At 49.2% G+C, this 43,627-nt stretch carries 33 protein-coding genes (1 of these 33 running past the window's edge); 23 read left to right on the forward strand and 10 right to left on the reverse strand.

The genetic code is table 11. The annotated features are described in order from the left end of the window. The 7 genes from nuoC to Q5Y71_RS05470 form a co-directional block, all read right to left on the reverse strand. Positions 1–1,092: the 5' portion of an NADH-quinone oxidoreductase subunit C/D gene (gene nuoC, locus Q5Y71_RS05440; RefSeq protein WP_306040711.1), read on the reverse strand. It extends 714 nt beyond the left edge of the window; 1,092 of the gene's 1,806 nt are visible here — the first part of the coding sequence; it begins with the start codon at positions 1,090–1,092; its stop codon lies off the left edge, out of view. Between the two features lie 47 nt (positions 1,093–1,139). Beyond that, a complete protein-coding gene (locus Q5Y71_RS05445; RefSeq protein WP_301414605.1) occupies positions 1,140–1,787 on the reverse strand; it encodes an NADH-quinone oxidoreductase subunit B family protein in 648 nt (215 codons plus the stop codon). Between the two features lie 19 nt (positions 1,788–1,806). After that, positions 1,807–2,220, reverse strand: coding sequence for an NADH-quinone oxidoreductase subunit A (ndhC, locus tag Q5Y71_RS05450; protein WP_306040713.1), 414 nt, complete (start codon positions 2,218–2,220; stop codon positions 1,807–1,809). A 559-nt stretch (positions 2,221–2,779) separates the two neighbouring features. Beyond that, a complete protein-coding gene (locus Q5Y71_RS05455) occupies positions 2,780–5,554 on the reverse strand; it encodes a valine--tRNA ligase (protein ID WP_306040714.1) in 2,775 nt (924 codons plus the stop codon). Between the two features lie 143 nt (positions 5,555–5,697). After that, positions 5,698–6,561 (reverse strand): hypothetical protein, encoded by an 864-nt coding sequence (locus Q5Y71_RS05460; protein ID WP_306040716.1) that lies wholly within the window; start codon positions 6,559–6,561, stop codon positions 5,698–5,700. Positions 6,562–6,576: 15 nt separating this feature from the next. Beyond that, entirely contained in the window at positions 6,577–7,008 is a 432-nt protein-coding gene (locus tag Q5Y71_RS05465) for a DNA polymerase III subunit chi (RefSeq protein ID WP_301414600.1), read from the reverse strand. 111 nt (positions 7,009–7,119) lie between these two features. Continuing rightward, positions 7,120–8,586, reverse strand: coding sequence for a leucyl aminopeptidase (locus Q5Y71_RS05470; RefSeq protein WP_306040719.1), 1,467 nt, complete (start codon positions 8,584–8,586; stop codon positions 7,120–7,122). A 131-nt stretch (positions 8,587–8,717) separates the two neighbouring features. Between Q5Y71_RS05470 and lptF the strand changes: the two genes are divergently transcribed. Further along, a complete protein-coding gene (lptF, locus tag Q5Y71_RS05475; protein WP_306040720.1) occupies positions 8,718–9,890 on the forward strand; it encodes an LPS export ABC transporter permease LptF in 1,173 nt (390 codons plus the stop codon). Beyond that, the gene (lptG, locus tag Q5Y71_RS05480; protein ID WP_306040721.1) at positions 9,883–10,944 is read left to right on the forward strand and encodes an LPS export ABC transporter permease LptG; all 1,062 of its coding nucleotides are present in this window, start codon (positions 9,883–9,885) and stop codon (positions 10,942–10,944) included. The genes lptF and lptG overlap by 8 nt, the downstream gene beginning before the upstream one ends. Positions 10,945–10,952: 8 nt before the next feature. Here the strand turns inward: lptG and Q5Y71_RS05485 are convergent, their stop codons facing one another. From Q5Y71_RS05485 to Q5Y71_RS17510, 3 genes are all read right to left on the reverse strand, one after another. Next, positions 10,953–11,444 (reverse strand): RDD family protein, encoded by a 492-nt coding sequence (locus Q5Y71_RS05485; RefSeq protein ID WP_306040723.1) that lies wholly within the window; start codon positions 11,442–11,444, stop codon positions 10,953–10,955. A gap of 73 nt (positions 11,445–11,517) precedes the next feature. Then, complete coding sequence (locus Q5Y71_RS05490; protein WP_306040725.1) at positions 11,518–12,006, reverse strand: hypothetical protein; 489 nt, start codon at positions 12,004–12,006, stop codon at positions 11,518–11,520. A 476-nt stretch (positions 12,007–12,482) separates the two neighbouring features. Further along, on the reverse strand, positions 12,483–13,019 hold the full coding sequence (locus Q5Y71_RS17510; RefSeq protein ID WP_371877000.1) for a class I SAM-dependent methyltransferase: 537 nt from the start codon (positions 13,017–13,019) through the stop codon (positions 12,483–12,485). Positions 13,020–13,177: 158 nt separating this feature from the next. On the opposite strand from Q5Y71_RS17510, the gene Q5Y71_RS05495 reads away from it, so the two are divergent. The 21 genes from Q5Y71_RS05495 to Q5Y71_RS05595 all read left to right on the forward strand — a co-directional run bounded on the left by Q5Y71_RS05495 (position 13,178) and on the right by Q5Y71_RS05595 (position 43,311). Next, a complete protein-coding gene (locus Q5Y71_RS05495; RefSeq protein ID WP_306040726.1) occupies positions 13,178–14,812 on the forward strand; it encodes a GMC family oxidoreductase in 1,635 nt (544 codons plus the stop codon). Then, positions 14,809–15,618 (forward strand): putative RNA methyltransferase, encoded by an 810-nt coding sequence (locus Q5Y71_RS05500; protein ID WP_306040728.1) that lies wholly within the window; start codon positions 14,809–14,811, stop codon positions 15,616–15,618. The genes Q5Y71_RS05495 and Q5Y71_RS05500 overlap by 4 nt, the downstream gene beginning before the upstream one ends. 150 nt (positions 15,619–15,768) lie before the next feature. Next, a complete protein-coding gene (tadA, locus tag Q5Y71_RS05505) occupies positions 15,769–16,224 on the forward strand; it encodes a tRNA adenosine(34) deaminase TadA (protein ID WP_306040729.1) in 456 nt (151 codons plus the stop codon). Then, positions 16,211–16,648 carry a potassium channel family protein gene (locus tag Q5Y71_RS05510; protein ID WP_306040731.1) on the forward strand — a complete coding sequence of 146 codons (438 nt, stop codon included), beginning with the start codon at positions 16,211–16,213 and terminating at the stop codon, positions 16,646–16,648. Before tadA ends, Q5Y71_RS05510 begins: the two co-directional genes overlap by 14 nt. 1,522 nt (positions 16,649–18,170) lie before the next feature. Then, entirely contained in the window at positions 18,171–20,258 is a 2,088-nt protein-coding gene (locus tag Q5Y71_RS05515; RefSeq protein ID WP_306040732.1) for a multicopper oxidase domain-containing protein, read from the forward strand. Positions 20,259–20,574: 316 nt separating this feature from the next. After that, complete coding sequence (locus Q5Y71_RS05520) at positions 20,575–20,964, forward strand: LexA family transcriptional regulator (RefSeq protein ID WP_306040733.1); 390 nt, start codon at positions 20,575–20,577, stop codon at positions 20,962–20,964. Next, on the forward strand, positions 20,965–22,218 hold the full coding sequence (locus Q5Y71_RS05525; protein ID WP_306040734.1) for a Y-family DNA polymerase: 1,254 nt from the start codon (positions 20,965–20,967) through the stop codon (positions 22,216–22,218). Between the two features lie 664 nt (positions 22,219–22,882). Beyond that, the gene (locus Q5Y71_RS05530; RefSeq protein ID WP_306040735.1) at positions 22,883–23,716 is read left to right on the forward strand and encodes an ABC transporter permease; all 834 of its coding nucleotides are present in this window, start codon (positions 22,883–22,885) and stop codon (positions 23,714–23,716) included. Further along, positions 23,713–24,402: an ABC transporter ATP-binding protein gene (locus Q5Y71_RS05535; RefSeq protein ID WP_306040736.1), complete on the forward strand. Its 690-nt coding sequence runs from the start codon at positions 23,713–23,715 to the stop codon at positions 24,400–24,402. The genes Q5Y71_RS05530 and Q5Y71_RS05535 overlap by 4 nt, the downstream gene beginning before the upstream one ends. Positions 24,403–24,433: 31 nt before the next feature. Then, positions 24,434–25,666 (forward strand): hypothetical protein, encoded by a 1,233-nt coding sequence (locus Q5Y71_RS05540; protein ID WP_306040737.1) that lies wholly within the window; start codon positions 24,434–24,436, stop codon positions 25,664–25,666. A gap of 69 nt (positions 25,667–25,735) precedes the next feature. After that, on the forward strand, positions 25,736–27,370 hold the full coding sequence (locus Q5Y71_RS05545) for a polysaccharide biosynthesis/export family protein (protein WP_306040738.1): 1,635 nt from the start codon (positions 25,736–25,738) through the stop codon (positions 27,368–27,370). An 80-nt stretch (positions 27,371–27,450) separates the two neighbouring features. Next, positions 27,451–28,389, forward strand: a complete 939-nt coding sequence (gene rfbA / locus Q5Y71_RS05550; protein WP_306040739.1) for a glucose-1-phosphate thymidylyltransferase RfbA — start codon at positions 27,451–27,453, stop codon at positions 28,387–28,389. Between the two features lie 69 nt (positions 28,390–28,458). Beyond that, complete coding sequence (gene rfbC, locus Q5Y71_RS05555; protein ID WP_306040740.1) at positions 28,459–29,007, forward strand: dTDP-4-dehydrorhamnose 3,5-epimerase; 549 nt, start codon at positions 28,459–28,461, stop codon at positions 29,005–29,007. A gap of 219 nt (positions 29,008–29,226) precedes the next feature. Further along, a complete protein-coding gene (gene rfbD, locus Q5Y71_RS05560) occupies positions 29,227–30,099 on the forward strand; it encodes a dTDP-4-dehydrorhamnose reductase (RefSeq protein WP_306040741.1) in 873 nt (290 codons plus the stop codon). Between the two features lie 372 nt (positions 30,100–30,471). Beyond that, a complete protein-coding gene (gene rfbB, locus Q5Y71_RS05565) occupies positions 30,472–31,566 on the forward strand; it encodes a dTDP-glucose 4,6-dehydratase (RefSeq protein WP_306040742.1) in 1,095 nt (364 codons plus the stop codon). A 577-nt stretch (positions 31,567–32,143) separates the two neighbouring features. After that, positions 32,144–33,028 carry a hypothetical protein gene (locus Q5Y71_RS05570; RefSeq protein WP_306040743.1) on the forward strand — a complete coding sequence of 295 codons (885 nt, stop codon included), beginning with the start codon at positions 32,144–32,146 and terminating at the stop codon, positions 33,026–33,028. Positions 33,029–33,064: 36 nt separating this feature from the next. After that, on the forward strand, positions 33,065–35,500 hold the full coding sequence (locus Q5Y71_RS05575; protein WP_306040744.1) for a glycosyltransferase family A protein: 2,436 nt from the start codon (positions 33,065–33,067) through the stop codon (positions 35,498–35,500). A 216-nt stretch (positions 35,501–35,716) separates the two neighbouring features. Further along, positions 35,717–36,916, forward strand: a complete 1,200-nt coding sequence (locus Q5Y71_RS05580) for a polysaccharide pyruvyl transferase family protein (RefSeq protein ID WP_306040745.1) — start codon at positions 35,717–35,719, stop codon at positions 36,914–36,916. Between the two features lie 881 nt (positions 36,917–37,797). Next, entirely contained in the window at positions 37,798–38,835 is a 1,038-nt protein-coding gene (gene galE, locus Q5Y71_RS05585) for a UDP-glucose 4-epimerase GalE (RefSeq protein ID WP_306040746.1), read from the forward strand. 459 nt (positions 38,836–39,294) lie between these two features. After that, entirely contained in the window at positions 39,295–40,311 is a 1,017-nt protein-coding gene (locus Q5Y71_RS05590; protein ID WP_306040747.1) for a hypothetical protein, read from the forward strand. Positions 40,312–41,058: 747 nt separating this feature from the next. Next, positions 41,059–43,311 carry a glycosyltransferase gene (locus tag Q5Y71_RS05595; RefSeq protein WP_306040748.1) on the forward strand — a complete coding sequence of 751 codons (2,253 nt, stop codon included), beginning with the start codon at positions 41,059–41,061 and terminating at the stop codon, positions 43,309–43,311. Positions 43,312–43,627: the final 316 nt, after the last annotated feature.

The following is a 43,627-nucleotide window of genomic DNA, read 5'->3' on the forward strand; positions in this document are numbered from 1 at the left end:
CCAGGCCGGGTGCATGCGTCCGCCGGTAATTGCTTCGACGACGCCAAACAGTTTTTCCCGGTCGATAAACATATAAAAGACCGGTGACATCTGTCCGATATCCTGAGCAAAGGTGCCGAAGAAGACCAGGTGGCTGGAGATGCGGAACAGCTCGCACAGCATCACGCGGATCACCTGAGCCCGCGGTGGTATCTGAATGCCCGCCAGCTGTTCCAGCGCGAGTAGGTAGGGCAGGTTATTCATTACTCCGCCCAGGTAGTCGATGCGATCCGTATAGGGCACATAGGTGTGCCAGGCCTGGCGCTCGGCCATTTTCTCTGCACCGCGGTGGTGGTAGCCGATATCCGGTACGGCATCCACAATCTGTTCACCATCGAGTTGCAGGGCCACACGAAAAACACCGTGCACGCTGGGGTGGTTGGGTCCCAGATTCAGAAACATAAATTCCGAGTCTTCACTGGCACGCGCCATGCCCCAGTCCTCCGGGCAAAACCGCAGGGCCTCTTGCTCCCTGCGCTCCTTTTCCTCGGAAAGGGTATAGGGGTCCACTTCGGTGGCACGGGCATGGTGGTCCTTGCGCAGGGGATGTCCTTTCCAGGTTGTGGGCATCAGAATACGTTGCAGATTGGGGTGGCCGGTAAAATCGATGCCAAACAAATCCCAAACTTCCCGCTCGTACCAGTTCGCATTCTTCCAAACCCCGGTAATGGAAGGCACTGACAGGTTGGATTCTGGCAGGGCGACCTTAATACAGATAAATAAATTGCGCGTGAAAGACAGCAGTTGGTACACCAGGGTAAAGTCACTGGCCGGCTGCCTCTCCTTTCCCCTTCCCCGATTGACCCGCAGGCGCTCATCAATGGCGCTGAGGTCATAGAGCATGGCAAAGGGGCGGGACATCTCCTGCTTGAGAAAATGCAGCAGGGGAATCAATGCGTAGGCGTCTATCCACAGGGTGGGCATATCGGCGCTATCGGGCTGCAGCCAATAATTGTGACAGCGATACTCCAGTGCCAGGTCCCGCACAAAGACCTTGGCCTCTTTTGTATAGGGGGTCTTATTGTGCACACTTTTTGCTATAACGCCACTCATCGGAATTTCCGTTATCAAAGGTCAGTTTCTCGACGGCAACTGCGCACTTAGACTGTCTCCGGCGAGCGCAAAACCGTAGCACGCATGCGCTCTTCACGGTTCAGATCGCGCTGGCTGGGCTTGGGGGCCTTTCTGGTGCCCTGTTCGTCCACCACCCAACTGAAGTTGCGGCGCTCGGCGGCAACGGAGGTTTGCAGCAGGGTGAGCCCCTGTAACAGCGCCTCGGGGCGGGGTGGGCATCCGGGAACATAGACGTCTACCGGCAGAAACTTGTCGACGCCCTGTACCACACTGTAAATATCATACATTCCGCCGGAATTGGCACAGGAACCCATGGATATCACCCAGCGCGGTTCAATCATCTGTTCGTACAGGCGCTGCAGCACCGGTGCCATTTTTAAAAAGACGGTACCGGAAATTACAATCAAGTCTGCCTGGCGTGGTGTGGCGCGTATCACCTCTGCGCCAAAGCGCGAGATATCATGGCGACTGGTAAAGGCGGTGGCCATTTCCACATAACAACAGGAGAGACCAAAATTGAATGGCCAGAGTGAGTTGGCCCTGCCCCAGGCGACCAGTTCCTCCAGTTTCGCCAGCAGGATATTTTTTTTCAGATCCTCGGCAATCGCGCCATCTTCTGCCGGGGCAGAATCTGCGGCAATCACGTCCTGTGCTTTGCTCAGCTGCCAGCGCATAGTGTTTTCCTGTGTGTTTTTAGCGATGATCTTTGCGGTCGACCAGACTTTCCTGACGTCCACCCCACTCCAATGCGCCGAGACGCCAGAGGTAAATCAGACCCACCAGCAGTATCACGATAAAAACAGTGGCCTCGATAAATCCGAGCAGACCGGTTTCGAAAAATGCTATGGACCAACTGAAAAGGTAGATCGCCTCCAAATCGAAGACGATAAATAAAATGGCAACCAGATAGTAGGCGACAGAAATACGCAGTCGCGCGTTGCCCTGGGAGATAATGCCGGATTCGAAGGGTTCGTCGGTGGCGGGATCTCTGCGTTTTTGGCCAAGGAAATAGGAAAGGCCGAGCATTAAAGCAATCAACCCAAATACTGCAAGGCAATAAACTACAAGTGGCCATACCTCCGGGTTGAACTGGTCTGGGTGGTTCAACGCTGCTCTCCCCCGATTTAATGCCGGGGCCTGCCCCGGATTACTTACTGGTACCTCGGCTAAAAATACTGTGTTCAAAAGGGTTCATGGGGAGACCTTCATTTGAAAATGAAAGTCTCTTGAATACATTGTTTTTTTCTCAACGCCAGCGCAGTTTTTGAGTTCCCGGTCAGATTCTGCAAACAGGCGCAATTGTATTCTGTTTTATAAAGCGTTGCGGGAGATAGCGCCAGTATCACTAAAGAACGTTTGTTTCTTATGAGATAGTTTTTTATTTACTATAATTCTGTAATATTCTACGACACGCATTTTTCAGAGGGGAACGGTATACACGGAAAGGAAAAAATAGGGGGGAGAGGCGTTCCTGTCTATTATCTGCGGCGGGCTTTGATTGCGACCCAAGAGCGTGTACAGGCCGGGGTGGAACCGGCCCTAACACTGGTACTAAAGGGAATTACCTGTATTTCATGGAGGCCACAGAGCCGGTGACGAAAGTCCTGTCCCGCCACTGATCTGGGGTTGTTCTGCCTGGAAAAGGGATGAAACTTCCGCTTTGGCATCAAAGGCTGTCGATATCATCCAGCCGTTGTTGCAAGCGCTCTAGGGCACTTTTCATGTCCGCCAGTTTGTCTTTTTCCTTGGCGACAACTTCTGCCGGCGCCTTGTTTACAAACTTGGGATTATTGAGTTTACCCTGGACCCGCTGGAAATCTTTTGTCAGTTTGTCGATTTCTTTTTGCAAACGCGCACTCTCGGCTTCAACATCAATCAGGCCAGCCATAGGCACCAGCAGTTCCATCTCTCCTGCCAGTGCGGTAGCCGAAGCGGGGACGGGTTCACCGGCGCCGAGCCAGGTAATGGCTTCCAGGCTGGCCAGCTGCATAAGCAGGCTGTGTGCCCGGTCCAGCAGGGCCTTGTCCAGGGCGGAACCACCGCGCAGAATCAGCGGAATTTTCCTGGCCGGGGAAATGTTCATTTCTCCACGGATATTGCGCACCGCTTCAACGACCTGTTTAAGCCAGGCGATGGCGGCTTCGGCCTCCTCGTCGATCTTGTGGCTATTGGCCTCCGGGTAAGGCTGCAGCATGATGGTGTCGCCTGCAGCACCGGCCAGGGTTTTCACCCGCTGCCAGATTTCCTCGGTAATAAACGGCATCAATGGGTGCGCCAGACGCAACAGGGTCTCCAATACGCGAATCAGGGTGCGGCGCGTGCCTTTCTTGACGGTGGTGGAGGCATTTTCGTCTTTGAGAACCGGCTTTGAGAGCTCCAGGTACCAGCTGCAATACTCGCTCCAGATAAAGTCGTAGAGCGCCTGGGAGGCGAGATCAAAGCGGTAGGTGTCCAGGGCCTGGCGCACGGTGGTTTCAATGCGCTGCAACTGGGAAATGATCCAGCGGTCGGCGATGGTCAGGTCGAAATTGTCGCTGTTGTCCTGCCCACAGTCGTATCCCTCGCAGTTCTGTAGTACGTAGCGGGAAGCGTTCCAGATTTTATTGCAGAAATTGCGAAAGCCTTCGATACGGCCCACGTCGAACCGGATATTGCGGCCGGTAGAGGCCAGCGAGTAATAGGTATAACGCAGGGCATCGGTGCCGAAGGCGGAAAATCCATGTGGAAAATCCTTGCGGGTCTGCTTTTCGATTTTGGGTGCGTCCTGGGGGCGCATCAGCCCGGTGGTGCGCTTTTGCACCAAACGCTCTAGGTCAATACCGTCGATCAGGTCGATGGGATCGATCACATTGCCCTTGGATTTGGACATTTTCTGGCCGTGGCTGTCGCGCACCAGGCCGTGCACATACACAGTGTGAAAGGGGACTTCCTTTTTGAAATACAGGGTCAGCATCATCATACGCGCGACCCAGAAGAAGATAATGTCGAAGCCGGTGACCAGTACGGAGCTTGGATGGAACGCCTGCAGTGCTTTGGTCTCTTCGGGCCAGCCCAGAGTACCGAAGGTCCACAGGCCAGCGGAGAACCAGGTATCCAGTACATCGTCGTCCTGGCGCAGGGAGACACCGGCACCGAGGGCGTACTTTTCGCGCACTTCCTCCTCGGAGCGGCCGACAAATACATGGCCCTCATTGTCGTACCAGGCGGGAATGCGGTGACCCCACCACAGCTGGCGGGAAATGCACCAGTCCTGAAGATCGCGCATCCAAGAGAAGTACATGTTCTCATAGTTTTTCGGTACGAATGCTACGCGGCCGTCTTCTACGGCGGCGATAGCCTCTTCTGCCAGGGGCTGGGTTTTCACATACCACTGGTCGGTGAGCCAGGGTTCGATAACGGCCCCGGAGCGATCGCCGTGGGGCACTTTGAGGGTGTGGGGCTCCACCTTTTCCAGCAGGCCGAGATCGTCCAGGTCATCGACGATCTGGGAACGCGCGGCAAAACGTTCCATGCCGCGGTACCGCGCCGGCACGGCATCATTGAGGTTGGCATCTGCGTCGAGGATATTGATAATCTGAAGGTTGTGACGCTGTCCCATTTCGTAGTCATTGAAGTCGTGGGCCGGAGTGATTTTCACACAGCCGGTACCAAATGCCCGGTCCACATACTCGTCGGCGATAATGGGAATCTCGCGGTCAGTGAGAGGCAGTTTGATGGCCTTGCCGATCAGGTGCCGGTAGCGCGCATCTTGCGGATGTACAGCTACCGCGGTATCGCCAAGCATGGTTTCCGGTCGGGTAGTGGCAACCACCAGGTGGCCGGAAGCATCGGCGAGCGGGTAGCGGAAGTGCCACAGATGGCCCTGTTTTTCTTCATTCAGCACTTCGAGATCGGAAATCGCTGTGTGGAATTTGGGGTCCCAGTTCACCAGACGCTTGCGGCGGTAGATCAGGCCATCCTCATAAAGCTGGATAAAAACTTCCTGTACCGCTTTGGAGAAGCCGTCGTCCATGGTGAAACGCTCGCGGGACCAATCCGGGCTGGCACCCAGGCGGCGCAACTGGCGGGTAATGGTGCCACCGGATTGCGCCTTCCACTGCCACACTTTCTCGATGAACTTGTCGCGGCCCAGTTCCTGACGCGAGGTGCCCTCCGCTGCCAGCTGCCGCTCCACCACCATCTGAGTGGCGATACCGGCGTGGTCGGTGCCCACCTGCCAGAGGGTATTGTCCCCTTGCATTCGGTGATAGCGGATCAGGGCGTCTATGATGGATTCCTGAAAGCCGTGCCCCATGTGCAGACTGCCGGTGACATTCGGTGGCGGGATCATAATGCAGAAGGGCTTGGCCTCTGTATCGCCGCTCGGTTCGGAGTAGCCATTCTCCTCCCAGGTCTGGTACCACTTTTTTTCTATAGTGTTGGGTTGGTATGTTTTGTCCATGGGGGTGGGAAGCCTTGTGTTAACTGACTGCGGACACAGCATTTTGGCCCAGGATTGCCCGGCTGCTGTGGCTGCGCATAAAAGGCGGGAATTATACCGCCGGGGTGCGGTGGGCAAAAGGCAGCTTTCGCCCTGAGCAGCAATCAGTCCCAGATTCCAAGCTCATCGACCACCTTTTCGATCTGGGCGCGCAACTGGCGCTCCAGTTCCGGCAGTTGCTGAGAGACCAGCTGCTCAACCAGCGCCTGGCGCTGGCGTTTTTTTCCCGAAGTCACCAGCTTGCCTGCAGGGACTTCCCGTTCGACCATGGTCTGGGCCATTACCAGAGCCTGGGTACGGGTACCGGAATTTGCTGTACTTGTGGTTTCGGGCCTGGAAGCGGTATCCGGCGCTGCCTGGTTGTTTGCGGGAGGGCAGCCACCGGTAAGGCGCGCGCGAATATGGGCGGGCAGGAAGGGGTTCTCCGGTACTTCTTGGTTATCCGGCGCTTGGGGTTGTGTCTCTGGGACCTGTTCGGAGGGAGATTCGTCGCTCCGATCGGATACCGTATCAGTGGTGGGTGTTTCTGCCGAGAGGGCGAGAGCCGTTGTGGTCTCCCTATCCCTTTTGGGCAAGTGTTGCAAGGGGCGCAACAGGGCCAAATCGGATTCCGTGAGCTGAATCCTGTGCTCTTCGGGCAGTTGCTCTTTGAGCGGAGAGAATAGAATGGGCAGGTCGACGTCCTCACCTGAAGGCGCCTCCCGGGATGTATCGGTTTGGGCATTTGCCTGTGGAAGCGCCGAGTGACTGACTGGCTGGGGGCTTGCCGACAGTATCGGAATCTCCGCTTTTGCAGCGAACGCCGGGGTCTCCTGGCTGTTGGGGTTGGCCACTTGATTCAGCAGGGGGATGGCATCCGGGTCGCCGCGGTCGAGCAGGGCATGCAGAGCGCTTAGCTCGTCGAGTAATTCTCTGGGCTGTCTGCGCTGCTGTCCGCGGTGCTTGTGCTTGTTCTTTCTGCCGGACATGGCGGTAGTGGTGATTCAGTTGTTCTGGTTGATCTTGTGGGATTTTAACGGATATCCGCGCTCGCGGAAGAGGCCAAATCGCGTGCGTGAGCGCTGCAGGGCCTGCGGCTGCTGCACGACGATCTCGGCGAGCCGTTCGAAACGGCTAAACCAGTTGGGCAATGCACTGCACAGGTTGATCATGAGTCCGTGATGCACTCCCGGATCCCCACCACTGTTGATTTCCACCACCCCATGGGGCGTCGTACCCTGGAGTGCGTGGGGCACAAAGCTATCCTCGCGAAAGGTCCACAGCAATCGGTTTAACTGTTCAGCGCGCTCCGGATTATCCACGGCCAGCAGCACTCCCAATCCGGTGCGGTAGGCCTTCTCCGCCAGGCGACAGGCGAAGATATCCGCCTGCTCGAGCTGTTGGGAAGAAAGAATGTAAAAATCGATTTGGGTCATTACTGTTGTCGTTGCATTACTTTGTTGTCGCTGCTGTGACAGGCGTCCCGTACGGGCCGCCTCGCCAGCCGCAACCGATCGCTGCGGGCAGACTATTCTGCGCCGGGATATTTATTTTCCCAGCAGATATTCCACCAATAGGGGAACCGGGCGGCCGGTAGCGCCCTTGGCGGCACCGGATTTCCAGGCACTGCCGGCGATATCCAGATGTGCCCAGTTGTAGTCCTTGGCAAAGCGCGACAGGAAGCAGGCAGCGGTTACCGAGCCCGCTTCGCGACCACCGATATTCTGAATATCAGCAAAGTTGGAATCCAGGGAGGACTGGTACTCGTCCCACAGTGGCATCTGCCAGGCGCGATCGCCGGTGGTTTCGCCAGCCTTGAGCAGTGCCTGAGCAAGGGCTTGGTTATTGGCATAGAGGCCGCTGGCATGGTGGCCCAGGGCGATGACACAGGCCCCGGTGAGGGTGGCGATGTCGATTACGGCACGGGGTTTGTACTTGCCGGCATAGGTGAGGGTATCGCAGAGCACCAGGCGACCCTCGGCGTCGGTATTCAGGATCTCAATGGTCTTGCCAGACATGGCGGTGACAATATCGCCGGGCTTGCTGGCGCGCCCACTGGGCATATTTTCGGCTGCGGCCACCAGCCCCACGACATTGATGGACGGTTGCAGTTCGACCAGGGCGTTCATTACGCCGAATACACAGGCGGCGCCACCCATATCGTATTTCATTTCATCCATGGCCAGGCCTGGCTTGATACTGATGCCGCCACTGTCAAAGGTAATGCCCTTGCCCACGAGTACAACGGGTTTTTCGCTGGCTTTGCTCCCCTTGTAATGCATGGCGATCAGCGCCGGTGGCTGCTCGCTGCCTTTAGCCACACTGAGCAGGGCGCCCATGCCCAGGGATTGCATCTTTTTCTCGTCGAGTACAGTCGCAGTCAGCTTTGCCTGTTTCTTGGCCAGCTTGCGGGCTTCTGCTGCCAGGTAGGATGGTGTGCAGATATTGCCGGGCAGATCGCCCAATTCCCGGGCGACGTTGCTTCCAAGGGCCTGGGCGGCACCCAGCTTCATACCGGCCTGTACGGCTTTGAGTTGTTTGCGCTCCAGGGCGTGCAGGGTAAATTTTGTCAGCGGGTAGGGTCTGGCATCGCTGCGGCATCGGATAAAGCGGTAGCCTGCCAGTCCCGCGGCCATCGTGATCTGCTGGGCCTGCCAGGTCTTGTCTTCGCCCTCAAGCTCCAGTTCACACAGATAGCTGGTGGCATCTTTACAGTGTTTTACTCCAGTGGCACTGGCCATTGCCAACTTGCGGAATTCTGCCTGGGTCAGGGGGGCTTTTCCTGCGCGTACGATCAGTACGCGTTCGCTGGGGCCCTCGAAAAGATTGATCAACTGGGTGCTGCCCAGCTTGGAGCCCAGGTCGCCGCGTTTAAGGACTTTACCGATCATCCCTCCGGTGAGCTGGTCGAGGCTTTTGCCACTGCTGCTGAGTCCGTTTTTGGCATCTGCCGAAATAATGGAACAGGCACTGCGGTGTTTGGTGATATCTGAGACCTTGGCGGAGAACTGCATGTTTCGCTTTCCTTAAACTCTGACAGTGGATGCATGGCCCTGAGCCGAGACATAGGGGGCATTTTTAGTGATAATGCGTCGCACTAGTTTAACCTGACCGTCTGGGGATTGCTGTACCCAGTGAAAAACTTGTGCAGTATCACACCATTGCCATTGAGGAATGCCTTCGCCCCGTGATTATTTTTCGCTATCTCTGCCGCGAGCTGCTGTTTGCCACGCTGGCAGTCAGCGCAGTCTTGTTGTTAATGGTGATGAGCGGCCGATTTGTAAAATATCTGGCGGAGGCTGCTGCAGGTGATGTTTCGGCCGATATCCTTTTTTCCCTGATGGGGTTCCGCCTGCCGGGGTTTCTGGAGCTGGTATTGCCGCTGGGTTTGTTTGTTGGCATTCTCCTCGCCTACGGACGGCTCTATATAGAGAGTGAAATGACAGTGCTGCACGCTTGCGGTTTTAGCGAGTGGCGCCTGCTGATGTACACCCTGGTTCCGGCGCTGATGGTGGCTCTGCTGGTGGCTTCCATGAGTTTATACTTTTCACCGGCTGGGGTGGCGTATTCTTCGAGTTTGTTGAATGCGGAAAAATCCCGCAATGAATTTGACCATCTGGTGCCGAGGAAATTTGTCTCCACCGGGGATGGTCGCGCGGTATATTACGCCGATTTCCTCAGTGAGGACAAATCCACCATGCATGGGGTATTCCTTGCGGAGATGGGCACCTCAGGTGCCGGGATTGAAGCGGATTATCAAGTCGTCATTCGCGCTCGTGAAGGTGTACAGGAGACAGATCCGGAGACGGGGTTGCGCTATCTGGTTTTGCGTGACGGCTACCGTTACGAAGGTGTTCCCGGCCAGCGGGATTACCGGCAGATGGCGTTTGCCAGTTACGCGGTACTGTTGGAAGCGCCGCAAATGCGCAATCGCTGGCGCGACCGGATGGAGTCGGCCTCCACTCTGCAACTGCTGGATAGTGACGATCCCAAGGAAAAGGCGTTTCTGTATTGGCGCTTGAGTCTGCCATTATTGGTACTGGTTGTTGCAGTCCTGGCTGTGCCGCTGTCACGCACCAATCCGAGGCAGGGACGGTTTGCCAAGATGATCCCTGCTGTGCTGCTCTATATCACCTATCTGGTGACATTGCAGGGGTTTCGCGGTGCGATTGAGGACGGCGAGATTGCTACTCCGGGTGTGATCTGGCTGGTGCATCTGCCTTTCCTGCTGCTTGGGCTATTGCTCCTGGCTGGCAGGGAATGGCGCCGCAGACCCGGGCGCCTGCCGGAAGGGGCAAAGGAGCCGGCAGATGCTTAAGCTGGATCTCTATATTGGCCGCACGATCACCCTGGCAATTGGCGCCGTGCTGCTTGTTATTCTCGGTCTCGATATTGTTTTTGCTATTGTCGATCAGTTGGGTGAGTTCGAGGGTGGATATGGCTTGAACGAGGCGGTGCAGTATGTGGCCTGGACACTGCCTGCTCGAATCTATGGACAGTTGGGATTTTCCGCTCTGGTGGGTTGTATGGTTGGGCTGGGGACCCTGGCCGGTACCAGCGAACTGACCGTCATGCGAGCTGCCGGTGTGTCCATTAGCCGTATTGCCTGGGCAGTGATGAAACCGATTCTCGTGCTCATTTTGGTGGGGCTCGCTCTGGCAGAGTTTGTAATTCCCAAGACCAACCTGATTGCGGAGGGCAACAAGGCCAGGGCGCTTGGGGAGCTTGAGGCCAGCGGCCTGGAGCGGGGGCTTTGGCTGAGGGACAGCGGTGAATTCGTGCACTTCAATGCCGCCCTGCCGGATGGAGCGCTTTATGGGGTGACCCGTTACCAATTCGGCGACAATCGGGAGCTGGAAAAAGTGGAATTCTCCGAGCGCGGCCAGTTTACAGGAGAACAATGGGTGCTGGAGAACAGCCGCATTACCCTATTTTCGGCGGAAAATGCCTTCAACGCCCAGTTGCCAACCAGTGTGTGGAAAGCGGAAATCTCACCGGAATTGTTTGCGCTGATTGTGCCACTGCCCTCGGATCTCTCTCCTAGAAATCTGTGGTCCTATGCCTCTTTCCTCGATCGCAAAGGGGAAGACGCCAGTCGATATTGGCTGCAATTCTGGAAAAAACTCCTGCAGCCATTCACGATTGCCGGTCTAGTGATGGTGGCTATTTCGTTTATATTCGGACCACTCCGGGAAGTGACCACTGGACTGCGGGTCTTTACCGGCATTATTGTGGGTATCGTTTTCCAAACAGTGCAGGATATGCTTGGCCCCTCCTCACTGGTATTTGGCTTCCCACCATTTCTCGCGGTACTACTGCCGATAGTGCTGTGCTTTGCCGCTGGCTGGTTATTGCTCAAGCGCGCGCGCTGAGCGGGGGACTATTTTTTATTCTTGGGCAGCAGGCGCACCTGGGACTTGGAAATCAGATCTTGCCAACTGGCTTTATCCGCCCTGGCCCAAGCGGAAAAATAGCCGAGGCCCAGGCAGGCGATAGAGAGGGAGGCCGCTGTAGCGCGCAGGAGACATTGTCCCCAGGTCAACCGGATGCCGTCTGGGTTGGCCAGCATCAATCGCCAGGCGCGCATGCCGACTGTTTGTCCCGCCGCGCGCCACGACCAGAAAAAATAACCGGCAATCACTGCAACTGCACCCAGTTGGAATAGGGGCCCACCCACGCAGGGGCTGTAATCGAGGGTTTCCGGCTGGCAATTCAGTTTCCCGAAGACCGATGCCACGGGTATGGCGACAAAGCCGTAGACCATCATTAGACCAGCCAAAATCAGGAGATCGTAAAGCAGCGCCGCCAGGCGCCGGCCGACACCAGCGATCGGCAGATCCGAAAATGCGGCTGCACGGGTCGAGGTATTCAAGGTTGTCTCCGCCAACAGGTTTTGGCGGAGATTCTAACAAATCTTGAGGGCAATCAGGAGGGGCCTTCAAGTGTTAAAATTCATACTCAAAGGAAAAGTGAAACTTGTCGTTGGAGAGTCTGATGTTGTAATCGATGACACTGCCGATTTTACCTTGATGGGTGGTATAGCGAAGCAGGCTGTTCTGCACAGTCCGCTTGTTGCGCTGTTTGTAGGTTTCCCAGCCCATTTTCAGGATTTTGGAAAGCACTTTGCCGCCGGTAGTGGGACGGAATTCATTCGGATTGGTATGCATTTGCAGCCACTGGTAGTTCAGGCGCCGCTGCACGCCACTCATGGTGTTATTCCTGAGGTAGTCTGCGGCCTGGAATAAGGCCGTATTATCCATGGCAAAAGCACTGTCGGAGAAAAATACACTTTCCGATTGTATATTCAGTGCCTGGTGGGAATCGGGGATAAACAGGTCGTCGGCGGAGCAGAGACAGCAGGCGGAGAGCAAGAGTAGACCGAATGTCTTTGGCAGGGTGTTGTGCAAACCGACTCGGAAACTGCAGAGTACCATTCTATCTCCCCCGTAGGCATGATTGTTCACTTGGGTGGCCGCAAGCGGTGGTTGAATTAATTATGGGGCACTCATATGCAAGTGTTTCCCTGGATTAATTAGGCGGCTCTTGCAACATTTCATACTGGACAGTCGGGAAATGGCAGTTCCCTCCCCACAGACCGCATGAATTGGGGGTTTTTCCATTTTCGTCCAAAGGGTTGAATCTGGGAGCAGGGTGGCGCCAAGCTTTTTTTATTATTTTTTTGATATTGTGGCGCCAGATTTGATGAAAAATTGATCTTGTGCGCCGGGTCTGTCGATCTTGCTGGCCACTCGGTCTGCTGTTTTCGCAAGGCATCTGGCGTGAATCGTATCTACACTGAAGGGCCAGTAAAGCCCTTCAGTGTGAAATGCTGGTGTCAGTTCAAGCTGTCCACACAGGATCAGGGAGGCCGGCTTGCCCGTATCCGGATGGAGAGGTTCCTGTGGTGTGGTCAATGCGTAACCACTGTCTGTGAAAAGTCTAATTCAACTCGACAGCGTGCGAAAATACCATGGAAGTGTATCTCAAAGCACCCTTCAATGGCCTCCCAGGCGCCCTTCCTCCAGCTGTCCTGATAGCACGATTCGCCGCAACAGAGTAGGGGGTGTAAAGTTTGTACAAGCAGATGGCCTTCTGGATGCAGTAGGTCTCTCGCCTCTCTGAAGAAAACCCCAACGGACTTGTCTCCTAACAGCGAGAAGTTGCACACCATCAGGTCACATGTTCGCTGTAGGGTTTTGGCGCATAAATTTTTATAATGAAGCAGCCGAAACACTTGGTGTTTTCCCGCACGGCGCTGTGCCACGTCGATCAGGTGGGGGACGCCATCGATGCCGCAGACCTCAATCCCCTTTGCTGCAAGGGTCCGGGCTAGCCAACCCTCCCCACAACCGACATCCAATACACTCTTGGGTTGGCACGCCCGCATCGCGTCGATAATTACCCGGTCGGTTACCAGCCTGCGGCTGGGGATTGCGGCTTCTTCCATTACCCGTACCCACTCCTTGGCATTTCTGTGCCAACTTTGCAGGATTTTCCTATCGCAGAATTCGCAATCCTTCACAAAGGGTGCCCCACTTGGCTGTCATTTGCTGCTGGTTGAGTGTACCGTCGTGGGAAATCCAGTTGCAAAAGGGCTGTGCTCTTATGTCTGCTCAAATGGTGTTTGATTATGTAATCGTAGGTGCCGGTTCTGCCGGCTGTGTACTGGCCAACCGACTGAGCGCCGATGAGCAATACCGGGTTTGCCTGTTGGAGGCTGGACCGTCCGATAGCAGTCCGCTGATTTCAATGCCTCTGGGTATCGGCCACCTGTTGCCGGGTACGCGCTACAACCTTCACCACTACACTGAGCCCCAGGAGCATTTGCTGAATCGACGCCTGTTTTGGCCGCGGGGACGCACTCTGGGCGGCAGCAGCGCTATCAATGCCATGGTTTATATCCGCGGTAATGGCGAGGACTACGATGCATGGGAGGCTGCCGGCAACCCCGGTTGGGGGTGGCGCGACATTTTACCGTATTTCCTGTTGGCGGAGGGTAATGAGCGGGGGAGCGATGCGTACCACAGCGGCTATGGGCCCCTGTCTGTTGCGGATTTGAAGTGGAAGACGGAGGCGGGGCAGGCATTTGTTCGGGCTGCGCAGTCTGCAGGACACAGGCTTAACCATGATTTCAATGGCGGTCAGCAGTCGGGCGTTGGCTTTTACCAGGTCACCCAGCGCAGGGGGCGCCGCTGTTCTTCGGCTGCAGCGTATTTGCACCCGGTCAAGAGACGGCCGAATTTGCGCATCTGTACCCGAAGCCCGGTCGCCCGCTTGATTTTAAGGGGAGACCGGGCGGTGGGGGTGGAGTTGATCAGCGGCAAGCAGATTCTGGCGAATAAGGAGGTTCTGCTCTGTGCCGGGGCGATCCAGTCGCCACAGATTCTCCTGCTTTCCGGTATTGGCCCGCAGGAAGAGCTGAGCAAATTCGATCTGCTGCCCCAGAACCTTTTGCCCGGTGTCGGGAAGAATCTGCAGGATCACCTGGATATTACCCAGGTCATAGAAACTTCGGCGCCGGTGAGCTTTTCTGAGTCATTGTGGCCCAAACTGCAAAGCGCCTTGCGCGCGCCTGAGTTTTGGTTTCTGAATCGGGGGCCACTCACCAGTAACGTCGCCGAAGCCGGAGGGTTCGCCAGTTCCACCCTGGCCAATGGCTGTCCGGATATTCAATTTCATCTCACTGCGGCACCGCTATTCCAGCACGGCCTGATCAAGAAGCCCGGGTATGGGTATTCCCTGCACGCCTGTGCGCTGCGCCCCAAAAGCCGCGGAGAAATCACCCTGGATACGCAAGATCCGCGGGCGCTGCCGCGTATTCAGCCCCGTTATCTCAGTGAAGCCGAGGACCTGCAGGTGATGTTGGAGGCATTTGAGATGGCCGGGGATATTCTCTCCCAGGAGGATTTACTGCGTTATCAGAAACGCTACTGGCTGCCGGAGCAAAAGCTCACGAACAAAGCCGCTATAGAGCACTTTATTCGCCAGAATGCTGAGACCATCTACCATCCGGCGGGAACCTGCAAAATGGGTAGTGATGAACTTGCCGTGGTTGATGCCGAGTTAAAAGTGCATGGGGTGGATGGACTGCGGGTTGTGGACGCCTCCATAATGCCCACCCTGATCAGCGGTAACACCAATGCGCCTGTGATTGCCATTGCAGAAAAGGCGGCGGACCTTATCCTGCAGCGCACGTCGCCGTCATTGATGCAACACATACAACTCCAGGAAACTGAATGATCTGGCAATGCCCTCTCTGTGCAAAGCCATTGATACCGGGTAAAAAGCGCTGGCACTGCAGTAACCGGCACAGTTTCGACCGTGCCCGGGAGGGTTACGTCAACCTCCTGCCCGTGTACCGCAAGCGCTGCAAAGAACCCGGGGATTCGGCACAAATGCTGTTGGCGCGGCGGCGCTTTCTCAAGGCGGGGCACTACCGCCCGCTGGTGGAGGCGATTACAGCACTGCTCCCCCACAGACCGGGGAGCAATCTGTTGGATATCGGTTGTGGCGAGGGCTATTATCTGCGCCAATTGGAGTCTGCCGGTTGGCACGGGCATGCCCTTGCCGGTGTGGATATTGCCAAGTTTGGGGTGCGCATGGCGGCCAAGTCGGACAGTGGCGCCCAGTTTGTTGTGGCGAGCAGTGCCAATTTGCCGGTTGCCCCGAACACTGTGGACTATCTGTTGCGTATTTTTGCACCAGCGCCGGATAGCGAAATGTTGCGGATCTTAAAAGTTGGGGGATACCTTTTGGATGTGTCCCCCGGTCCTGAGCATCTGTGGACCCTGAAAGGCCGGCTGTATAAAGAGCCGCACAAACACCCTGTGCCCAGGGTTGTGAAAGGGCTTTATCCCGAAGTGGATCTGCGCTGCTGCTTCCCACTTGAGCTGCGAGGCTGTTCGGCAATTGCCGACTTCCTCGCCATGACAGCACTCGCCTGGAAGGGAAACCGGGAGGCTCGCGCTGCGTTGGCGCTGCAGGACCGCCTGACACTCGAAGCCGACTTTGTCGTGCGCCGTTTTATTAATCCGGCATCCAAATAGCACTTTCATGGTTTGTTTGATGATTGCTATTGAAACATCGGTACAATTGTCAAAGCTGCCTGTATCCTTGGGCGCGTGTGAGCCCGTCGCTGGCAGTAAGCCCCGTTTCCGGGCTGTCTGTGAGTGAAACAGAGGTAACCAGTAGGTTTCATGGCAACACCAAAAGATTACGGGTTTATGGGCAGGGCTCTGGAACTGGCAGAAATTGCGGCCTCGCTTGGCGAGGTACCGGTAGGGGCAGTGTTGGTGCATAACGGTGAGGTGATCGGTGAGGGCAGCAATCGCCCTATCGGAGACTGCGATCCCAGCGCTCACGCGGAAATTATCGCCCTGCGCCACGCGGCCGCAGGGCTGCAAAATTACCGTCTGCCAAATACTACGCTATATGTCACCATCGAGCCCTGTACCATGTGTTTTGGCGCACTGATACATGCGCGGGTTGGACGTTTGGTCTACGGTGCCTGCGAACCCCGTGCGGGCGTTGTAGAGAGCCATTTAAGGCTGGGCCAGATGGACTTTTTTAACCATAAGATTTATATAGAGTCCGGGATTATGGCTGAGGAAGCCGGAAAACTGGTGCGTGAGTTTTTTCATGATCGACGCTGAGACGACCTTTGCCTTTGTGATCAATTGTATTGTTATCGCGGTCGTCGTGCTGATTCACCAGACAGCCCTTAATGTGCTTGCTCGTATCGGGCAATGGCACTCCTTGCGGTACAATGTGGGGCTTATGATCGGGGTATTTGGCGCACTGCTGGCCCATGTGGCAGAGATCTGGCTGTTCGCCTACAGCTATTACTTTATGGTGAATTCACCGTATTTTGGCACGCTGATTGGTAACTTTAATGGCAGCCTGCTGGACTGTGCCTATTTTTCATTCACCACTTACACTTCACTCGGCTTCGGAGATATTGAACCTCTCGGGCACCTGCGTTTCACTGCGGGCCTGGAGGCGCTGACGGGGCTGATGATGATTACCTGGACCGCTTCGTTTATGTTCGTGAAAATGCAAAGACACTGGGAGCACTAGCACTGCTGCTCTCTGAAGCGGATGTCAGGCTTTTATTCTCACTGTGCGCCCGAGATCGGTGGGGTTTTTGTGCCGGATAAAATGCGTCGTGGCGGATCAGATAGTAATGTTGCCCGGCACTGCGCCACAGTTTTCCAATAGGGCGTAACCAGTACATCCATGGGGTGACCTTGGCTCTGCCCATATTGGGCTTCGCGATGCTTGGGGCCTGTTCGGTCTCCCACAGCAAATGCGGCTCAACGCCATACACATACAGATCGAATAGCCAGAAGTGATCAATAACTTTGTCGATGGGTTCCAAAGTTCGGCTGGCCTAATTCAACATTTTCTGTATCCCCTCCCGGTTGATGAGATATCCCCGCACTCCGCACCAGCGGCGCTTCCTGAGTTTGACCCCTATCAGGCGGGTATATCTCCGCCAGGATCCTGCCAAATCCGGCTCCAGTTGTACCTTGTCCTCCAGAGTACAGATCCTGTTGAAGCCAGCCCGGTAAGTGTGGTTTGGGCGATATAAGCCATGACTGTTTGCGTCCCAGTGTCGAGCATCTGAACGGAGGCGGTCGCTGTCGCCGGTTATGCTGGGAATACCTCGGTTTTTGTTTCTTGCCAGGGTTTGGCAGCACTTGCATTTGTCCAACTGGCTCTACTTGGTGGCTACTGCTTATATAAGGGAGATTGCTGCCAATGGAGCCGGGGTTGGGGAAAAGCAAGGACCGGGTCTGCTGATGGTTTGGCAGGTGAACTGGCGCTTCAATTCTTGCTAGCACTGCGGGAGCATCATGGCTAGCTTCCATGATCTGCCAACTGATAGAGCCACGGGTATGTACAGCACCACAATTCTGGTGGGCCGGTGTAGGTAGGGCGGGGGGCTCTGTATCTGTCACAAGACACCTGAGTACTGGGGAATCCTACTATCGGGGCTCTGGGTAGCCCGATAGCAACCTGTCCAGGTATGCTCCCTAACACTGTCTTTCCAGAAGCAGCCCGTCTTCAGCCAGGGCAATTCCCCATGGAGCCGATGTCGCAACTACAATTGGATACTCATGTTTGATTCTAAGGTTGGGGGTTTTTTGTGCTACCGCTGGCAGTATGCTGACAGATGGCCGTTGTTCTCTCTGCTGACTCAAGTGATAGCTGGTCTGGTGAGTGAGTATTGATAAGGCAGGTGATCGACAGTGCACCGTTTGCAAGCCTGTGTGGATTGTTGGTGTGCAGAAGATGTATTTCATGGTGGTTAACTCGGGTTTTTAATATTTACACAATGATCGAATAAATACATGCAGTCATACACGATTTCCATGGCGATTGCATTGGATAGAATCCCGGGGAATCAACAATAAAATGATCAAAAGGAAGGATGCAAAATGGACTGGGGTGCCCATAGCATATTTTTTGGGAAAATAAAAGCTTAAATAATAAGAGAAAAAGTGACTTTTACTTTATAAGTTGCCGATTAAATTTTCCGGCTTATTTAAGAGTGACCCTTGCCAGTTGAGGTTGAGTGTATTTTAGAGATAACAACATGAAAATTCTATTTTTATGGATAAGTTGGACTCTGTTGGTGTTGATATCATTACCGGTGTTATCAAAACGTGTGGAATACACTTTGGTTGTGGATCGTGAGCTCAGGAGTATTACAGGAAAAACGGTACAGGCGATCACCATTAACAGCCAGTTACCTGGCCCGACACTGGAGTTTGTCGAAGGCGATTACGCCGTAATGCATGTGGAAAACCGCATGGAAAAACCCATTACAATCCACTGGCACGGTCTTTTGGTACCCAACAACATGGATGGTGTGCCCTACGTAACCAACGCCCCCATTATGCTTGGCAGTGCTTTCACCTATGAATTCCCCATCAAACAGAGTGGCACTTATTGGTATCATTCGCATTTTGGGTTGCAGGAGCAGTACGGCCTGACTGGTCCTATTATTATTCACCCCAAAGAGCGCCCCTCCAATGCACCAGCTGATGAGATCATTATGCTGGCAGACTGGAATGATGAGCGCCCGGAAGAGACACTGCGAAAGCTCAAACGTGATAATGAAGGCTTTGCCATCCGTACCGGTAATTCACAAACCCTGTTTGGTGCCATTCAAGCGGGAACCATTGGCAATGTGACGAAACGCAACCTGTATTCCCTGGTCAATGCGGAGGTCTCTGATATCGCTTACGACAGGGTCATCACCAATGGCCGAAAGGACTGGGATGTGGATCAGCCAGCCGGTCGGCAGGTTCGGCTGCGGGTTATTAACGGCAGTACCTCCACGTATTTTTACCTGAACTATGCAGGTGGTCCAATGACCGTTATTGCTGCCGATGGCCAGGACATTGAACCGGTTGAGTTGGAGCGCATGTTAATCGCCGTCGCGGAGACCTATGACATACTGGTCACGGTGCCTGAGGGCAAAAGCCTGGAGTTTCGTGCCACCAATTACGATGGTTCCAATCATACCCCCAGTTGGATCGGGCGGGGCGAAAAAGTCTACGCGCCAGCTATCGAGAAACCCAATATCTATACCTACGCAGCCAATGTGGGTGCCGAATTGATTCAGCGTATCCAGAAGAGACATAAAGCCCCCGGTGGGATGCCCAAACCTGATATGAGGCATATCACCAATATCGAAGGTCCCATACTGACCGGTGGCGATGTGCAACAACGTCCACCGGCGCCTTACCAGCAATTGCGTTCGGTGACTTCCACTGCCCTGCCCAAACACGCTCCTACCCGTATTGTGGAGTTGATGCTGACCGGTGATATGAAACGCTATGTGTGGTCAATGAATGGCAAAACCCTGAGTGAAGATGCGTATATCAGGATCAGGAAAGGAGAAAATGTGCGGTTTGTGTTGGTAAACAACACCATGATGCGCCACCCCATGCACCTGCATGGCCACTTTTTCCGGGTGGTGAATGACCAGGGCGATTATTCGCCCCTAAAACACACGGTGGATGTGGCACCGATGAGCACTACCATGATCGAGTTCAAAGCCAACGAGGAGAAAGACTGGTTCTTCCATTGCCATATTTTGTATCACCTGGAATCCGGTATGGCGCGCATTGTTCATTACGAAGGCACGGAAGTGTCACCGGAGATTCAGGCGATTCGCTATAAAGCACTGGAAGACCCCTGGTATGCCTGGGCAGATATTGGCCTGCAGACCAATATGAACACAGGCTTCATGATTACGCGCAATAACCATAACGATGTATTCCTGACCTGGGAGAGCAACTGGGGCAATGAGTATCAGGCAACGCTCGGTTATTATCGTTTTGTGAACCGTTTTTTCTCCGGTTTTGTGGGCGTTAATACCGACACCGATCTTGCGCCCCACCGCACCCGTGCCGTGGCGGGCTTCTACTGCCTTTTGCCTTTCAAAATTAATGCCCTGTTGTGGGCGGATGACCGCGGCAACGGGCGGATCACGATTAGTCGGGAATTGGCGATTATCGACCGGTTCGGGTTAGGCTTTGAGTACCAGTACGATTCCTTCTCCAAATCCGAGTACCTCGTGGCACTCACTTACTGGCATTCGGATTTTTTGTCCTTTGCCGCCACCTATGACAATGATTATCAGGGGGGCGTTGGCGTGTTACTCCGGTTTTGAAGTTTGTCTCTCCCCTCCTGGTATAAAGCGGCTTCCGGTCAGTGATTTGCTCAGTGGAATAAGAATGCTGTTTAAACTTCTGGAAACCCCTAATCTGGTGGCGTTCTTTGAGCATGGCATGCATTGCCGGTAGTGGATTTGACTTTAGGGAATCTATGGTCGGTAAAACGCGCTGTGGGTAAAGCCCAAAGGCAGGGGAGCAATCAGGCTGGCTATGTGAATAATACCCGGCCTACCGGTCAGCCTCAAACCTTGGCGGTAATGCTTTACAAGGCTAAACTGTACGTATGTACAGTATCTGAGTAGTACCCCCTGGATGAAGCGTGTTTCCTTATATGGCTGTAGCATTGCTTGCGGCTTCCCGTTCCCGGCAGATGATCACAAAGAGCCCAGCCCTAATCTTGATGAACACTTGATCACTAACCCCGCGGCAACTTTTATGGCACGTGCCAATGGTGATTCAATGCAGGGACTTGGGATTTTTGACCGGGATCTGCTGATTGTCGATCGCTCCCTGGAGCCAGTACAGGGCGATGTGGTGGTGGTCGCCCTGGATGGACAACTGGCCTGCAAGGTGCTGGATCGCCACCGTGGGCGCCTTTTGTCGGCAAATAGCCAGTATCCGCCAATCCCTATCCGGGAAGGGCAGGAATTCATTGTGGAAGGGGTGGTCAAGGCTTCCATTCGCTACCATCGGCTTCTGTGAATGCTGGCACTGGTGGATTGCAACAGCTGTTACGCCAGCTGTGAGCAAATTTTTCGACCGGATCTTCGCGGCAAGCCGGTAGTGGTACTCTCCAATAACGACGGCTTTGTTGTGGCACGTTCCAAAGAGGCCAAATCGTTGGGTATCGGCGATCTTGAGCCTTTCTTTAAGATTGAGCATCGGTTGCGGCTGCACCAGGTGGCTATTTTCTCCAGTAACTACCCTCTTTATGGGGATATTTCGCACCGGGTGATGACGACTTTACGGCAGTTCAGCCCGGAAGTGGAGGTGTACAGCATTGACGAGATGTTCCTTGAATTTCAGGGCCTACAGAAGCCTTGGCTGGATTACGGACGACAGATTCGCCAGACGCTGTGGCGGGACGTTCGCATGCCCGTGGGGGTGGGTATCGCCCCCAGTAAGACCCTGGCCAAACTGGCCAACAGGGCAGCAAAGACACTGCCTGGATGCGAAGGTGTATGCGCCCTGGACACACCCGAGAAGTGGCAATGGTTCCAGCGTCGTACACCCGTGGACAAGGTGTGGGGTATCGGTCGTCGTTTATCCAGGCGGCTGGCCGGATTCGGCGTTGAGACCGCCTATGATCTGGCACAGGCTAATCCCAAGGTCCTGCGCCGCCATAGTAATGTGAATATTGAGCGGACTATTGAAGAGCTGAATGGTGTCCCGTGTATTCCCTTGGAGGAGCAGCCCCCGGTAAAGAAGCAGATCTATTGCACCCGCTCCTTTGGCACAAAGCTGAGTGAATTACAGCCAATACAGCAGGCAGTGACCCTGTATGCTAGCAGGGCGGCAGAGAAGCTGCGTGCCCAGCAGTCACTGGTGAAGGCGATCCATCTGTTCCTGCATACATCACCCTACGAGCCCAACTATTACAGTCGTAGTACCGTTGTACAGATGCCGTATCCAACTGATGACACCCGGCTGATCGTGCAGCTGGCAAAGGAAGCGATTGCTGGACTGTATCGTCCTGGTCGTCACTTTATGAAGGCTGGCGTTGGCCTGGTTGAACTGGTGCCGGGGTCGCTGGGGCAGGGGGACCTGTTTACTTCAGGACAGCCAGCCCACATAGGAAGGATGATGCGGGTCCTGGACCAGGTCAACCAGCGTTTTGGCCGGGGCACCTTGTTCCTGGGTGCTGAAGGTGTTCAGAAGAAGTGGAAAATGCGGCAGGCATACACGTCACCGGCCTATACAACCAGGTGGGGGGATTTGCCAGAGGTTGTGACATAGATGCTAACTGACTGGATTATAGTTTGACTATGTGGAAATTGTACGGCCTGAGGGCGGAGTAATCCATCGCAGAGAATCAGTACCCTTTCGCCTCAAAGGCTTGTATGCCTGCTCAACTGGCTCTAGCAGAGTTGAGGTCAAAGGTTTGACCCCACTTGCTCTTTACCAGGTGATGGCTACTTCCCTTTCCTGAAACCCTATGGCTGCAAACCGCAGGTGAGGCTGCGTTAAAAATCGGCTACTGTACATTGTTTGGTTCACGCTGCGGATGTTTGTTTTTTGATCAGCACAGACAGTTTGCCTAAATGAGCTGCTGGTACCGGCTTCTCTAATGGTGACAATGAGAATAGTTCTCTGCCCAATCTCTTCAGACTGTGTAATGTTTAGAGGAGCCAAATAGATTGGAAATCACGTTGAAGCTAATTACGTAATGGCGTGCAATAGACACGGTGTGACGCAGACAGTGGGCTATGGTAAGATGCCGCGCGAATCGAGGTGCGAGGCGAATGCTTCGAGAAAACTGGCTATATAACATGTAGTTTAAATGTTACTCACAGTTAGAGTGTTAAACGCGGTGCGTCTTTAGCCGTTCAGGACTCTCGACTTTGAATTAAATCTCCCTTAGGCGAACTTGATTAGTGTTTAATTGCTCCTCAATTTGGCTGTGGAAAACATAGTTACATATATATACAAGAAGTTAGAAAGTATGGGTTCCACAGTTCAGCGCACCGTTTGGCAGATCCAGCGTGACGTGATTCATGCGCTGCTGGTTAGGGAGATGAAAACCCGCTTTGGCAAATGGCGACTGGGATATGCTTGGGTCCTGCTCGAGCCGGCACTGCACATCATGGTCCTGGCAACAGTTTTCAGCTTTCTGGGCAGGGAGTTTTACCCGGGTATTCCTACCGTGTTATTTATGCTGGGAGGGATAGCGCCATTTCTGTTTTTTAGCCACTGCTTTTCCAAAAGCCTGGCTACAGTAGCTTCCAATCGTGGGCTATTTAATTATCGCCAGCTACGCCCTTTTGATGCTGTACTCAGTAGGGTTTTGCTGGAGTTCATTATCTACCTATTAAGCCTGATTGCCTTGCTGATTGTACTGGCATGGTGCGGTGTGCAAGCCACCTTTGGTAGTTTTCTTTTGTTGGTTGAAGTCAATATTCTTTTTTTTAGTTTTTGCCTGGGCCTGAGTCTGGTTCTTTGTGTTGTGGGAGAAAGGTATCCAGAGTTTTCTAAAGTGCTGCCTGTGCTTGTGCGACTTTTGTATTTTATATCAGGTGTGTTTTTTTCGCTCGACCAGATACCAAAAGAATATCACCCCTATTTGGTCTGGAACCCCCTGTTGCATGTGATAGAACTGACCCGACAGGGTTTATTTGCCAGTTACCATGGCATGTTTGCCAGCTTTCAGCATCTTACATTTACTGCAGTCGGTATGCTGGCATTTGGGCTGCTGGTTTATAGAGTGAGCTGGCGTGACTTGGTACGCAGTCAATGATTGAGCTGGAGAATCTTACAAAGTCCTACCGGACGCCCCAGGGGCGTAATGTACTGTTCAAGGATGTCAATGCTACTTTTCCTGAGGGCAAAAATATAGGCATTCTTGGGCGTAATGGGGCCGGTAAGTCAACACTGTTGCGTATCATGGGTGGAATTGATTACCCCGATTCCGGACGGGTGATTACCAACCAGAGAATATCCTGGCCAATGGGATTGGCCGGTGGTTTTCAGGGGAGTATGACCGGCAAGGAGAATGTCGCTTTTGTCTGTGGGCTCCATGGTATCTGGGGAGCCGGCCAGCGCAAGGTGATGGATACAGTTCAGGGGTTTGCCGAGATTGGAAATTATTTTGATGCCCCGATTAAGAATTATTCTTCAGGTATGCGATCCCGCCTCGCTTTTGGGTTGAGTATTGCGATTGATTTTGATGTCTACTTGGTGGATGAAGTGATGTCAGTAGGCGATGCCCAATTTAGGGGTAAGTGTGAAGCGGTGATTGCCGAAAAGCGCAAGCTCTCCACTTTTATTATTGTTGCCCATGCGATGCCATTGCTGAGAAAAAATTGTGAAGTCGGAATCTACCTTGAAGGAGGAAGAGTGAAGATTTGTGACTCTATGGATGAAGCTATTGCTCTCTATCTGAAAGGTGCAGCTCCTCAGCAGAAGAGCAAAACAGCATCGTAAATACTAAAATCAGTAGCGTAAATTAAACTATATGGAAGCAAAAAAATCGCGTACAGATGAGCAAGCCGAAATAGTGGCAAGCAAGGCTCTGAGGGGAATGGTTCATACGGTAAGGAAGGCTGTAGGAGATCTCTCGGGTGATGTAAATGATACACACCAAAAGCCTGTAGAGTTTTTACGCCGCTGGCGTGGCTTGTTGCTCTTTGTCGCAGCTCCTCTGTTGATTGTGGGAGCCTATTATTTGCTCTGGGTTTCAGAGCGTTATGTGAGTCATGCGCAGCTAATAGTGAAAGACAGTGCCGCCTCTCAAACAACATCCCCCGCACTGGGCTTTCTGGTTCCGGGGATAGGATCTGATAATCAGGATGTATTTCTGGTGGTCAATTATATCCAATCTTTGGATATGGCATTGTATCTGGATGAAAAATTAGATCTCGCAAATTATTATAAGAGCAATCGCCACGACATATTTTCCCGTCTTGATGCAGATGCAACCCAGGAAGATTATTTGGCGTATTATCGACAGCATATTGGGGTTGCTCTAGATGAGACTACAGGCATTATTACCATTGAGATGCAAGCGTTTGATCCGAGTTTTGCTCAGCATTTAGTTGAGACTGTTATTCAAAAATCAGAAGCTTTTGTAAATGCGATCAGTAATCAGCTTGCGGATAAACAGGTTGATTTTGTTAAAAGCGAATTGGCATTAGCCCAGAGGAATCTGCGTAACACAAAGCAGGAAATTCTGGATTTTCAGAATCGTAATAATATTGTGAGCCCGGAAGAGCTGACCAAAGGGATTGGTAGTATTATCCAGGGACTTGAAGCCAGGCTTGCAGAGCAACGTGCCGAGTATACGGCGGCAAAGACCTATTTGAATCCGGACTCTTCCCAGATTATTTCCATGCAGTCGGGAATTGATGCCCTAGAGCACCAAATTGAAATGGAAAAAGTTCGTTTGGTGGGTATAGATAAGGAAGGGAAGCAAAGGCTGAATAGCTTGGGGGCACAGTTCCAAAACCTGGAGCTTGATCTGCAATTCGCAACAGATGCCTATGCTGCTTCTTTAAAGGCTTTGGAGACTGCTCGTATGGAAGCCTCCGGGAAATTGAAACATTTGATGGTAATTGCACAGCCCTCTCTGGCAGAAGAGCCGGAATATCCGCGTAAATCATACAATTTGGTGAGTTTGTTCATTATTTTGCTGCTGCTGTATGGGATTGGAAAAATGCTGGTTGCCAGTATTCGTGATCATAGAATGTAGGAAAGGTTGCAAGGGTGGCGCAGCAGTCTTGCTTGTTGAAAGAGTGAATTTAGAAATAGATTGGCAGAAATGACCGCAAGAAAAGTAAGAAGTTATCGTTTAGCTCTAGTCCTGTTGGCATTTTTTATATGCTCGCAGGCCATGGCTCTTGAAACACAGCTGTTAGACAATAAAAAAGCTTCGGAACTATCACAGCCTGGTGTGCCTGTTTTTGGTCAATCTCTTTTCCGGGGGGCGTTCAAGGATCAGCCTTTCAGTGGTTTTAATCCGGATTATCGTATTACAGTGGGCGATCAAATAACGCTGCAATTGTGGGGTGCCTATAGCTTTAATGCGACTTTGCCAGTAGATCCGCAGGGGAATATTTTTGTACCAGAGGTAGGACCGATCCATGTGGGAGGGGTTAAAAACGGTGCGCTCAATGATTTTGTTTTGCGCTATGTAAAACGTGTATTCAAGAAAAATGTACAGGCCTATGCAAACCTGGAAGCCAGCCAACCGGTAAAAGTTTTTGTTACCGGATACGTTAATAATCCCGGGTTATACAATGGCTTTTCCTCCGATTCTATTCTCTACTACCTGGATAGTGCTGGGGGTATAGATCCGGAAAGTGGGAGTTTTGTTGATATTACGGTAATGCGTGGCGGCAAACCGATACAAAAGATCAACCTCTACAATTTCCTGGTACAAGGCGTAATGCCATCATTGCAATTACGCAGTGGGGATGTGGTGGTTGTAGGCTCACGCAAAGGTTCAGTGACTATTGAAGGCGCTGTGCAGCAGGCAGCACAAATGGAATTTATTGGCCCTTATACACAATTGGGTGAAGTACTTCTGGTAACCAAGCCGGACCCTCAGGCCAATTTTACACGCATCACACAGGTAGTTGATGGGTTGCGGCAGGCGAGTTATTTACCGCTGACTGAGGCGATGACAATGCGTCTTTATCCTGGTGCTCAGGTGGAGCTTGTACGGGACAACGATATCAAATCGATTTCAATTCGTGTCTCCGGTGAGCTAGATGGTCCGGCTACTTATGTAATGCCCTATGGCGCCACACTGAATGAGTTGATGATGCAGTTAAATTTTCGTGAAAACGCGGATCAATCCGCGGTACAGCTTTATCGTAAAAGTGTTGCAGAAAAGCAGCGGGCTGCGTTGGATCGCTCTCTGGATGCCTTACAAATGGAGGTGCTGACAAGACAGCCCAATACGGATCTCGAAAAGGCGGCGCAGAAAGATAATGCAGCCATGATCCAAAAATTTATCGAGCAGGCCCGTAAAGCGGAACCTCGGGGACAGATTGTGATTGCAAATAGCCCCAATGCTGTAGAGATGCTGTTGGAAGATGGCGATGAACTTGTTGTACCGTTAAAGCCTTCCACAGTTTCTGTTGTGGGTGAGGTTATTTTCCCGACTTCCCTCATCTATAACAAAAAGCGCACCCTAGAAGAATATATCGAATTGGCAGGGGGGTTTGCCAACAATGCCAATCAGGAGGAACTGATTATTTTGCATCTGGATGGAACCATTAGCCGAATTGAGGATAAAGATTTCGATAATCGCCTGGGTGATCGATTGCGCCCAGGGGATGAAATCATGGTAATGCCTAAGATTCATTCCAGTGAATTACAGGTAACTAAAGATATTACGGAAATACTGTACCGTATAGCGGTGGGCACCGCGGCTGTTCTATCCTTTTAACTAGGCAGGTTGTTGTAATTTTGTGGGGAATTTACAGCGTATAAATTTAATTGCAGGATTTAAAAATTGGGAGCAATGAGATGGTAATGTTGGGATCTTCCGATAGAAAGGGGATAATCTTGGCAGGAGGATCAGGTACGCGTTTGTATCCTCTGACTAAAGGCGTCAGTAAACAATTGATGGCGGTTTATGACAAACCTATGATTTATTATCCTTTGACGACACTGATGTTGGCAGGGATCAAAGATATTTTGATCATTACAACACCTGAAGAACAGTGCCTGTATCAACGCCTGCTGGAAGATGGTGCTCAATGGGGTATCAATATTTCATATGCGGTACAACCTTCACCAGATGGCCTTGCCCAAGCTTTCCTGATTGGCAGAGCGCATGTGGGTAACCAAAATAGTGCCCTTGTACTGGGGGATAATATTTTCTATGCGCAGAATTTCAGCCAATTATTACAGCATGCTGATGTCAGGAAAACCGGCGCTACGGTATTTGGCTACCGCGTTGCCGATGCGAGCGCTTATGGCGTAGTGGAATTCGACAAGGAAGACAAGGCAGTCAGCCTGGAGGAAAAGCCGACACAGCCCAAATCCCACTATGCAGTCACCGGTCTCTACTTTTACGACAACCAGGTGTGTGACATTGCGCGGGAAGTCAAACCCAGTCCCCGCGGTGAGCTGGAGATCACCGACATCAATAAAATCTACCTGGAACGCGGCCAGCTCAACGTGGAGCTGATGAGCCGCGGCAGCGCCTGGCTGGATACCGGTACCCACGACAACCTGCTAGAAGCTGCACACTTTGTACAGACTATCGAGCGACGCCAGGGGCTGAAAGTCGCCTGTCCGGAAGAAGTGGCTTACCGCAAGGGCTTTATCTCAGCCGAACAGCTGGAAAAGCAGGCCCACTTGTTGCGAAAGAGCGGCTATGGCGAATATCTGCTGAACCTACTGCTGGAATCTGGAGAAAGCTCCCTTTTCAACCAACAACGTTTCGCCGCCGCTGTTTGAATAACTGGCCTGATTCGTAGGTGTGAAACTTGTGTTAGCACGGTAAAACAAGACGAATACAAAAGTAGTATGAAAGTAATCGCAACAACTATTCCCGATGTAAAAATCATCGAACCCAAAGTCTTTGGAGACAAACGTGGCTTCTTCTTCGAGTCTTTCCGCCAGGATTTGTTCAACAATGCGTGCGTTGAGCGTGTATTCGTACAGGACAACCACAGCAAGTCCACCCAGGGAATCCTGCGCGGCCTGCATTACCAGACCGAGCAGACCCAGGGAAAACTGGTTCGTGTCATTAAAGGTGAAGTCTTTGATGTAGCCGTTGATCTGCGCAAAAGCTCTCCCACCTTCGGCCAATGGGTTGGCTTCACCTTGTCCGCAGAAAACAAACGCCAGCTCTGGGTCCCGGAGGGCTTCGCCCATGGTTTCTATGTCATCAGTGCCGAGGCTGAGTTTGTCTACAAATGCACCGAATACTACGCCCCAGAGCACGAACATTCACTGCGCTGGGATGACCCGGAATTCGCCATCGAATGGCCTCTGGTAAATGGCGAAACCCCCAAACTCTCTGCCAAAGATGCACAAGGGAAGCTTCTGAAAGAAGCCGTAACTTTCCCTTAGGTTGTGGTGTGTAGGTTTACGTAGGTACTTGATCACAGGTCACCCCGGAACTGTGGAGCTACAGGTCGGCAAAGTTGTACTGGAAACGCTGAGCTCTAACCTGGCAACGGATTGCAGGTTTGCAATCAATGCAGGGGTGATCGTTTCCGCGTTTGAAGTTGCCAGCAATGCAAAACCCGGATTCATCCAAAGAATGAACAGAATGACAGAAATCGACCCATGAAAATCCTCATAACCGGGAAAAAGGGCCAACTGGCCTTGGAACTGCAAAAGTGCAAACCCGACAATATCGAACTGACAGCCTTGGGCCGCAATGAGCTGGATATCACCAACGCCACCCAGGTCACGGAAGTCATCACCGAGTACAAACCGGAAGTGGTTATTAATGCCGCCGCCTACACAGCGGTAGATAAAGCCGAGACAGAAAAAGGGCAGGCTTTCGCCGTCAACGCCAGTGGCCCGGAAAACCTGGTGAAAGCCTGCAAGACATTTGGCGTACGCCTGATCCATATATCCACTGATTTTGTATTCGATGGCCAAAGCTCCACCCCCTATCAACCGAAGGATGCAGTCCGCCCCCTTGGCGTATACGGCGAAAGCAAAGCGGCGGGCGAGAGGGCTGTCCAGTCTGTACTGCCGGGAGCTGTAATCCTGCGCACCGCCTGGGTTTACAGCGCCCACGGGGTTAACTTCGTCAACACCATGTTGCGCCTGATGCGCGAGCGGGAACAACTGGGCATAGTTGCCGACCAGATGGGAACACCAACCAGTACCCACACACTGGCTGGTGCCATCTACGCCCTGATTAACAAGCGGGACGCAAGCGGTATCTACCACTGCACCGACGCCGGTGTGGCCAGCTGGTACGACTTCGCTGTGGCTATTGCTGAAGAGGCCAGGCAAGTGAACCTGCTCCCTATAGAAAAGATTGTACGAATCCAACCAATAGGAACCACCGACTACCCAACCCCGGCAGCAAGACCAGCTTACAGCGTTCTGGATAAAGCCCGCCTGGTGAAGGACCTGGGAATAGAGTTGCAACACTGGCGTCAGACACTGCGCCAGGTCCTAAAGGAAAGGGCAGGTATCTAGCAGGCTGCTGAAAAACTCGGATTTTGAATTAAAGCATCATCATCTTGAAGTTTTAGAATCAAAAAAACACTTGTTTTGTAGGCTCTGAATTTTCTGATTTTATAAGAGTTAAGGTAAAAATTTCGTTAAAGGGACTTTTTCAGCAGCCTGCTAGAAGCCTGATTGCAAAGAGCTTTAGGGCTGCGCAGCCTTAGCTCCGCAAAAGCCCACATACTCCTTTTCCCGCTTGGGGGAGAGGAGACAAGAAGAAAGTGTGAGGGTGATCCGTGGCAGTGATCAATATCAAAAAATTGCTGCAATTTAAATACTAACTCTCTGGACAAGAAAAACTTTGAGCCAGTTGACAAATTGAAGTGAAACTACAGCAAGAAAATGAGCAATCTACTGGTAACCGGCGGCGCCGGCTTTATAGGCGCAAACTTTGTTCACTACTGGATGAAAACTTACCCGCAAGACAAGGTCGTTGTGCTGGATGCACTCACCTATGCCGGCAACAGGGCCAATCTGAATCAGGTAAGTGGCAACCAAAACTTTTACTTCTGCCACGGTAATATTTGTGATACGCCCCTGGTGGAAACCTTGCTTAAGGAATACCGCATAGACACCCTGGTGCACTTCGCGGCCGAAAGCCATGTCGACAGATCCATCAGTGGCCCGGATACCTTTATCGAAACCAATATCATTGGCACCTATAGCCTGCTCAAGGCCGCCAAGAAAACTTGGTTGGATGAAGGGTTAAACAGAGAGAAACACCGCTTTCACCATGTTTCCACCGACGAAGTATATGGTACCCTGGGCCCAGAGGATCCCCCCTTCAGTGAAACCACGCCTTACGCGCCGAATAGCCCCTACTCGGCCAGTAAGGCCGCATCAGATCATTTAGTGCGCGCTTACCACCATACCTATGGGCTGCAGGTAACCACCAGTAACTGCTCGAACAATTACGGCCCCTACCACTTTCCGGAAAAGCTGATTCCACTGGTTATTACCAATATTCTGCAAAACAAGCCGCTGCCGATCTACGGTGATGGACAGCAGATCCGGGACTGGCTCTATGTGGAGGATCACGCGCGAGGAATTGATCTGGTGATTAAAAAGGGGCAACTGGGTGGATGTTACAATATCAGTGGGATAAACGAATGGACCAATATCAATATCGTCAAACTGATTTGTGGGATAATGAACAGAGAATTTACAGAGAACGTAGTGCTTGCTGACAAGTACCCGCTGGCCTCATTCGCCATAGCTGGCAAAGCGCAGGAACTGGTCACCTTTGTGAAGGATAGAGCAGGTCACGACCGCCGCTATGCCATAGACCCACAGAAGTCTAGCAGCGAGCTCGGCTATCAATCGCTGGAGAGCTTTGAAACCGGTATCCGTAAGACGCTGCAATGGTATCTGGAAAACGATAGTTGGTGGATTTCTGTAATGGATAGAAACTATCATAACTGGATTTCAGTATACTAACAGGGGTTGCTCGAAGAATTTAAATCGATGATTATGGCGGGTGAATCCGGAAGTCATTTTGGCCCGTGTTCAGCCGGTTGGTAACAAGGCGACTGTAGTGTGTGGCCCCTTTTTGGCCAATCCGTAAATACATTAAAAGGTTGGAACTTTCTGATGACATTGAAAATTGTGGCTGCGGAGTCTATAAAGTTCAGTTGGATAATGTCTATAAAGAAAGGCGCTGAAACATGGCAATTAGTATTGGAGATGATATGTTTTTTATTGCTACACCCAAGAATACTCAGGTCAATTTATAGGGCTGTGACTATAAAAAGTCTATGCAAGACGCGAAGTTTAGCATCTTTTTAGACGGCCGGAAGAATTCGGAGAGTCTTTATCTGTTTAAGTAAGATGGCACAGAATTTGGATTTTTTATCAACTTTTCAATGGCCATTGATAGATTGATTTTTGTAGAGAGACCCTAGAGGAAGACCTGATAAAGGTCTTAGATTGGTATTTAAACAACCTATGTGGGTGGGGCAAGTAGTAATTCAAAAAGAATTTTTTATTTGCCATTAATTTTTATTGGAGTTGACAAGTGTCTAATAGTGGTTTTTTATCTGAAGTGATAGATAATAATGACCTTGAATGGTATTTAACTATCGAAGAAGATAGAGGTCTTGCATATGATTCAAAAGTTTTTATTGACAAATTTGAAAGCAGGGTGAGTGATCTATTTTCAAAGTCGAAATTAAAATACGTATCGGTTGACGTATTTGATACTATTTTATTTAGGAATGGAAAGAGTGAGATAAGAAGATTTTATGAGATTGCAGATTTAATTTCTAGTTCGGAAATCTGTGTAAATAAAAAAATTACAACATTAGATATTTTTATGGCTAGAATTGACTCGACAAAAGTAACCTACAGAGCCTCAAACACTATCGATGGTTGTAGGGAGGGCTCGCTGATAGATATATATCAACAAATTTGTTTTATATTAGGAATTGAACAGAAATATATTGATGAATTTATCGATATTGAAATCCGATATGAAATAGATAATCTTAAGGCAAATTTCGGGCTGTGGGAAATATTGAAAAACTATAAGAATAATGGAGTTAAAATAGTATTTTTGAGTGATATGTATATGCATGGAAAGCATATTAAAAAAATATTAAATCACTTTTTTTTTGATTTTGATAATGTTGTGATCAAAGTTGTATCTAGTGCAGATGAAGTCATTAGTAAGCATTCTGGTAAAATCTATAAAAAGTTAAAGTCAGATTTTAAGTGGCCCTCAAAAAATTGGTTGCACTTAGGTGATAATCATCACAGCGATGTGGTGCAAGCCAAGAGAAATGGAATCAACTCAATCCACCTTCCAATTAATAACCAAACTCTGATTGAACAAGAAGAGTGTCGAAATAGATTTTATACTTTTTTTAAAAGTAAAAGTATAAGCAATGGCTACTTGATTTGATGCTAATGGATGTATGATGTTAATAGGTTTTATTATATGAATAAGGTTGAATATTTCTCAGAAATTTTAGGTCCAATTGTACATTTATATTTGGCCAAATTGGATCAATATATTAGTTATCTTGATGACGGTAAGACAAAAATTCTTTTTTGTTCGAGAGCGGGAGTAAGAATTAAAAATCTATACGAAAATTATTTATATAACAAAGGCCGTGTAATTTCTGAGCATTCGGATTTGTTTTGGATTTCGAGATTTCTTTTATGTAAGGCACTTGCAAGTAAAGATTGGAGCTTAGTGAAGAGGTATTGGCAGGTTGAATATTTCAATAAGAGTGCAGAAGAGCTTATTAAAGGGATATTTAACTCTGAAGATTCGAAACTGTATAGTGGCGTAAATTATGAAGCAATTGCTGGCCAGTCTGCCATGGATTATTTGTCAGCTATCATTCAAAAAAGGGAGTACACGAATTTTATTAGTCATTACCTTAGCGAGCAGGGTAGAAACTTTGATGGCTATTTGCATAGTTTAGTCGATGGATATGAGCGGGTTGTTTTGGTTGACAGTGGTTGGCAAGGTACTATACAAACCTTATTGACTAAGATATACAAAAATTTAGATTGGTATGGCTTAATGTTTGGTCGTGTAGCCTCACCCAACACAGATAGATCGTGTTTTCACAATATGGTTGGCCTTTCATTTGAAATTAATGCTGGTGACGACTTCAGATTTTTTGACGAAAATCATCCTGAAACTTCTTTATCTCTTCACAGGCACATAATTGAAAATTTATTTGAACCTAATGCACCTAGTATTGAAGCGATACATAGAGATGGAGAAAAATTTTTTGGAGTTGGTGTTGATAAAATATTAAATGAAGATTGCAGTGAAGATGATGATTATTTGGGGGTTGAGAAATATATCTCATTGGTAAATAGGGATGAGAAATATTCCACAATCATTGCAAATTGTACATTAGCATCTAAGAAGTTGGCTAAAAAAATAATCTTCCCAACCCTTCAGGATTTATCTTTTTTAGGAGGGATGAAAAGATCCGTAGATTTTGGGAGTAAAGCTTCAATTTCTGTTCTCTTGGAGCCTGTCAATAGATTTGATGGTGATAGCAAAAGCAAGCGAATAAAAGATTCATTATGGGAGTTTGGCCAGATATCGATTGAGTTTCAAGGAGATTCAGATAGAAAGCAAAGTGAACTTTTGAATAGTATTGCAAGAATGCAAGAAGTTAAAGGAAATACAGGAAATGGTTGGTTGCAGAAGGATAGCGTTCCTATTGTTGCTATAATTACTAGAACTAAAGATCGCCCAGTTTTATTAAAGCGTGCTGCTGAAAGTGTCGAAAAACAAACATTTAAAAACTATGTTTGGGTTATTGTTAATGATGGCGGAGAATTGTCGAAGGTAGAAAATATAATTAATCTTTGTGGCGTAGATAAACGAAAGATTATATTGGTCAATAATCCTATAAGCTTAGGCATGGAAGCTGCATCTAATAGTGGTATACACTCATCAAAATCAAAATACATTGTGATACATGATGATGATGATTCTTGGGAGCCAAAATTTCTTGAGAAAACTGTTGAATTTCTTGAGTGTTCAAGGAATAAAAACTATAAAGGGGTAATTACAGACACCCAGTATGTGTCCGAAGAGATTATTGACTCACATGTTAAGATACATGGGTCGTGGCCATATAATAATTGGGTCAATACAGTTCATATCATGGAAATGGCTTGTGGTAATTTTTTCCCACCAATAGCTTTTGTTTTTCTAAGATCAGTATATGATGAAATCGGAGGTTTTGATGAGTCGTTGCCTGTTCTTGGAGATTGGGATTTTAATTTAAGATTTTTGAATCTGGAAAATATTGGCGTCGTAAAAGAATGTCTTGCAAATTATCATCATCGGGATGTTAACTCTCAAGGTGATAGCTCTTACTCTAATTCTGTCATTGGGGGTATAAGTAAACACCAAGAGTATGAGCCAATTGTTCGGAATAAGTTTATTAGAGGATCAGTTAATGGAGGTGAAGTTAATCTAGGAGTCTTGGTTAATTTGGGAATGATGATGAGAGAAATAAGAAGTGGGGTTGAGGATTTAAAGAAAATTAATGATACAGTTAGCGCAGAGGCTTTATATAGTGACATTGGGAAAGGCACTCTTAGAAGAAAGAAATTTCTTGAAGACTTGATTGATTTTAGATGGGCTCATTCTGGCAGAAATCCAGGAAAAGTTATTCCTCCTGATTTTGATGAAGGTAAATACCTGCTTGAAAATGCCGATGTTGCTCAAAGCGTATCAGAGGGTGGTTTTGTTAGTGGCTATGAACACTATATTCTGCATGGTAAAAATGAAGGTAGGAATAGGCCATTGGTGGTTGATAGTAGTCTATTGAGAGAGCCAGCAAGAAAAGTTTCGATAAAGAAAGCTTTTAAGAGGCTGTTTACAAAAGATTAAGATTTTGGATGATATGTGTAGCATTTTCGAACTACGTGTATGGGCTGGATTTCTTATGGAAGTAACTGATTCTAATTTAAAATTCTGTCTTCCTTTGTCTGTTTTTTAAGATTTTGTATTTTATGTCTTCATAGTTTTGTATAATATATCTTGCTTTCATGGAATTTTTCACTTGTAATTTTTTAGATTAGAATATTTGAGCGGATAAGGTGTCTTATGAAAATAGCTGTAGAGCCAATGCTTCTTGAGCCATATAGAAAATTAAGTGCATTTTTTGGTGGTGGAATATATGAGTTCAAAAATAGTCCAGATTGGGATAACATTGGTAACTATTTTATATCCAAAGCTTTGGTTGATATTCTAGACTTTCAGGATGCTGTTTTACTAAGCAAAAATAGTTCTGATGATGCGATAAAGTATGTCAATGAAAACTGCAGCGTCTACATAATTCGGGGCGCAACTATGCTTGGTAAGGGAAAGATATCTGATTATCTGCCAGTTAATTTTGTATCTAAAATTAAAATTCCTATTGTATGGATTGGCTATGGACCAGAAAGTCCACTTGGAGTAAAAAATATTGAGTTGACAAGAGATGATGTTTATGTATTGAAATATATACATGACAATTCTTACGGATCTATTGTTCGAGGCGATACTTCTGCTGAAGTTTTAAATAAGCATGGAATACGGAATGTTTATCCACTTGGATGTCCAACAATATATTGGTCAAAAATGCCCGAGAATAAAATCAGACAACCAAGTTGGGATGATGTTGCATGGTCCTGGAGAGAATATTTGTATTCTCCAAATATGGAGGATGAACTAAGAAATAAACAATTCAAAGCGGTAAGTATGTGTCGAGATAAGAGCTCTCGGCTTAGTATTATTATGCAGGATATGTCAGAAAGGCATTGGGTAGAATATTCTATGGCAAATAAACAGGGTGGAATATTTGAATATTTTGACTCTTTGTCCTGGCCTCCACGGCTTATAAAAAAACATGTTCATTTAGATAAATTGGATGACAGTATACAAGAAAAATATAAAAATTATTCTTATCGTGAATTAATTAACTGGATGAAGAATAATATATTTTATTCTTTTGATGTCCATAGTTACCATAAAGAGATTAACAGTAAGACTTTCGTTTTAGGTTGCAGGCTACATGGAAATATGATTGGCTTGTCACATGGAACACCAGCTTATTTTTATGCTTATGATGAGAGAATAAAGGAGTTAGTTGATCTTCTTAAAGTTCCATATGGTAGTTTTAGTTCTGAAGAATTTTTAATACCAAACCTTGATGAGCTTGATTATTCGCTATATGAAAAGCAGTATAAAAGTCTTTATGTGGATTTTTATGATTTCTTGAAAAAATCAAGCATCAAAAACAACCTTCAGTCTCCATATGTCTAAAGTACGTATAATAAGACTTGCAAGAAGGGCACTATCGGTGAGATTGAGCTGCCCAGCGCCTGCAAAATAATCTTTTATTAAAGTTCTATAATCTCTACAATATATGAATGTTTGATTAGGTAAGGAAAATCCTTTAGTGTAATATTAAAACTGCTTACGCTGCACAAACTGGATGTGTATTGATATTATGAACTTGACTAACTGATCGTGAGAGAGATTATCATTCTTAGTTTGGATCAAGCGATAAATGACGACCATAAAAGAAAGATTTAATCAAACATTCAAGCTGGAAATAGCATAAATGATTGTTAATAAGGGGAGCACAATAAAGTCTGCTTGAGAACCCATGGAAGCCAGAAAACTTTTATAGAATCTCGTCTGTGGAGACTCCACTTAGAGTGAGATTGTAATTACTGAAGAACATATTCACATCGGTCAATTGAGGCAATCTCAGTTTTTTGGTGTCGAATTTTCTGAATAATTTTCGATGACTGAGCGGTTGAAGAAAGGTTATACTAGCACCTTTGTGAAGTTTTGATGTCTATCAAAATGGCTAGCGGGCTTGACTTGACGGGTAAAGCGATCCCGTCTCTACGAATAACCGATGCAGGAAGAGATATCGTGAGAGCTAGCGATAAAATTCAGCTTACTGATGTCGCTGATGAATCTGAATTCATTTGAGGCTTTTCATTATGGTGGATGAGTACTACAGCTACAGGCTGAGCTACCTAAATGCGAATGTGGAATGCGGCCTGCGCCATGCGAAACCTGCAGCGAAATATCAAATATATTTGAACGTGCTAATTCAGCCTACGCAAGAAGGCTTCAAGCTGTTTGACCGAGTGCCTCCAGGGAACGGTGCATAAGAGGGTGGGGTAACGATGAGTAGTCAGGTATTGGTGACTGGTGGTGTTGGCTACATAGGTACGCACACCTTGGTGGCTCTACAAGAAGTAGGGTATGATGTAATAGTTGTCGACAACCTATGCAATAGCTCCGCGGTGGCTTTACAACGGGTGGAGACAATTTCCGGTAAACCGGTGTGCTTCTATCGAGGAGATATTCTGGACAGGGCTCTGTTGAATAGGGTCTTTGCCGAGAACCAAATCTTTGCCGTGATTCACTTTGCCGGTCTAAAGGCTGTGAGTGAATCCTTGCGGAAGCCAATCGAATATTACCAGAATAATATTATTGGCAGTCTGGTATTGCTGGACGCCATGCGTGCATCCGGCGTCAAGCGATTTGTGTTTAGTTCTTCGGCCACTGTCTACGGTAGTGAAGCACCGGTGCCCTATGTGGAAACTTTACAAACAGGTAATACCACTAATCCCTACGGAACAAGTAAATGGATGGTGGAGCAGGTTCTGCAGGATACCGCCGCTGCAGATTCGGAGTTTGCTATAGCGCTGTTGCGCTATTTTAATCCTGTTGGCGCCCACCCTTCGGGACTGATCGGGGAGGATCCCCAAGGTATACCCAACAATTTACTACCGTATATCGCCCAGGTGGCGGTGGGCAAACGCGAGGAGCTATCTGTATTTGGGGATGACTACCCGACACCGGACGGCACATGCCTGCGGGATTACGTCCATGTAGTTGACTTGGCTCAGGGGCATGTCCGGGCCTTGGAATGGTTGGTGGGTCGAACAGGTGCAGAGGCATTTAATCTTGGGGCTGGCCGGGGCATCTCTGTTCTGGAAATAGTTCGAGCTTTCGAGCATGCTACAGGTGTATCTGTGCCCTTTCGAGTGGTGTCACGTCGTGAGGGCGACCTGCCAGCTTTTTGGGCTGATACATTCAAGGCTAAGCAGGAACTGGGATGGGTGGCGAATCTGGGGCTAGAGGAAATGATGGTTGATACTTGGCGATGGCAGAATGCCAATCCCCAAGGCTATCAAGCTGTTGATACCGGAAAATAAGTGGGAGTTACGGCATCAGTTGACTAACTGATTGTATAATGTAACGCTTACTACTTTGGATCTATCCAGAGGAGAGTTATTTCTTATGGGCTTTTGATATCTTGCTTTGTAGACCTTGATTTTATAATAAGGTGCGCTATCAGTTTTGTCAATTACCGTCTTACTTGCGGTAAACTTTCTTAGAGTTTAATATTTGACTTAATTGAAACCGCGTAATAATAGCCTTATAAGTTTATACGAAATTGATGCTTGGTTTCTCAATATGGCCGCAAGGCTACCCACTAGTGTTTTTGGTTGAGTCTCTGTATTTTATGAGAATTTAGATTATCTGGATGGTAATGTTTGATTATTATGTGAGCATGACAAGTCAACTGGTATGTCAAGTAAGTATTTTGTATAAAGGACTGTTTGATTTTGGGTAGGCCTTATGTGAAGGTTATTAAGTAGTTAAAAAGATTTATGAATCCTGATTTTTTGATTAACAAAGGAATTTCGATATTGACGCCCCCTGCTGAAGGCGTACATCGGACTATTGTCGTAGTAGGAGTGGCGCGTGGGGGGACATCCATTGTAGCTGGAACCCTGCATGCTCTTGGATTACCCATGGGTGACAAGTGTTATGCGCCGGTCTATGAGGATCTCAGGTTAAGTCTCGCCTTTGAAGGGAGGAGCGAGGAGCAATTCTCAAATGTAGTAGCGGAATATAATGTTTCTCATGCAAGTTGGGGATGGAAGCGTCCGTCGATGTTAAGCGATCTGGAAGAGATTGAATCAGAGTTGCGCAATCCGCATTTTATTTTTGTATTTCGTGATTTATTCTCCGTAGCTAACCGGAATTCCATATCTATGAAGCTGGATATTAAGCGGGGGCTTAGGAATGTCCTCGATGACTATATTTTATTGATAGATTTTCTGCAGAGTACGAAGTGTCCTGCAATGGCGATTTCTTCTGATAAAGTGGTGCGTTTTAAGAAAGAGTTTGTCAAACAGCTGGTGAGGTTTTCTGGTCTCAGCCCCACTGCTCATCAGCTAGAAAAGGCACTGTGTTTTATCTCTCATGATCCACAGGATTACCTGGATAAAACGCGCATTACCAAATCGCGAGGCAAGGTAAATATAGATCTTCTCAAGACGGGTTTGTTGAGGGGCTGGGCGCGGGGTGTGCATCATCTCAACCCGGTTACTGTGGAGGTAGTGGTAAACGGAGAGGTGGTGGCTTCTACTGAGGCAAATATTTATCGCGAGGACCTGCATAAGCCCAGTGTGCATCCTACTGGTAAATGTGGTTACGAAATAGACCTAAAGCCCCTTGGGGTAGCTCCGCTAGATGTTATCAACATTCGTGTCCGCGATGATGTTAACCCACTGAATGCACAACCAATCCAATTTTGCAACCTTGATCGCTGGATGACCGTCAAAGAATGGCACGAGAAAAATCAAACAAATGTTGTTTTGACTGTCGATAAGGCGAAATAAATATTATTGATTGTTGTTGATTGAAGGGTATTGAATGAGATGGGTGCGATTATATCCTGGAGAGGATTGTATACCACTAGTTGACTGGTATCGATAAATTCTTTATTGCTTATAATATCATTAATGACGAGATGTCACCGTTATTGGAGGCATTGGATTATTTGAGGGTAACTAACTGGGCCTATTTTCCTGAGATTGGAGATTCTATTTCCCAGGGCTCTATTTACAGTCGTATATTGCACCGATATAACGGTGAGGTACATTTGCTGAGTTTTACCAATGTCAACGTATTTTTGGTCAGTACAGATTGGTTTTTCTTTAAAGTGAATCTATTCACTTTTGTCTTTATTGAGGATGCGGGAATTCTAACTCTCAATTGGGAGAAATTTTGTTCATTTGCCCTTAGTTTAAAAGAGAAGGGACTAGTAATTGAACGCTTTCTGACGATCTTGCAGAAAAACGATATACTCAACTGTCTGCACTGTGGTTTCAATTACAGACCAAATAGAGTACTGGCGTCACAAGATAAGATACGGTAGAGTCCTTTATCTACAGCACCCTGAGCAATGTCAAGGTCAATTAGTCGTTGGGGCTTGCTTTTTAGCCTTAGCAATAGTAGTGATGATTTTTAAAACCTGTCCATCATCTATAAAGTGACATGAATATACCTGTGTAGCTTTCACAGATGGATTCAAAGTGGCTAGTCAGGACTGAACCCATGAAATATGAATTAGAAAGCTGAATACCGTGGTCAAATTTATAAAATCCTTTTTTAAAATTGATTTGATATCCCGTCTCAAGCCGATTGCCGATATTAAACCGGTAGATGAAGGGATAGATGGTTTTCAGTGGCGCTCTCTCGGCGTGGACCCGCAGTTCTCTTTATCCGGGCGCCGTCTCCTGCCGGGTTGGTATATGCTTGAGTTGCGACTGGTTCATAATCAGGGTAGCTCGAATGCCAGCCTCTATGTGAATTCCGACTATGGGATTAGCGAGGAAAAGTGCTACACGCTCAACTGCAATTCCGATCGAATGGTAAAGCGACTATTGTATTTTCGAAAGGGAGGACGTGATCTTCGATTTCGTCCATTGGAGGAGGCAGGTTCGTTCAGTATCGAACATCTGCAACTGATACCTTTGGTATCCAGATTCGCCCATGGTTTGATGGCAAAGCGCCTGGTTGCAAGACACCACGACTTCAGAAATTTCAAAAGGCGAGAGGTGTTGATGCGGTTGAAAGCCGACGCCAAAGCGTTATGTTGTAACTGGATCGATCTCGGTCTTGCTCACTATGCGGAGACCTTTAATCGCAAATGCAGAGGGCGGGACTACCGGAAGTGGATTGATCAAGTGGAGGCGTTACAGTTGCCTTCTTCAGAATCCGCCGCTGAGATAGATGGACCGCTGATTTCCATTATCATGCCGACTTACAATACGGAAGTCGGTTTCCTTCACGCTTGTATTGATTCTGTTCTGGCACAATCTTATCCCCACTGGCAACTCTGTATCGCCGACGATGCCTCACCGGACTCACAGATTCGGGAGTGTCTCTCTGCTTACCAGGCACTGGATCCCCGTATCCAGGCGGTATTTCGTACCGAAAACGGTCATATCTCAGCGGCAAGTAACAGTGCACTGGAACTGGCAACAGGAGGCTATATCGCCTTCTTGGATCACGATGACATCTTACCGTCACATGCACTTCAGCGGGTCTGTGAGGAAATCGAAAAATCGCCGCAGGCACAGTTGATTTACAGCGATGAAGACAAGATTAATCGCGCTGGCCATCGTTTTGAACCCCATTTCAAGCCTGACTGGAATCCGGACCTGTTGCTGTCGAACAATTATATCTGTCACTTCACCGTGTTTAAGACGGATTTGATCAGAAAGGTTGGCGGGCTGCGTACGGGCGTCGAGGGAGCCCAGGATCATGACCTATTACTGCGCTGTTTGCCCTATCTGAATGCCGAAAATGTGATGCATATTCCTGAAATTCTTTACCACTGGCGGGCGATAGAGGGATCGACAGCGCTGGACTGCAGTGAAAAAAGCTACACGTCAGAGGCCGGCGTTAAAGCGCTGAGTGACTACCTGGAGTCTGAGAGAGTGGATGCGCAGGCGGAGCAGGGCTTTGTTCCGAATACATACCGCATATGCTGGAGTCTGCCGAAGGAAAAGCCACTGGTCAGCCTCCTGGTGCCAACCCGAGACCACTGCGATATACTCCAGCCTTGTGTGGACAAGATTTTGTCGCTCACGGATTATCCGAATTTTGAGCTGTTGATTCTGGACAACCAGAGCAGCTGTGAAAAGACTCTGGACTATCTGGAAAAGGTCAGCGCCGATGCCCGGGTCCGAGTTTTCCGCTGGGACTACCCGTTTAATTATTCGGCTATTAACAATTTCGGTGCGAGTCAGGCGAAAGGGGAGATCATCGGCCTGATCAATAACGATATTGAACCGATAAACGCAAGCTGGCTGATGGAAATGGTCAGTCAGGTCTGCCGCCCTGAAATAGGTTGTGTGGGTGCCAAGCTATATTACCCTAACGATACTATTCAGCACGGCGGTGTCATTCTTGGTATCGGGGGCGTTGCTAACCATGCGCACAAGCATTTTGGTCGGGGTGAGCATGGCTATTTTGCCCGTCTGAGCTTGGTGCAGAATTTGTCGGCGGTCACCGGTGCCTGTTTATTATTGAGAAAATCTGTATTTGAGGAGGCAGGTGGCTTGGAGGAGGTGAAGCTTCCAGTAGCCTTTAATGATGTAGATTTGTGCTTGAAAGTACGCGAGTTGGGTTATCGGAATCTCTGGACTCCCTATGCAGAACTCTATCATCATGAATCCAAATCCCGCGGTGCCGATGATACTTTGATCAAGCGGCGCCGGATGGCGGCGGAGACTGCCTATATGCGCAAGCGTTGGGGGAGCCTGTTGGATCGGGATCCAGCTTACAACCCCAATTTGACTTTGGCACATGAGGATTTTTCTTTGGCATAATTGAAATTTTGGTTGGTTATTTAAGCTTTTATACTGGGGTGGTTTTTCCAAAGAAGTTTGTCAATACAAATCCAGATTAGGCTACAAAATATTGAAGTTTACGTTATTTCTGCACTTTAATTACTACATGATGAGACATTGCGACTTTATAACTTGCAAGTCAAGATTCTTCATTGAGTAATTAAAAAAATGACTTTTCACTGGTATGGAATGTTTCTACTTCTGGTGTGACTCAACTATTGAGTTTAAATAATTGGCACGTAATATTGAACAATGTGAAAATCGCTAAAGCCAAGTCCAAATGCCTGCATTCTCT

This window comes from Microbulbifer sp. 2205BS26-8 (genome assembly GCF_030731025.1).
Lineage (GTDB): Bacteria > Pseudomonadota > Gammaproteobacteria > Pseudomonadales > Cellvibrionaceae > Microbulbifer > Microbulbifer spongiae.

What these genes read in the sequence shown, in the direction of transcription:
- Q5Y71_RS05495 (WP_306040726.1), top strand. Translation starts at nt 13,178, where the DNA reads ATGTCTGCTCAAATGGTGTTTGATTATGTAATCGTAGGTGCCGGTTCT.
- Q5Y71_RS05580 (WP_306040745.1), top strand. Translation starts at nt 35,717, where the DNA reads ATGAAAATAGCTGTAGAGCCAATGCTTCTTGAGCCATATAGAAAATTA.
- Q5Y71_RS05460 (WP_306040716.1), bottom strand. Translation starts at nt 6,561, where the DNA reads ATGTCCGGCAGAAAGAACAAGCACAAGCACCGCGGACAGCAGCGCAGA.
- Q5Y71_RS17510 (WP_371877000.1), bottom strand. Translation starts at nt 13,019, where the DNA reads ATGGAAGAAGCCGCAATCCCCAGCCGCAGGCTGGTAACCGACCGGGTA.
- Q5Y71_RS05525 (WP_306040734.1), top strand. Translation starts at nt 20,965, where the DNA reads ATGCTGGCACTGGTGGATTGCAACAGCTGTTACGCCAGCTGTGAGCAA.
- Q5Y71_RS05500 (WP_306040728.1), top strand. Translation starts at nt 14,809, where the DNA reads ATGATCTGGCAATGCCCTCTCTGTGCAAAGCCATTGATACCGGGTAAA.
- galE (WP_306040746.1), top strand. Translation starts at nt 37,798, where the DNA reads ATGAGTAGTCAGGTATTGGTGACTGGTGGTGTTGGCTACATAGGTACG.
- tadA (WP_306040729.1), top strand. Translation starts at nt 15,769, where the DNA reads ATGGCAACACCAAAAGATTACGGGTTTATGGGCAGGGCTCTGGAACTG.
- Q5Y71_RS05590 (WP_306040747.1), top strand. Translation starts at nt 39,295, where the DNA reads ATGAATCCTGATTTTTTGATTAACAAAGGAATTTCGATATTGACGCCC.
- Q5Y71_RS05455 (WP_306040714.1), bottom strand. Translation starts at nt 5,554, where the DNA reads ATGGACAAAACATACCAACCCAACACTATAGAAAAAAAGTGGTACCAG.
- Q5Y71_RS05515 (WP_306040732.1), top strand. Translation starts at nt 18,171, where the DNA reads ATGAAAATTCTATTTTTATGGATAAGTTGGACTCTGTTGGTGTTGATA.
- Q5Y71_RS05470 (WP_306040719.1), bottom strand. Translation starts at nt 8,586, where the DNA reads ATGCAGTTCTCCGCCAAGGTCTCAGATATCACCAAACACCGCAGTGCC.
- Q5Y71_RS05545 (WP_306040738.1), top strand. Translation starts at nt 25,736, where the DNA reads ATGACCGCAAGAAAAGTAAGAAGTTATCGTTTAGCTCTAGTCCTGTTG.
- Q5Y71_RS05510 (WP_306040731.1), top strand. Translation starts at nt 16,211, where the DNA reads ATGATCGACGCTGAGACGACCTTTGCCTTTGTGATCAATTGTATTGTT.
- rfbB (WP_306040742.1), top strand. Translation starts at nt 30,472, where the DNA reads ATGAGCAATCTACTGGTAACCGGCGGCGCCGGCTTTATAGGCGCAAAC.
- lptG (WP_306040721.1), top strand. Translation starts at nt 9,883, where the DNA reads ATGCTTAAGCTGGATCTCTATATTGGCCGCACGATCACCCTGGCAATT.
- rfbA (WP_306040739.1), top strand. Translation starts at nt 27,451, where the DNA reads ATGGTAATGTTGGGATCTTCCGATAGAAAGGGGATAATCTTGGCAGGA.
- Q5Y71_RS05445 (WP_301414605.1), bottom strand. Translation starts at nt 1,787, where the DNA reads ATGCGCTGGCAGCTGAGCAAAGCACAGGACGTGATTGCCGCAGATTCT.
- Q5Y71_RS05540 (WP_306040737.1), top strand. Translation starts at nt 24,434, where the DNA reads ATGGAAGCAAAAAAATCGCGTACAGATGAGCAAGCCGAAATAGTGGCA.
- rfbC (WP_306040740.1), top strand. Translation starts at nt 28,459, where the DNA reads ATGAAAGTAATCGCAACAACTATTCCCGATGTAAAAATCATCGAACCC.
- Q5Y71_RS05535 (WP_306040736.1), top strand. Translation starts at nt 23,713, where the DNA reads ATGATTGAGCTGGAGAATCTTACAAAGTCCTACCGGACGCCCCAGGGG.
- Q5Y71_RS05575 (WP_306040744.1), top strand. Translation starts at nt 33,065, where the DNA reads ATGAATAAGGTTGAATATTTCTCAGAAATTTTAGGTCCAATTGTACAT.
- rfbD (WP_306040741.1), top strand. Translation starts at nt 29,227, where the DNA reads ATGAAAATCCTCATAACCGGGAAAAAGGGCCAACTGGCCTTGGAACTG.
- Q5Y71_RS05465 (WP_301414600.1), bottom strand. Translation starts at nt 7,008, where the DNA reads ATGACCCAAATCGATTTTTACATTCTTTCTTCCCAACAGCTCGAGCAG.
- Q5Y71_RS05490 (WP_306040725.1), bottom strand. Translation starts at nt 12,006, where the DNA reads ATGGTACTCTGCAGTTTCCGAGTCGGTTTGCACAACACCCTGCCAAAG.
- Q5Y71_RS05520 (WP_306040733.1), top strand. Translation starts at nt 20,575, where the DNA reads ATGAAGCGTGTTTCCTTATATGGCTGTAGCATTGCTTGCGGCTTCCCG.